The sequence below is a fragment of the Stenotrophomonas sp. STEN014 genome (genome assembly GCF_056760315.1).
Genome location: NZ_JBRREN010000006.1, coordinates 115,344 through 169,522 on the forward strand (window position 1 = coordinate 115,344; position 54,179 = coordinate 169,522).

Here is a 54,179-nt window from a genome sequence, read left to right on the forward strand (position 1 = left end):
GGGCGAAGCAGCATCGACAGGTTGCGCAGCCGGGTGACGGTGCTGTCGACCAGCTCGATGATCTGGCCGATATCTTCATTGCGGCGCGTGGCATCCAGCTCGTGCATCGCGGCATGCGCGGCGAGTTTGATCGCGGTGATGGACTGGCCGATATCGTCGTGCAGGTCGCGCGAAATAGCCCTGCGCTCGTCTTCCTGCACCGAAAACAGGCGTCCGGCCAGAGCCTGCAGTTCCCGGTTGCTGGTTTCCAGCGCGGCGCGGTGGGACTCCAGTTCGGTGAGGTCGCGGATGACCAGCAGTCGGCAGTCGCGTCCGCCGTAGCGTACGTCTCCCACTGACAAGGCCGCCAGGAAGTGGCTGCCATCCTGGCGCTGCATGCTGGGAATCAGCGGCGGCAGGCGGTCAAGATACCGGCGCGGAAGATTCAGATAGTCGCGTACCCGGGCAAGATCATCGCCGGTGACCAGCGACTGCAGCGGGGTGCCGAGCATCTGCTCGGCGGCGTAGCCGAACTGCGCGGCGCCCAGCGGGTTGATGTACAGCACCTGGTCCTCGGAAAGGATCACGACGCCGTCAGGAAGGACGCGCACCAGCTCGCGGAACTGCTCCTCGCGCTCCTTCAGCAGCTGGCGCGAATGCTCGCGCTCGCTGACATCCTGCAAGGTTCCATGGATCACGCCCGGCGCCGCCCCGGTTTGTACCGGGGCCTGGCGCGCGCGCAGGTGGATGGTCAGCAAGCGTCCGTCCATCGCCCGCACACGCAACAGCAGGTCCAGCTGGGCAGCGCTGCCTTTGACGATGGCGTCAATGCTCTGCAACAGCTCGCTTGCGTCGTTTTCACCGATCCGGAACGCATCGCCGATCGGTTGCCATGTCGGTGAGGGGCCCGGACGCCGCGCCAGCAGCAGGCACGCTTCATCCGACAGGCGGATCTGTGCCTTGACCGGATCGATCTCAAGTGCGCCGATGCGTGCTATGGATTGGACCTCGCGCATCCGGTTCAGGGCGGTATCGAGTTGCCGCCGGGTGGCGACCTCGGCACTGCGATCAATCATGTTGACCAGCCGCGCCGCGCGCCCGTCGAGGGTGAGGCGGCTTCCCCACAGTTCCGCCGGATGAATGCTGCCGTCGCGTCGCTGCAGGTTGGTCGACAGGTGCTGCTCACTGTCAGGCCGGGCGACAATGCGGGCCATATGGCGACGCAGCAGTTCTTCCGAACCTGGCGGAATCAGCTGCCCGATCGTCATCCCGCCGAGCTCCTGGCGGCTCCAGCCCAGCAGCGCTTCGGCCGCGGGATTGGCATCACGGATCGTCCAGGTGGCCAAGTCATAGACCAGCATCGCGCCGGCGTTGCATTCGAAACGCTGCCGGTACTCCGTCAATTCATGTGCCAGCCGCTCCTGCTCGTACGCCAGCTGCGCCTGGCAGCGCTGCCACCTGCGGGTCAGCACCAGCGCGCAGGCGAAAAGGAGGGTGACGCAGATCACAGTTGTGATGGCTGCCGCGGGTATGGACAACGCGACCGTCAGCCAGGGAGCAACGCAACCGGCCAGCCCGATCAGCAGCAAGAGGGCGACACCTGGATAAAAATTCGTCGTCAACTTCTTCAACAGCAAGCCAGCGTAAGACGGTGAAGGCGGAAGCGGGGGCTGGCCTGTCTCCATTGTTCCTGATGGGTCGGGGACGGAAAGTCGGTCTCCATCTTACCTGCTTGCCAAAAGTGGACGCGACGGGCTGCTCAATTTTCCGGCGTGCCGGCCGTTATTCGATTAATTCCAACAAAGAGTGGAGCGGTACGGCGTGGATCAGGGTGCGATTTTCAGTCTGTTGAAGCACCACCTGGGCACGGCCGCCGACTTGCCGCATGTCGACAGGGTTGCAGTGGGCATGACCGGCGCCTGCGGCAGCAGCCAGCGCCAACGGGCGCTTGAGACGGAGCTGGAGATCCAGCGGACCCAGCTGAAACAGGCCCAGCGCGCCGCCGGGATGGGCGGCTGGGTCTGGGAAAACGAGGCTGGCGGCTGCATGCGCTGGTCTGATGCGTTTTATGCCGTCACTACGCTGCAGGCGGGTTCGTTGCCGGAAGATCGCCGCTGGATGCGGGTGCTGGGCCGGGGAGGACGCAGGCAGGTGCTCTCCGCCTGGCGCCGGGTTCAGCGGGAGGGCAACGAATACACCTTCGATATGAGTCACCGTGCTGGCGATGGCCTCACCTTGCAGTTGCGTGTCTGGATGCAGCCGCATCTGGATCCAAATGGCAGCCTCCAGCGGGTGATCGGCCAGATCCACAATGTCTCCGCACAGCGGCAGACCGATGCGCTGATCCGCTGGCGGACCGAGCTGCTCAATCGCGTTTCCGCACTGGGCCGGATCGGCGCCTGCGAGATCGAGGTGGGCAGCCGCAGCATGCTGTGGACCGAGGAGTGCTACCGCATCCATGGCTTGCGCAAGGAGCAGGTCAGCCTGGATCAGGCGCTGTCCCTGTATACGCAGGATTCGCAGGACAGCTTCTGTGCGACCCTGGATCGCATTGCTGCGGGTGGTCTTCCCGAGCAGTTGGAACTGTGTTTCTACCGGCATTCGGGCCAGCGGGTGTGGGTGCAGGTGCTTGTCGAACTGGACCAGCGCGAAGGCTTGCCCGAGCGGTTTGTGGTGTTGTTCCGCGACATCACCCGCGAGCGAGAGGCCAATGAGCGCATCGAGCTTCTGGCGCACTACGACCTGCTGACCGGACTCCCCAACAGGATGCTGCTGCGCGAGCAGGCGATCGAGGCGATGGAGGAGGCGCGTAAGCGCGGCGCGACGCTGGCGATGCTGTTCATCGACCTGGATGGCTTCAAGGCCATCAACGACACTTTCGGTCACGCCACCGGCGACAGCTTGCTCAAGGCGGCCGCCGCACGCTTCCACCAGAACCTCAGCAATGCGGATCTGTTCGCGCGCTTCAGTGGCGATGAGTTCATCGTGATCCTGCGCAATCTCAGTCAGCCCGAGGATGCCGGGCTGGTCGCCCGCAAGCTGATCGCTTCGCTTGCCGAGCCGCTGTATCGCGGCGACAGCGCGCTGAAGGTCGGCGCGAGCGTCGGCATCGCGCTGATGGACGAAACGCGTCAGGATTTCGACACCCTGTTGCGCGCCGCCGATGCGGCGATGTACGCCGCCAAGAGCGCCGGACGCAACACCTACCAGTACTACAGCCAGGATGCGCTGGCGCGTACCCAGCGCCGCCTTGAGGTCGAGCACGCGCTGCACGGTGCGGTGGATCGCGAGGAGTTCTCGCTGGTCTACCAGCCGCTGGTACACGCCGATTCCTCGCAGCCTCCGTCAATCGAGGCGCTGGTGCGCTGGGAGCATCCCAGGATCGGGGTCTGCGGACCGGCCGAGTTCATTCCGATCGCCGAGAAATGCGGTGAAATCAACCAGATCGGCGAATGGGTGCTGGACGAAGCCTGCCGGCAGGCCGCTGTCTGGCGACAGGCCGGGCTGGCGTTTGAGCGTATCGCCGTGAATATTTCCGCGGTGCAGCTGCGTGAGCGGGGCTTCGCCGAGCGTGTGATCCAGACCTGTCGCCGCCACAACTGGCCGCCGCATCAGCTTGAGCTGGAGCTCACCGAGTCGGCGCTGATCCGCGACACGGATGCGTTGCGCCAATGTTTCGAGATATTCGAAACCAATGGCGTACCGCTGGCGGTGGATGACTTCGGTACCGGTTTCTCGAATCTGCACTACCTCAACCGGTTTCCCGTGCAGCGTCTGAAAATCGACCGCAGTTTCGTGCAGGAAATGCTGCACGATGCCGGGACGGCCGAAGTCACCCAGGCAATCGTGCAGCTGGGCCACGCGCTGGGCATGCAGGTGGTCGCCGAAGGCGTGGAGACGGTACAGGAAGAGTTGATGCTGCGTGCCCAGGGCTGCGATGAGATGCAGGGCTACCTGTTCTCGCGGCCGCTGCCGCCGCGCGAGATGGCGCAGTGGCTCAAGGCCAGGGTGTAGGGCGCTCACGCGGCGCAGGGTCGGGCCGGGCAGGCCGGCGAATCCTCCATATCAAACAGTTCCAGCACAAGGGCGCACCTGATGCGCCCTTGTGCTGTTTGCGTGTCTCCGGGCCCTCTGGCCAGCAAGCAGCGCGACCGGTTTGAACCGGGCGCGAGTGTTGGGTCGCCGCCAGACCCTGCCATTGCGCGCCACGCCAGCGCGGGGATGTACCGGGACCGGGCGGACGCCGGCGATCTATCCGCTTCGCCGGGGTATGACCGGGCGCATCGTCATGAAGATGAAAGGCACCCGATACGCCGTCGCTTCCGCTGACTTACCCGCCCGCAGTGGCGCCACCTTCGACCATGCCTGCGCAACTCGATCTGCTCCGGCGCGGCGGCTGTCCGCTGCCTTTATGCGTTGCCGTAGCAGCCGGTTGCAGTCCAAGGCATATGCCTGATTGCAAAAAGAAAAGCCCCGGACATGCCGGGGCTTTTCCATCAACCAAGGGGGTGTCAGAACAGTTCGACCGTTCCTGCGCCCATGCTCTGCTGGCTCACCGGCTTGTGCGGCGGGCGCTCCCATTCGTTGCGCATCTCGCGCAGGCGGCTGCCGGTGCGCTGCAGGGCGGTTACCAGCTCATCGTCGAAGACCCCGCCGTTCCGGTGCAGCAGCTCCTGCAGGGCCAGGGCTTCGCGGTTGATGGCACCTAGGCGGTCCAGATGCGTGTGGGCGCCGCCCAAGGCCTGGGTGGCGATGTCCTCGAACTGCAGGGCGCGCACGGCTTCGGCAACACTGCTGTCGATGGCACGGCCGCAGTCGGAGATCTCGCGCATGCCATCGCCCAGCGATGCATTGATGGCGGCCACGTTCTCCAGCATCGCCGCGGCCTCATGGCGCGCTTCGCGGGAGCGGTCCATGTCGCGCGAGGCCATGTGCGAGACGGTCTCGCGCACCTTGGCGATGGCGTCCTTGGAGCTGTGGGCCAGCTTGCGGATCTGCTCGTTGAAGGTGGTGGAGCGCTCGGACAGGTTGCGTACCTCGTCAGCGACCACCGCAAAGCCGCGGCCGGCCTCGCCGGCACGTGCCGCCTCGATCGCCGCGTTCAGCGCCAGCAGGTTGGTCTGGTCGGCGATGGATTTGACGTCTTCCAGCAGCGCGAAGATGCCATCCAGGTGCTGTGCCATCTGGTCGATGTGCTGCACGGTGTTGCTGCTCTGGCCGCTGACCTGTTCCAGCGCCTCAACCAGCTGTTCCATCTGCTGGCTGGCATGCTGGGCGAAGCGGGCCACGTCGACGCCGCCGCCGCCTTCATCGCCGGCGCGGTCGACCACACGGGCCAGGGCTTGGCTCTGCTGCCGGGACTTGCGGCTCATCGAATCGAAACTGCCACCGAGCCCGGCGACCGCCTGACGGATCAGTTCGCGGGCACGTTCGATCTCGCTGCGTGAGCCATCGATCTCGTTGCTGACGAAGCTGCGCAGTTCATTGAGCAGCTGGTCCTGTTCCTTCAGCACCTTGGCATGTTCGGGGGAGCGCTGGGCCTGTGCGTGCACAGTCCAGTACGCAAACACCAGCCAGCTCAGCACCATTGTGGTCAGGATCGCCCACACGGCTGCTGACGGCCACGCCAGGGCGGCAGCAAGCGGGAGCAGGAAGGTCAAGGCCAGCGGGGCGGCCAGGCGGATTGCAATACGTGAATACATGGACGTTCTCGGGAGAGTCACGAATGCAGTATCGGCCGCAGGCCGGGGGGCTTTAGGCCTGCGACGGACTCCCGGAACGTTTTGTGATGGCCGTAGGCGGTGGCGTGGTGCGGCGCATACGGCGCACGTCTCAGCGCAGGCGGCGTTCGATCGCCTCGACCATGGTCTTGCGCGAAATCAGGAAGTCCCAGTAGTTGCCTCCCAGTTGCCGCCACAGTACCGCCGAGCGCACGGCGGCCAGCAGCAGCGCGCGGATTTCCGAGACCACGGGGGCCTGGTTGAGATAGTGCGGATTGCCCTGGACCATGATCTTGGGCTTGAGCTGGCTGATCGTGTCCTTGTACAGCTCGCCCATGGCCAAGAGCACGTCGGGGTGGTTGCTTTCGCCGAGCTCCTTCGCCCGCGCCGCGGCCCGGCGCACCCCCGCCTGCACCTTGTCCACGGTCGAGGCCTCACGTACGAAGCGGCGCTCCAGCTGCATCACCGACAACGCCAGGCGCGGCAACAATTCGTCCTTGCCCTGGTTGCGGAAATAGTCGCGCAACAGGCGCAGGCCAGGCTCCACCTGCCTGGCGCTGCCATACACCGCAGCAGGGTCGGGCGCATCGAGCCGCATGACACTGTCCATCGCCGTGCGCACGATGGCCGCTTCGGAATGGCCGGTTTCGGCGATACGGCGGACCTGCTGCAGGGCCTGGGCAATGCCGGCCAGCGCCAGTACGCGGTCGTCAAACGAAAAACTCATGGTTACCTCTCAAGGGGAAGGTGGCGCGCCCAGACGGCGCTCCAGCGGTGCATTGGTGGCGGCGATCACCGCCCCGCCCAGACATTCCATGCCGTCATAGAGCACCAGTGACTGTCCGGGGGTCACCGCCCGTTGCGGGCCTGCGAAATGCACATCCAGCGTACCGTCGTCACGCACCCGCACGGTACACGGCTCGTCCGGCTGCCGATAGCGGGTCTGTGCGGTGCATTCGAATTCCGTCGCCGGGGCTGTCCCTGAAATCCAGTGCATCGGTTCGCTGCGCAGCCAGTTCGACTGCAGATAGGCACTGTCGTGCCCCTGGTCGACGTACAGGATGTTGCGTGCCACGTCCTTGCCGACCACGAACCAGGGGGCCGCCGGCCGGCCGCGCACGCCGCCGATATTCAGCCCTTCGCGCTGGCCCAGGGTGAAATAGAAAACGCCGGGATGGGTGGCGATGACCTGGTCGTCGGGATCGCGGATCTCGCCGCGCCGCGCGGGCAGATACTGGCCCAGGAACTCGCGGAAATCGCGTTCACCGATGAAGCAGATGCCCGTGGAGTCCTTTTTGGCATGGGTCTGCAACCCGGCATCGCGGGCGATGCGACGCAGCTGGCTTTTTTCCAGATGGCCGATCGGGAACAGGGTGGCCGCCAGTTGTTCCTGCCCCAGCTGGTGCAGGAAGTAGCTTTGATCCTTGCCGCGGTCGGCGCCGCGCAGCAGGCGCCAGCGCCCACGGTGCTGGTGCACCTGTGCGTAATGGCCGGTGGCGATCCGCTCGGCGCCCAGGTCGCGGGCTGCCTCCAGGAAGTGCTTGAACTTCACTTCCCGGTTGCATAGTACGTCCGGGTTGGGCGTCCGACCGGCCGCATATTCGGCCAGGAAGTGCTCGAACACCCCTTCCCAGTATTCGCTGGAGAAATCGCGGAAATGGAACGGGATACCCAGCCGTCCGCAGACGGCGACCGCATCGCGTCGATCGTCTTCAGCCCGGCAGTGGCCGCTGCCGTCGTCGGCCCAGTTCTGCATGAACAGCCCCGCGACCGGAAGCCCCTGCTGTACCAGCATCAGCGCCGCGACCGAGGAATCCACGCCGCCGGAGACGCCTACGACAATATCCGGTGTGCTCATGGGATCTGCCTCAGCAGCGACAGGGGGTGGCGTTGCCCGGCCAGCCAGTCGGCGACCGTGCGCCAGACCAGCGGGCTGCGCAGCCGTTCCATCTCGGCCTGGATGGCTTCCGGCGGCAGCCACAAGGCCTGGATGATTCCGGCATCAAGCGCCTGTGCGGCGTGATGGTGGAGCGGTTCGGCGGCAAAGGCGAAGCGCAGGAAGGGCGTGCCGTCATCGGCCTGCCACTGGTAGGTACCGATGAAGGCGGTCAGCCGCACGTCCCAGCCGGTTTCTTCGCGGGTTTCGCGCACCGCCGCGTCCAGCAGGCTTTCGCCCGGTTCCAAGTGGCCGGCCGGCTGGTTCAGCAGCCTGCGACCCTGTTTTACCTCTTCCACCAGCAGCAGTTGCCCTGCGCGGGAGACCACGGTGGCCACGGTGACATGTGGCGCCCATCGCTGGGACTGCAATGCGTTCACGCTCAGTACTCGTCCTTGGACGTCAGTTCCAGTTCAATTGCATCGGCGCTCTTGCAGGCCGCATCGATGGCGTCGCTGAGCACTTCGGCCGAGGCGTCAGCATCGATCTTGACGACGAACATGGCCATGTCCCCCTGCTTGACCCAGGCGCCGAGCTTGGATTCGTTGGAGTCTTCCAGCAGGCGGTTGCCGATCAGCGCCGGGAACTGTGGTCCCGGCGACTTGTAGCCCGGCGACCAGATTTCACGGATGTGGTGGCTGCCATAGGTTTCCACCGAGGAGCGCACGAACACCAGCTGACTGCGGTCGTTTTCCATGTCGAATACCAGTTTGTAATCGCCGTCTTCGTCGATTTCATACTTGTATTCCAGCCCGTCGAGCAGGCGGCCCACGGCGCGGTCCGGCCCGGCGGCGAACGCCGCGCCGCAAGTGCCGGTCAAGATGCCAGCCAGTGCGGCGGCCAATACGATCTGCTTCATGCTTCCCCTGCAGGAATGTGGATGACCTGCAAATTGTGCGGGGGCAGGGGGGGCGCCGTCCAATCGGGAAGGGTGAAAAGCTATAATCTGGCGATGTCCCAGAAGACCCAACACGAGAGCGAGCACGGCGTACTGGTTGCGCCGGGAAAGCCGCAGATCGCCCCGCCGCCGCAGTATCAGGTGATGCTGCTCAATGACGACTACACCCCGATGGACTTCGTGGTGGTGGTGTTGCAGAACTTTTTCTCGATGAGCCTGGACCAGGCCACCCAGGTGATGCTGCATGTCCATACCCGCGGCCGCGGCATCTGCGGGGTGTACACCCGCGAAGTAGCCGAAACCAAGGTCGCCCAGGTCAACGAGTTCTCCCGTATGAACCAGCATCCGCTGCTGTGCACGATGGAGCAGGCCTGAGGCTGCTCAGCCGGCTTCGCGGGCCAGGGCCAGCTTGGCGGTGGAAAGACTGATGTAGAGGCGTCCTGGCAATCTTCGATGAGCCAGCAGGCAGACAGGACCGCGTAGACCGCAATCCACTGCAGCAATCGCTGTTGCGCGATGCCGGGGTGGTGGCTGACCTGGATCAGCCGTGCGTTGGAATTCCGCTCATTGGAATTCCGCTCATAGGTGGAAAATCGCCGCCCTGCGACACACAGATCCGGGTTCAGGAACAGCGGGGCGTAGTCGAAGCCGGGCTCCCCGAGCAGGCCCTTGGGGGCAATCGCCAGCCAGCCGCGGGCCCCGCCATCCAGGACATTGTCATGATGAAGGTCGCCCTGAAGTGCGATCGGGTTCCCCGGTTGCGCAAGAAGCTGGGCGGCACGGGCAAGCACTGCCACAGCAACCCGTGCTGCGATACGTGAGGATGCCGCAGGGCGCCGAACCAGTGCCGCAGTGGAGTCAGTGCCGGCGGTGTGCTTCTACGGCGATGCGGCTGTGCGACTTTGCGGCGACATCGCACAAGATCACCGTGGCGTCCCGATCTGCGCCCTCCACCGGAAGATCGCGCAGCGGCTTCCCGGGAACGATGTGTTCCAGCAGCATCGTCGCGCCGTCACTGGCCAGCGGGCGTATCGCGCCATCCCCATTCCAGAGCCGAGGGCGGCCGCGGCCGGCGGTAATGCTGCAGGAGAGCGGCTGTTTCAGCATGGCGGGCGTGCCTGTTTGCGTCAGTACCGGCAGCAGGCCCGCGACGCGCATGACAATGGGCGCGCCAACGGAGCGCAGCTGCCAGCGTTGCAGATGTTGGCTGCCCATCAGTCATTCCAGCAGAGGGGTTTCATGCTAACGCCGCTTAAACACGGCCATCCGGTAGGGTGATGAAAATTCCGCTGTCAGGCCGCATATTGTCTCCAACCGGATTCGGAGTTCCCAATGTTCAGTAAAGACCTCGAGCAGACGATTGGTCAGTGCTACAAGCGCGCTCGCGAGGCTCGTCACGAATTCATGACGGTCGAGCACCTGCTGCTCGCCTTGTTGGAAAATCCGTCGGCCCACGCCGTGCTGAAGGCATGCGGAGCGGATCTGGACCGCCTGCACCAGGAGTTGGAGCAGGCGGTGGAAACCTCCGTGTCGCGGCTGGCCGATGACGATGGGCGTGACACCCAGCCGACCCTGGGTTTCCAGCGGGTGTTGCAGCGTGCGGTCTACCACGTGCAGTCCTCCGGCAAGAAGGAGGTCACCGGCGCCAATGTGCTGGTGGCGATCTTCGGTGAGAAGGATTCGCACGCGGTCTACTATCTCAACCAGCAGGACGTCACCCGGCTGGATATCGTCAACTACCTGTCCCATGGCGTTGCAAAAATGGGTGAGGAGGACGATTCCTCCTCTTCGATCGAGGGCGAGGGAAGGAGCGAGGGGGGCGACGCCGAATCCAAGGGCGATGCGCTGACCGACTATGCCAGCAACCTCAATGAGCTGGCCCGTGCCGGGCGGATCGATCCGCTGGTCGGGCGGCGCGACGAGATCGAGCGGACCATCCAGGTGCTGTGCCGTCGCCGCAAGAACAATCCGCTGTACGTCGGAGAGGCTGGCGTGGGCAAGACCGCCATCGCCGAGGGATTGGCCAAGCGCATCGTCGATGGCGAGGTGCCGGAGGTGCTGGCCAATGCGGTGATCTACTCGCTTGACCTTGGCGCGCTGGTGGCCGGCACCAAGTACCGCGGTGACTTCGAGAAACGGCTCAAGGGCGTGATCAGCGCGTTGAAGAAGATTCCCGACGCGGTGCTGTTCATCGATGAGATCCACACGATCATCGGCGCCGGGTCGGCCTCGGGCGGCACCATGGACGCCTCCAATCTGATCAAGCCGGCACTGGCCTCGGGTGAGCTGCGGTGCATCGGCTCGACCACGTTCCAGGAATACCGTGGCATCTTCGAGAAGGACCGTGCGCTGGCGCGGCGTTTCCAGAAGATCGACATCGTCGAGCCGACCGTGGGCGAGGCGTATGAAATCCTCAAGGGGCTGCGTCCCAAATACGAGGCGCACCACAGCGTGACCTATGCCGATGATGCGCTGCAGGCCGCGGTGGATCTTTCGGTCAAGCACATCGGCGACCGTCTGTTGCCCGACAAAGCCATCGACGTCATCGACGAGGCGGGTGCGCGGCAGCGGTTGCTGCCGGAAGATCAGCGTAAACATCGTATCGATACCGAGGAGATCGAGGCGATCATCGCCAAGATGGCACGCATTCCGGCCAAGCAGGTCACCGCCACCGACAAGGATGTGCTCAAGCACCTTGAGCGCAATCTGAAGATGGTGATCTTCGGCCAGGATCCGGCCATCTACAGCCTCGCCTCGGCGATTAAACTGTCGCGCTCCGGGCTGGGCAATCCGGACAAACCGATCGGCAACTTCCTGTTTGCCGGCCCGACCGGCGTGGGCAAGACCGAGGTCACCCGTCAGCTGGCGTTGCAGCTGGGGATCGAGCTGGTGCGCTTTGACATGTCCGAGTACATGGAGCCGCACTCGGTCAGCCGCCTGATCGGCGCGCCTCCGGGTTACGTCGGCTTCGACCAGGGCGGGCTGCTCACGGAGAAAATCGTGAAGACCCCGCATTGCGTGCTGCTGCTGGATGAGGTGGAAAAAGCCCACCCGGACATCTTCAACATCCTGCTGCAGGTCATGGATCGCGGCATTCTTACCGACACCAACGGTCGTGAAGCCAACTTCAAGAATGTGATCCTGGTGATGACCACCAACGCCGGTGCGGCACAGGCCGCCCGCCGCTCGATCGGTTTCACCAAGCAGGATCACGCGACCGATGCGATGGAGGTGATCCGCAAGAGCTTCACCCCGGAGTTCCGCAATCGCCTGGATGCGGTGGTGCAGTTCCAGCCGCTGGGCTTCGAGCACATCCTGCGGGTGGTGGACAAGTTCCTGATCGAGCTGGAGATGCTGTTGCAGGACAAGCATGTGTCGCTGTCGGCGACCCCGGCGGCCCGCGACTGGCTGGCGCAACACGGATTCGATCCGGAAATGGGGGCGCGTCCGATGAACCGGGTGATCCAGGACAGGATCAAGCGTCCGTTGGCGGACGAGCTGCTGTTCGGCAAGCTGGTTGGTGGCGGCAAGGTCAGCATCGACGTTCGCGACGGCGAGCTGGTGGTGCAAACCGAGCCCGAACCCGAACATCTGCTGCCGGCCACGGTGTAACGTCCGGCGCCTCTTTTCGGGTTTGAACAGCGGCGGCTACGGCCGCCGCTGTTGTATCCGGAGCGCTGTGGGCAAGCGGCGAAAAGCAACGCAAAAAGCCAGCGCAAGGCTGGCTTTTCAGGCATACGCCCGGCCTGCCGCCTTACTTCATGCGGTAGGTGATACGGCCCTTGGTCAGGTCGTATGGCGTCATCTCGACCTTGACGCGATCGCCGGTCAGGATGCGGATGTAGTTCTTGCGCATGCGGCCGGAGATGTGGGCAATGATCTCATGCCCATTTTCCAGGCGAACGCGGAAAGTGGTGTTGGGCAACGTCTCGCTGACGGTGCCTTCGAACTCAATGGAGTCGTCTTTCGACATGTAGTCCTGTGCGGTTCTGCGGACGGCCTTTGCGGGCCTAAGGGCGGGCATTTTACGCCGTCGCGCCGAATCATGCAAAGTTTGCGTTAAGGGGCGGCAGGGCGGGCCAGCGTTGAGGCCGGAATGTCGCCGAAATATGGCGCCCACGAGCCGATCTTGCCCGGTTCATGCGCCAGACGGCGCACGTGCTGGAGGAACTCTGCCCGCCCCAGATGCGTCGCCCCCATCCTTACCAGGTGGGGGTTTTCCACCTGGGCGTCGATCAGCGGCCAGCCCCAGCGGGCCAGCGTCGCCGCCAGCGCTGCCAATGCCACCTTCGATCCGCCGCTGCGTGCGCTGAACATGCTTTCACCGAAGAACATGCGGCCGATGGCCACGCCATAGATGCCGCCGACCAACTCCTCTGCCTCGTACACCTCGACCGAATGCGCATGGCCCAGGTGGTGCAGCGCGACATAGGCGTGATGCATGTCCGGGGTGATCCACGTGCCATCCTGGCCGGGGCGAGGCGCCTGCGCGCAGGCAAGCATCACCTCCGGGAAGGCGGTATCCGCCCTGATCTGCCATGGCGACGCGCGCAGGCTGCGACGGAAACGCGAGGACAGGTGGAGCTGCTTGGTATGGAACACCATGCGGGGGTCGGGTGACCACCACAACAGCGGCTGGCCATGGGAAAACCAGGGGAAGATTCCGCCGGCATAGGCGTTGAGCAGGCGCACGGGGGACAGGTCGCCGCCGACAGCAAGCAGGCCGTCGGGTTCGCGCAGCGCCAGTTCGGCGGGCGGGAACGGTGAGTCGCTCGCCTCGCCCAGCAGGTAGGGGGGGTAGCGGCTCATCCGGCATCTTCCGTGGATCTGAAGGGGCCGTGGTGCCGCAGTGCCTCTGCATAGCGGGTCACGTCCTCATGCTCCCGCAGGCACCAGTCGCGCAGCGCCTCGCGGAACCTGGGGTGGGCGATCCAGTGTCGGCTGTGCACTTCGGTCGGCAGGAAGCCACGCGCCAGTTTGTGCTCGCCCTGGGCGCCCGGTTCGAAGTGCTGCAAGCCTTTGCGCAGGCAGTACTCGATGCCCTGGTAGTAGCAGGTCTCGAAGTGCAGACCGGGCAGCGGGGCGCCACCCCAGTAGCGTCCGTACAGGGTCTGCCCGCCGCGCAGGCACAGGGCGCCGGCAACCGGCGCGCCGTCGCGGATGGCCAGGAACAGCACCAGCTGGCGCGGCAGGTGCTCGGCCAGGTGGTGCAGGAACGGCAACGTCAGCGCCGGCGCGTTGCCGTATTCGGCAAAGGTCTGCAGGTAGAAGCGGTGCATCGCCTGCAGCTCGGCGGCGCTGGCTTCATCGCCGTGGCGGACCACGAAGGTGATTCCCGCCCGCGCCACCTTGTTGCGTTCCTGGCGGATGTTCTTGCGGTGCTTGTGGTCCATCGCCGCCAGGAAGTCGTCAAATCCGTGCCAGCCGGGCTGGCGTCGCCACTGGAACTGCACATCGCGCCGTGCCAGCCAGTCCTGGTCAAACAGTGACGTCTCTGCAGGCAGGTGGAAGTTGACATGTGCCGAGGAAAGTTGCGCCTTCGTGACATGGTCGACCACGCCCTGAAGCAGGACGCGGCGGTCATCGTCATTGCATGCGAGCAGGCGCGGTCCGGTGACGGGCGAGTAGGGCACGCCGCCCAGCCACTTGGGGTAGTAGTCCAGCCCGCTGCGTGCGTAGGCATTGGCCCACGCGTGGTCGAATACGAACTCACCATGCGAGTTGTACTTCAGGTAGCCGGGAACGGCGCCGACCAGGTCTCCGTCGCGCCACAGCGTCAGGTGCTGCGGTTGCCAGCCCCATTCCGGGCGCAGGCAGCCGTGTTGCTCCAGTCCTGCGAGAAAGGCGTGGCTGACGAAAGGATTACTGCCGTCATGCAGGCTGTTCCATTGCTCGGCCGGGATGTCGGCCAGCGAGAGCAGGGGGTGCAGCTCGAGGGGGGTGTTCATGGCCGCAGCTGCAACACATCAATCGTTGGCGGATTGAACAGGCGCAGCGGCAGGCCGATCTCGCCGACGCCACGCGTGGTGAATACGCGCACCGTGCCATGGCCGGTCTGCATCACCTGCTCGCCACGATCAAAGCCGTGGGCGCTGGGGATGACGTTGCGATACAGCCATGGAATGCGGATCTGGCCTCCATGGGTATGCCCGGCCAGCACCAGCGTCGCATCCCCGGGGCGCAACTGCATGGCGCTGTCCGGGTTGTGGGCGATCAGGATCGTGCGGTCGCGGTGCGGGCCAGGCTGACGAAGGAAGCCGGGATCATCCTTGCCGGCCCACTGGTCGCCGAGCCCGGCCCAGTGCACGCCGCGTGTATCGGTGATGACGCGGCCTTCGATGATGCGCATGCCGTGTGCCAGCAGTGCTTCACGCAAGGGTTTGTCGAGATCCCGGCCCGGCGGCTGCTGGTCGTGGTTGCCCAGCACCACATACGTGGGCAACCGCAGTTGCGCCAACGGGGAAAACAGTCCGTGCAGCTGTTCAGGACGCGATTCGTAGGTCAGGTCGCCGGCGATGACCACCGCGTCGACATCCAGCGTATTCACGCGCTGGACCACCCGCTGCAGGAAAGCCCGGTCCTTGTAGACCCCGAGGTGGATGTCGCTGAGCAGGGCAACCCGCGTATCCGCACCGGTGCCGCGCAGCTCGGTGTGGTCGACCAGAATCAGCTGCGGCTCGATGAACCGCGCCCAGGTGAATGCGCCGCAGCCCAGCAGCAGGACGACCAGCACGGCGCGCTGGCCGCCGCCGCGCCAACGCCACAGCAGCCAGACGATGGCCGGAAACACCAGCCAGCTGCCGTGGAACAGCAGCTGTTTGAGCATCACCTTGTCCATGCCGGGCTGCCGGGAACGGGCCTCAGGCGTCCTGCGCGTCCAGGAAGCGCTCTGCATCCAGCGCGGCCATGCAGCCGAAGCCGGCCGAGGTGATCGCCTGGCGGTAGTGCTGGTCGGCCACGTCGCCCGCGGCAAAGACGCCTTCCACCGAGGTCATGGTGGCGTTGCCGCCCAGGCCCGAGCGGATTTCCAGATAGCCGTTGTTCATCGCCAGCTGGCCGTCGAACAGGCTGGTGTTGGGGTGATGGCCGATGGCGACGAAGAAGCCATGGGCGTCAATGTCGCGGGTGCTGCCGTCGAGCGTGGACTTCACTCGGACGCCGGTCACGCCCATCTCGTTGCCCAGCACCTCGTCCACCTGGTGGTGCCAGACGGTCTCGATCTTGCCGGCGGCGACCTTGGCGAACAGCTTGTCCTGCATGATCTTTTCCGCCTTCAGCGTGTCGCGGCGGTGGACCAGGTAGACCTTGCGGGCGATGTTGGACAGGTACAGCGCCTCTTCCACGGCAGTGTTGCCGCCGCCGACCACGACCACGTCCTGGTCCTTGTAGAAGAACCCGTCACAGGTGGCGCAGGCCGACACGCCGCGACCCTTGAAGGTCTCTTCCGACGGAATGCCCAGGTACTTGGCGGTGGCGCCGGTAGCGATGATCAGCGCGTCGCAGGTGTACTGGGCGCTGTCGCCGGTCAGGGTGAATGGCCGCTGGGACAGGTCGGCTGTATGGATATGGTCGAACACCACTTCGGTGTCGAAACGCTCTGCATGAGCCTGCATGCGCGCCATCAGGTCCGGCCCCATCAGCCCGTGCGCGTCGCCTGGCCAGTTGTCCACTTCGGTGGTGGTCATCAGCTGGCCGCCCTGCTGCAGGCCGGTGACGACCAGCGGCTTGAGATTGGCGCGGGCGGCATAGACGGCGGCGGTCCAGCCGGCGGGGCCGGAGCCCAGGATCAACAGGCGGGTGTGCTTGGTCGGGAGGCTGGAAGTGCTCATGTATACTCGCGAAAGTCAGGATTGGCGGCATGATCGGGGAGTTCCGCGACCATCCGGGCAAGCCATAGAGTGGCGGTCGGACCGGGGTGAATCAAGGCGCGTGAATGGAACTGGGCGGCCCGTCAGAAGGCGTTTCCAGGTTCGGCAGCGTACCGCCGTGTGTATCCGGCGGCTTTATGGTGTTGGCGGCTCCGGGGCAAGACGGTGGGTGACGAAAGCGGATGAAACCCGGCGGTCAGTCGTTTAATATCAATCACTAACCGTGCATTTTTAAGGTCTGGTCAAAGGTGGCGAAACAGGTCCCGGAACGTGACAAGAGCTCCAGCGCGGGCGCCAGTGCGCGCAAGTCGGCGGCTGCGGCGCCAGACAATCCGCGCCGGCAGAAGTTGTGGCGTGATCTGGCGCTGATCGCTATCGCGCCTGCCCTGCTGTATCTGCTGGCCAGTCTGTTCACCTACTCCCCCAGTGATCCGGGCTGGTCGCAATCCGGTTCGGTCGTCGCGCCGGTGCACAACATGGGCGGCAAGGTCGGCGCGTGGATCGCCGATGTCATGCGCCAGCTGTTCGGCTACGTGGCCTATCTGCTGCCACTGATGCTGGCTGCGGTGGCGTGGATCGCGATGTTCGGGCTCAAGCGCGAGGAACGCGTCCAGGACGACCTGGGGCCGGCGCTGCGGCTGGTCGGCATTGTCGGTTTTCTGATCGGTGCCACCGGCTTTCTGTATCTGCGGCTGCCGCCGGGGGATGTGGCCCGTGCCGGCGGCGGCTTGGGTGTGCTGGTCGGAAAGTCGCTGCAGAGCGGCTTCGGGCCGGTGGGCAGCAACCTGTTCCTGCTGGTGTTGCTGCTGACCTCGATCACCCTGGCCACCGGGCTGTCCTGGTTTGCGGTGATGGAGAAGATCGGCACGTGGGTGCTGGCGCTGGGTCCGCTGCTCAACAAGAAGAAGGAACAGGCCAGCGAATGGCAGCAGACCCGTGCCCTGCGCGAAGAGCGCGAGGAAATCCGCAAGGTCGACGCCGAGGTCCGCGCCAAGCGCGAACCGGTGAAGATCGAGCCACGTCCGGCGCCGGTTATCGAGAAAAGCGACCGCGCCAAGCGGGAGACGCAGATTCCGATGTTCCAGGGCGTCAACGGCGATGGCTCCGACCTGCCGCCACTGGCCTTGCTGGATGATCCCAAGCCGCAGGCCAAGGGCTATTCCGAGGAGACACTGGAAACCCTGTCGCGGCAGATCGAGTTCAAGCTCAAGGACTTCCGTATCGATGCGGTGGTGGTCGGCGCCTATCCGGGGCCGGTGATCACCCGCTTCGAGATCGAGCCGGCACCGGGCGTGAAGGTCAGCCAGATCAGCTCGCTGGACAAGGACATCGCCCGCGGCCTGTCGGTCAAATCGGTGCGCGTGGTCGACGTGATCCCGGGCAAGTCGGTGATCGGCTTGGAAATTCCCAACGTCAGCCGCGAGATGATCTTCCTGTCCGAGCTGCTGCGCTCCAAGGAATACGACAAATCCGCCAGCGTGCTGACCCTGGCGCTGGGCAAGGACATCGCCGGCCGCCCGACGGTGGCCGACCTGGCGCGCATGCCGCACCTGCTGGTGGCCGGCACCACCGGTTCGGGCAAGTCGGTGGCGGTCAATGCGATGGTGCTGAGCCTGCTGTACAAGGCCAGCCCGAAAGACCTGCGCATGCTGATGATCGACCCGAAGATGCTGGAGCTGAGCGTCTATCAGGGCATCCCGCACCTGCTGGCGCCGGTGGTCACCGACATGAAGGAGGCCGGCAACGGCCTGCGCTGGTGTGTGGCCGAGATGGAGCGCCGCTACAAGCTGATGAGCGCGGTCGGCGTGCGCAACCTGGCCGGCTTCAACAAGAAGGTGAAGGACGCCATCGAGGCCGGCCAGCCGCTGATGGACCCGCTGTTCAAACCGAACCCGGAAATGGGCGAGGCGCCGCGTCCGCTGGAGCCGCTGCCGTTCATTGTCATCTTCATCGACGAATTCGCCGACATGATGATGATCGTCGGCAAGAAGGTCGAAGAGCTGATCGCGCGGCTGGCGCAGAAGGCGCGTGCGGCCGGCATCCATCTGATCCTGGCCACGCAGCGGCCATCGGTGGACGTGATCACCGGCCTGATCAAGGCCAATATCCCGACCCGTATCGCTTTCCAGGTCAGCTCCAAGATCGATTCGCGCACCATCCTGGACCAGTCCGGCGCCGAGGCGCTGCTGGGCAACGGCGACATGCTGTATCTGCCGCCCGGCACCGCGCTGCCGGATCGCGTGCACGGTGCCTTCGTCTCCGACGAGGAGGTGCATCGCGTGGTCGAGCATCTGAAGGCCAGCGGCCCGACCGACTACATTTCCGGCGTGCTGGATGAGGTGCAGATGATGGGCGACGGTACCGTGGTCGGCGCCACTGGTCTGCCGGAGAGCAGTGGCGGCGGTGACGAGTCCGACCCCTTGTACGACGAGGCGCTGCGCATCGTGACCGAAACCCGCCGTGCATCGATCTCCGGTGTACAGCGCCGGTTGAAGATTGGCTACAACCGCGCCGCGCGCCTGATCGAGGCCATGGAAGCAGCCGGGGTGGTGAGCTCCCCCGAGCACAACGGTGATCGCACCGTGTTGGCACCGCCGCCGCCGAAGTGATGAGAAGGGCGGTGTTCAGTTCCCGATTGCCGCCCATTCAGTTCCCAAGAGGCAGACTCTGCCTCACCCACACCTTCCCGACTGCCGCTGCCATGACTGCATTCCTGCGCTACTCCGTTCTCGCCGTTGCCGTGGCCTGCGCTGGCCTCGCGGCAGATGCCCATGCCGGTGCCCGTGACGACCTGAAGTCCTTCACCAGCGGTCTGCGTGGCCTGGATGGGCAGTTCTCGCAGCAGGTGTTCGACTCGCGCGGCAAACTGAAGGAATCCTCCAGTGGCCGCGTGGCGCTGTCGGCGCCGCGGCTGTTCCGCTGGGAATACACCCGCCCGCATCCGCAGCTGATCGTCGCTGACGGCGCAAAAGTGTGGGTGTATGAGCCTGACCTGGAGCAGGCCACGGTGCGCGAGCAGGGCACCGAGGAGCAGAGCAGTCCGCTCACCGCCCTGATCAACCCGGCATTGCTGGAGCGCCAGTACGATGTCAGCGAGGAGGCCGCGGCGCGTGATGGAATGCAGTGGCTGTCGCTGACCCCCAAGCGCGAGACCGATGCCAGCTTCCAGTACGCGGCGCTGGGGTTCGCCCAGGGTGGACTGTCGCGAATGGAGGTGGTCGATGCCGTGGGCCAGCGCACCGTCATTGATTTCAGTGGCTGGAAGAAGAACCCCGGCTTTGCCGCCGGCACCTTCCGCTTTGTGCCCGCCAAGGGCGTGGACGTCGTCGGCGAGCGTTGATCCGTCGGCAGGGACGAGTGAGCCACGCTGCTAGAATGCGGGCGTGGCCAGATCCCGAAATATCTTCATTGATGATGCGCCCGCCGACCTGCTGAGTGCCGATCGCGACAGCATGCGTCCGCTCGCCGAGCGCATGCGTCCGCGCACCCTGGACGAGATGGTTGGGCAGAAGCGGCTGCTGGCTCCCAACACGGCGTTGCGCCGCGCGGTTGAATCCGGGCATGTGCACTCGATGATCCTGTGGGGCCCACCGGGCTGCGGCAAGACCACGCTGGCGCTGCTGCTGGCCCAGTACGCCGATGCCGAGTTCAAAGCGATTTCCGCCGTGCTCTCCGGTTTGCCAGAGGTGCGCCAGGTGCTGGCCGAGGCCGCGCAGCGCTTTGCCGAAGGCCGTCGCACGGTGCTGTTCGTCGATGAGGTGCACCGCTTCAACAAGGCCCAGCAGGACGCCTTCCTGCCGCATATCGAGCGCGGCACCATCATCTTTGTTGGCGCCACCACCGAGAATCCATCCTTCGAGCTGAATTCGGCGCTGCTGTCGCGCTGCCGGGTCCATGTGCTCGAATCGGTTTCGCCGGAGGATGTGGTTGAAGCATTGCAGCGGGCCTTGCACGATTCCGCGCGCGGATTGGGAGAGCAGGGCATCCGCGTCTCTCCAGACTCCCTGCTGGAGATCGCCCGCGCCGCCGATGGCGACGTGCGCCGCGCCCTTACCCTGCTGGAGATCGCCGCCGAGCTGGCGACGGGCGAGGGCGGGGAAATCACGCCCGAGACCCTGCTGCAGGTCCTGGCCGATCGCACCCGCCGTTTCGACAAGGGCGGCGAACAGTTCTACGACCAGATATCGGCGTTGCACAAATCGGTGCGCAGCTCCAACCCGGATGGCGCGATCTATTGGCTGGCACGGATGATCGACGGCGGCTGCGATCCGTCCTACCTGCTGCGGCGGCTGACCATCATGGCGGTGGAAGACATCGGGCTGGCCGATCCACGGGCACTGGAGATGGCGATCAATGTCTGGAATGCCTATGACAGGATCGGTGCGCCGGAGGGCAATATCGCGCTGTCCAACCTGGTGGTCTATCTGGCCAGCACCGCCAAATCCAACGCGGCCTACATGGCGCTGAAGGCCGCCCGGGCCGACGTCGCCGAGCTGGGCACCCAGCCGGTGCCGCTGCACCTGCGCAATGCCCCGACCCGGTTGATGAAGACGCTGGGATACGGCCAGGGTTACCAGTACGACCACGATGTGGAGGGCGGCATCGCGCTGGACCAGACCGCGTTCCCGGATGGAATGGGCGAGCGCGTGTATTACCAGCCGGTCGAGCGCGGCCTTGAAATCAAGCTCAAGGAGAAGCTGGACCGGTTGCGTGCGGCGCGCGAAAAGGCGTTGGCGGCGCGCAAATGACAGCGGGCAGTTCCCTTCTGGGCGGAGACTGAGTGATGTGGCTTTCATTCCTGGCCATCGGAGTGGGCGCGGCCATCGGCGCCTGGCTGCGGTTTGCTCTGAGCATCTGGCTGAACCCGGTGCATGGCACGGTTCCGCTGGGAACGCTGGCAGCCAATCTGCTGGGCGGCTATGCAGTCGGACTGGCCCTGGCATTTTTCACCAGCCACCCCGAGCTTCCACCGCAATGGCGGCTTTTTGTGGTGACTGGCCTGCTGGGCGGCCTGACCACGTTCTCCAGCTTCTCTGCCGAGGTCGTGGATCTGCTGCAGCGCCAGCAGCTGGGCTGGGGCCTGCTGACGATCGCGCTGCACCTGGGGGGCTCGCTGTCGATGACCGCGTTGGGCTGGTGGTCCTGGCGGCTGGCACGTTCCTTGGCATGAGACGGGTTTCCTAACGGGGGGCCTTGCCGCATCATTCGCGCTCCACGACACAGGCGTCAAAGAAACATGCAGCACAGGCAGAAGCAGGGATGAGCGATCCAGTGGCGGACAACGCCGGTACCCGTTTCGATGAATGCGGCAATTTGACGACTTCGACCGCGATCATCGGGGCAGACGTCGGCGGCACCTATGCGCGGCTGGGCTGGGCGACGCTGCGGCCGGGCGAACCTATCCAGGTGAACGGATTCCGCAAATACACCTGCGCCGAGCATCCCAGCCTGGCCGCGATCCTGCGCGATTATGTCCACTGGCTGCACACGGAGAATCTGGCGCCGGCGATCCAGTCTGCGGTGGTCGCCATTGCTGGCGTGCTCGATGGCGATGACCTGCTCAACACGAACCTGGCCTGGCCGGTGTCGCTGTCGCGGACCCGTCATGACGCGGGGCTGGAGCGACTGGCGCTGATCAACGACTTTGTCGCCGTGGCCCAGGCGCTGCCGTATGCCGACGCCGCCGCCATGCAGCAGATCTATGGGGAGGGTGCGCTGGAAATGCGCCTGCCGGCCCTGGTGCTGGGGCCGGGAACGGGACTGGGAGTGGCGCTGCGGCTGGCTGATGGCGTGCTTTCCAGCGAGGCGGGGCACGCGGCTCTTTCCGCCGGCACCCCCTTGGAGCAGGACGTGTTGCGACTGCTCTCGCAACAGCATGCGCACGTCGACAACGAACGGATATTGTCCGGGCCGGGGCTGGTGGCGTTGTACACCTGCCTGTGCGAGCTGCGCGCGGTACCGGCCCAATGGCAGACACCGGCGCAGATCATCCAGGCGGCGCGGGCCGAAACCGATCCCCTCGCGCTGGAAAGCACGCAGATGTTCGCCGCGTGGCTGGGCAGCCTGGCCGGTGATCTGGCGCTGACATTCGGCGCACGATCGGTCTATCTGACGGGGGGCATCACCGGGCACCTGGCTGCCGAACTGCATGGTGATCGCTTCCAGCAACGGTTCCTGTCCAAGGGCGGGCTCTCGCCGGCACTGCGACAGGTCCCGGTGTGGCGTATCGAACACGGCGAACTGGGGGTGCTGGGTGCCTTGGCATGGCATGCCGAAAACGCCCTCCCCGCAGCTGCTCGCCGGTCAGCCACGGAGCACGGTGAATGAGGACACGTCGGCAATTCTTGCAGACCTCCGCGCTGCTGGGCGCCCTTGGTGGCGCCGCGCCGAGGTTGCTGGCCTCACCGGTGGACGCGCGCGGCGCGCGCGTGGTGTCCACCTGGGACTTCGGCGTGGGTGCCAATCAGGCCGCCTGGAAGGTGCTTGCCGCGGGCGGCAGCGCGCTGGATGCGGTGGAAGCCGGGGCGCGCTGGGCCGAGAGTGACCTGTGCAATCCGACGGTGGGCCGGTGCGGCAATCCCGATCGCGACGGTGTCTTGTCGCTGGATGCGAGCATCATGGCCGGCGACGGTCGTTGCGGTTCGGTGGCGGCATTGACCGACATCCTGCATCCGATATCGGTGGCACGGCGGGTGATGGAAAAGACCCCGCACGTGATGCTGGTGGGCGAGGGGGCCCAGCAGTTCGCCGTGCAGCAGGGATTCGAACGGCAGAAGCTGCTGACGCCGGAAGCCGAGAAAGCGTGGCGCGAATGGCTCAAGACCGAGAACTACGCGCCGCAGATCAATGCCGAGCGGCGAGGGCGTCCCGGCGACAAGGACAACCACGACACGATCGGCATGCTGGCCATCGATGAAAGCGGCCAGATGGCCGGGGCCTGCACCACCAGCGGCATGGCGTGGAAAATGCACGGCCGGGTGGGGGACAGTCCGATCATTGGCGCCGGTCTGTATGTCGACAACGACGTCGGCGCGGCGACCGCTTCGGGCGTAGGCGAGGAAATGATCCGCAATGCGGCTTCGTTTCTGGTGGTCGAACTCATGCGCCAGGGGCGTTCGCCCGCCGAAGCCTGCCAGGAGGCGATCCAGCGTGTGGTGCGCAAACGCCCGGAAGCCAGCCGCACGCTGCAGGTCTGCTTCCTGGCGATGAATCGCAGTGGGGAGATTGGCGCGTATGCATTGCACCGTGGCTTCGTTTACGCGGTCTGTGACAGCAAGAAGCAGGACGCGCTGCTGGATTCGCCTTCGGTCTACACGAGCACGCAGGTGTGAGCACCCGCTACCTGCTTGAAATCGCCTGCAATTCGGCCACGTCGGCCGTGGCCGCGCAGGAAGGTGGCGCTGACCGGGTCGAGCTGTTCGAGAACCTCGAACATGGGGGAACCACGCCATCGATGGGCACCATCGCGGTTGCGCGTGACCGGCTGCGGATTCCGCTGTTTGTGCTGATCCGTCCGCGGCCGGGCGATTTCCTTTACAGCGAGCTTGAGGCGGAGATCATGCTGCGCGATATCGAACAGTGCCGGCAACGGGGCTGTGATGGCGTGGTCATTGGCGCACTGACGGCGGATGCTGAAATCGACATGGCGCTCTGTCGCCAGATGGTTGCCGCCGCCGGCCCGTTGGGCATTACGTTCCATCGTGCCTTTGATGCCACCGGTGATTTGTCGAACGCGCTGGATCAGGTCATCGCACTGGGCGCGCACCGGATACTCAGCTCGGGCGGCTGCACCAGCGCCGTCGACGGCAGTCCGGTGCTGGCATCGCTGGTGGCCAAGGCCGGATCCCACATCACGTTGATGGCCGGCGCCGGTTTGAACGCCGGCAACATCGGGGATGTGGCCCGACGCTCAGGCTGTCGCGAGCTGCACGCCTCAGCCAAGTCCATTCGGCATTCGATCATGCGATACCAGAACCCCGCATTGATCGGCCTGGAAAACGACTGGGTTCAATCCGATGCAGGCACGGTTGCCGAGTTGCGGCGCGCATTGGACCGGGCCTCGATCTGATTAACATAATATACATTATGCGAAATGCCTGATTAGCCGCCTCCGATGGGTCTGGCTCTGGATCCAGTCTCACCTACCATCCCGGCCTCCTAAGGATCAGGGAGTACTTGAGGCGTGAAGCACGACCCGCACGAACGAATTGAACTGACCGGCCCTTGGGCCGGTTTCGGTTTTCAGGCTGGCCACATGTGGACGCCTGAAGGACACACGCTCTACCCCGAGGACATGCGCTGGTGGTCGCTGACTTGCAACATCGCACGCGAGTGGCGGCTGATGATGGAGCAAGAGCGGTTGTCCAGGAGTGGTCAGCTCGGGGCGGCGGATGGATCGAACGTGGTCCTGTTGTCTCAGGCGCTGAGGCGACGACAGCGCGGGTGAATCGTATCCGTAGGGGCTGCGCCCCTACACCCCCTGTAGACTTTGGCAACACGTTACCAAAGGGGGATGCATGGATCGCGAAGAACCGACGATGGGCAAAAGGATAGACCTAGCGGAAATGGAGTTCAGGCCGCGCAGGAACAGGGGGCCGAGCAGCTACCAGGGCAGAAACTCAGATCCGTGGCTGAAGATAGGCGCGGCAGTAGTGGCGTTGGTGCTGATCGCAATGGGGCTGATAGAGTGGAACGCTCGACGGCAAGCGGCAGCAATGACAGCAGAACTCACCAGGCCGATGACACCGAAAGAACAGGCTCGGTTCAACGCGGAGATGGTGCGCTGGGAGGCTAAAATGGAGGCCGAGGCAGCGAAGGATCTAGCTAAGGTGCGACGAGAAGTTTGGGTGAATCCGGAGCCTCGCTATGTGCCCAGGGCGCCCCTTCGACAAGGGCAGCGCTGCATGCAAGGCCGTAGGCTTGAACGAATCGAGGGTGGCTGGCGGGATCTGCCGAAAGAGCCCTGCTAATTAAGTAACGCGTTACGCCGGGTAGCGCTTAGCCAACTCGGCGATCAGGGCGCCGAGGCGCTTACGGGAGGGTGCAGTGCCGCCCTTCCCCTGCTCTACCAGGGCGGAGAGAAAGGTGCGCTCGGAACGGATGGCATCGAGCAATGCCAGGTCGGTGAACTCGGCCAAGACGCCCGCGGCGCGGGCACGAGTCATGCGGCCGCATAGGTTTGCCTGACTACGGCGGCGTTCACGGTAGGCGCGCTGCTTTTCTGCGGGGGTCATTGGCCCTTTTTCGCTGTCCAGGCATGGGCGGCCGCGCTTGGCGGGGAGCATTTCAAGGGTGCCGGGGTCTTTGTCATCGCGCATTGCCGCTCTCCTGATCCGATTGCTATATATTAAAGTAACGCGTTACCTATTACTAATGATGGTTGGTTATAAGTAACGCGTTACATAATTACAGCGTGGACGTAGGTTGCGTGTAGCTACTGACAGGCTGTGCAGGGCTGCGTGGGAACGGATCAGGACGCGCGCCAGGTGTGAATCCGACAACTGCAGCGGGGGCGGCAGGTATGGCAGCAGCTGGCGAGGCTGCTAGTTGTTGCGGCATCTCCATCTCGACCTTGGGCGCCTTGTACGGGTTATAGACGGGGCCATTTCGGGCGATGGTGCGGCACTCGGGCTGCGAAATGTCGTACTTGGTGCCCTGCTCTGTCAGGCACGTGCAGGATGGGTCGCGGTCATCACCTGGTGCGGGCATGGACGACATGCAGTAGAGCGCGGGCTGTGAGACCGGCGGGCGGTCATCGAAGATGGGCGCGGTCTCAGGCATGGAGGCAAAACGCGGTAGATGCGCCTTTGCGTAATCCGTAGGGGTGGCGAAGGTGCGGGGGGCAACCGTCCCGCCCGCCGCTGGCGCTACGGTCAGGCCGGATGCCCCCGTGGTTGCCGTAGCTTTGGCTTCTTCTACCTTGCTATCGAACCGCGTCTTCAGGATGAACAACATAAGGCAGACGAACAGGATGCCTGCCCCGCTCCAGATCATCCAGCGCGGAATGGTGCGCTTGGTGGTGACCAGCGTTGTGCTGGTGTAGAAGTCGAAAACGTACTTGGGCCGGATCCAATCGACCACGTCAGCGCAAGGGCCATTGACGTTGCCCTGGTAGGCATCCCAGCGCTTGAGCTTGGTCTTGCTCTTGAAGATGGAGTTCTGGCGGACGTGGACATGGGTTTCGTACAGGCCGCGCAGGAATGGGTCCAGCTGAAGGCCTTGCTGGGCGATCAAGATGAAGTCGAAGCCGCGGTGACGGTGGCGCGCCATAGCGTCAACGTGTGCCGGCACCTTGCTGCCGGGGTTGCGGTTCGGAAAAACGTTGTAGCACTCGTCCAGGACAACGACGGAGCCATCGGGGAGCGACTCCCAGTCGGTGGGGTCAGCAAGGTGGATCCACCCTGCCCGCTCATAGTCGAAGTCCTTGATGCCGGAGGCGTAGATCGAGCGGCCTTCCTTCTGAAACTTGAAGCCCAGGTCAATTCCGTAGGCGGTTTTGCCGTGCCCAGGCTGGCCGGTAACGAGGTAGAGAGCCATCAGGCGGAACCCTTGAGCTTGGAGAGGATGACCTTCTGGCCGAGAGCGGCGGCAATGGCAGAAAGAATGATCGTGATCGCAGCGCCGGTGCCGGAGGCTTCGAAGTACGCCATACCGATAGGGCCAAGACCGGGCAGCAACGCGCTGATGAAGGACTTCATGGCCGGCAACGCAACCTTATGGGTGAACATGCCGATGCCGAAGGCGGCGAGCAGGCGGCCGATGATGCCTGGCAGGTACTCGCGGGCGGCGCCGACGAGCATGGCGACAAGTGCGCCGAGAATTTGCGGCATGTCAGAGTCCCCTGGCAATAATGAAACAGGCGATCGCTGAGGCAATGATGATCAGCGAGGCGCGCAGGTTGGCGATGAAGTTGCACCAGGTGGGCGGCGGTGAGCCGAACACCTGGGCATAGGCGGAGCCGACAGCGCCCTGCCCTGAAACGGACGAAAGACCGATGCAACTGCCGCCACCGAAGCCGGAGGAGTCCAGGTCATCAACGGAGAACGTGCGCTCGCCGACGGTGGGGGTATCGGTAGGTAGGGAGCCGGCGCCGGGGTCCTGATTCATGCCGCCGACCTTGGTCCACTCGGGTTGGCCACCATCACCGGAATCGCCGCCGCCGAAATCCTTGGCGAGCAGCTTTTCCATGGCGCAGCTGGTTTTCCACTGCTGCAACAACTGGGCGTACTCAACGGCGTCGCAGTTCTTGCCGATGCACACAGGCATGGCATTGCATGCGCCGCCCGTGACGTTGGTGTTCTTGCGGGTGTTGCAGTCGATGCGCCACTGGATGCGGGCCTGACCGCAAAGGATCGGGGAGCCACTGCACGCAGGCGGAGCGTCGCAGCTGTCACCACCGCCGAACGTCTCGTCTGTGGTGCCCTCTTCCTCCCCGGCGTCAGGCTGGCCGTCACCGTCACCATCGCGCTTGCAGGTGCCATCCTTGCCCTTGACCTCGCCAATGGCGCACTGACCTTCACCGGGAAGGCAAGAGCCGGAAGGAGACTTGATGTGCCCAGGAGGGCACTGGTCCTGCTTGGGCTTGCAGACGCCGGCGGCATCCATGATCAAACCCGGGGAGCAACCTTGCGTGCAGGTGCCGGAGATGGGGTCCTTGACCTCATTCTCTGCGCACTCGACGGGTGGTGCCTGGCACATAGAGGTGCCGAAATTCATCGTATAGCCGGGACCGAAATCCGAGCAGTTATTGGGCATGGCAAGGCAATGCGAAGCCGCGCCACCAAGAAAGGACTGCGTGTATGTGCCGTCGCCGGTAGGAGTGACGCGTGCGGTGCAGCCATCAATACAGGCATAGGAGCCAGAGGGGACGATGGACTGATAGTTGACAGTGCGCTGGGATTGGCTGCTACATGTCTGCTGACAGGTGCCACGTAGATCGTTCCATTCCTGACCTGCGCTTGGGCAATCTTTATTCTTAGGCCACGTGCGACCGACATAGACCTTTTGGCCGTCGGATTTGCGCGACGCATAAGCCAAAACTGTGCACTTGGTAGAAGTGCAACCTTGATAGACGTAGTGAGAGAAGGTGCCGCCGCCATAGTCGCGTTGAACCAACGAAAGTACTGCAGCTTGGGAGGCCTGATAGGCATCTGAACGATTTGCGCAGTCGTTGGTGGACGTGCGATCAGAAAAGCAAAACTGATAATCCTGGGCAGAAGCTTTGCCGATGCCCATCCATGCAAGAACGAGCGCAACGACGACAGCTGCAAGGCGGCGCACAAGAGCGCTGGCAAAGATGCGGGCGATCACGAGTGCAGGGCGAGCCACAGTGCCCCCAGAAGCGCGATCATGACGAAATAGCCTGCGTACTGCATGACATACCCCCGTTGAGGAAAGGGCGGGTTGCCCCGCCCTGCCCTTGCCCTGATTACTTGGCCAACCGGCGACCCAGACCGATCATTGCGACCACGGCGCAGGCGCCGAGGATGATGGCGCCACCGGTCCAGAGGTCACCCTTGTCGATGCCGTCCGTCAGGGCGGCGGTGACTTCGCCGGCAGCCAGGGCGGAGCCGGCCATGATGGAGGCGGCACCACCGACGATGGCGGCACCGACCTTGGCCGGAGCGAAACGGGAAACGCGCTTGTTCTTTTCCATGGTGAAACTCCTATGCGAGTGAGATGCGACGTCCCTGCCTGATCATGAAGCCGATGGCCCAGCAGCCAGCGATGATGCCGCTAACTGCCAAGCCATCCGCTACGTCCAGCGGCGGGGGAAAACTGGACGAAGGTCCGAAAAAGGGAGCCGCGCACACGCCTGTGGTGGAGTCGTAATCGGACGCCTTGCAATGAAGTACCAGGACGGTGTCGTCGGCCATGACTTAGGCCGTGCGTGCGACGGGAGCGGCAGCAACCGGCTTGGCGGTTACCGGGACCAGGACAAGGCGGCCAAGCTTCGGATCGCCGAACTGGTTGACCACCAGCGAGTCCTCCAGATCCACGGTGTATTCGCCCGGCTCATGGGCGACGGAGCTGCCCAGGTCGAGCTTGATGCGCTGGCGGAACTTGGGGCACTCGGCTACTGCTTCCTGCGTGCGGATGGTGCCGGAGCGGCCGCCCTTCTCCCAACGCTTCTCCTGTACTTCCTTGCTGGTGATGGTGACTTTCATCGGATGGATCCTCGGATTGAATTGATAAAGTGATGCGTTACGAAAATGGCCCCGCGCCGCAAGCGACACGGTGCCTATGCGGCGTTGTCCAGGTACTCGGCGAGCTGGGTTCGAACAAGGCCATGGAGGTCACCGGTTACGGCTTTGAATCGACCGGGGCGACCGGGCCGGGCGACGTATTCCTTGATGAGAGCGATGCCGTTCTCTTCGCCCAGGGCATCCAGAACGAGCTGGATGGGCGTGCCGGCTTGGGTATGGAGGAAGCGGAGCATTGCCTTGGCGGAGGCATTGACCATGCGTTCCTTGAGCTGGAGACGTTCGCACTCGCCGATGACGTAGGCGGCCAACATCGGGTAGGCAGCGCCGAAGTACTTGCCGGGGTTGCTCAGGGCGTCGAGCGGCAGGTCGAAGCGCTTGGCATAAAGGCGCAATTCGCACCGGGTGTGGGCGCTGTCGGGATCGCCGAGTTGCTTGCCTTTCTCGTACACGTTGAGCTGCTTGTGGCCCTTCTGGCCGACGTACAGCGAGCAGCCCTTATTGCTGCCCATGTCATCGACCCAGCGACCTTCGGGGGGGCGGCCGTTCATGGTGAAATCACCCTGCAGATAGAGATCGTGGAAGTGATGGATATCGAAGGTTTCGCCGGTCAGGTCATCGACCGCGATGTCCAGGCGCGTGAGGTGGGCGTCGAGGTCTGTGGCGATGCGCTCGACGTAGCGCCAGTTGGGCACGTGCTGGCAGCCCTGCCCTGTCAGGCTGATGCAGTACTCGCCGTCGGCGGTGAAGCCGATTTTTCCGCAGATGCTGGAGGTCTCGTCGATCAGCGTGGCGCTGTAGTCGTAGCGGAAATTCCACAGCTTCTCGGTGATCGGGCCGCAGATGATCGAACGCGAGGTGCCGAACACGTACGACAGCACTTCCGAGGCGTGCATCTTGCGTAAGGTCTTGATCGACTTTTCGGAATCAAGAACCAAAGTGCAGAAATCGATAATGGGGGCCGTGAGGCTGCTGGTTTTCTGAGACTTTTGGCCCGTGTTACTGCTCGGGCCACCCGGCTGCGCCGGGCCTGCGGCGTCGTCCTGATTGCAGGTAGCGACCGGTGAAAAGGGGTGTGCTACAGCACCAGAACGGCCCCAGAAGGCGCGCTCGCGGTCGCTGATGGTCATGGCGCGGGAATCAGCCACGGCGAGCACCAGAGAAGGAACGGGAGAGGAAGAAGAGGCCGGCGATGCCGTGAGCGCTCGACCAGAGCAACTGAGGGGCATCGAAGGGACAGTCCTGCAAGGCAAGGGAAATGAAGATGGCGCCGAGAAGAGTGGTCACTGGCTCACCTCCAGGCGTGCAGCAGCGAGAAGCTGTTCAGCGCGGAACGCGGCAAGGGTGCGGGCGTCGCGGTAATCCAGGGCGGCGGAAACAAGGCGAGCGCCACCGATGCAGATGGCGGCCAATGCCAGGAAAAGGAGGACGGCGGTCATGCGGGCGATCGCGCAACGATGAACGCCAGTTCCGCGTTCTGGTCTGCAAGGTCAGCAAGCAGTGAGGCATGGGCGAAGTCGCCGCGCTGGGCCGCTTCGTTAGCCTGGTGCAAGAAGTACTCGGTGCGCTGGCCGCAGCGAGCGATAAGGCCCTGTGCATCGGTGGTCATGACGTGTATCCCCTCCCCTACCCTGAAAGACCCTCTCGGGCGGGGGTGCGCCCGGAGAGGGTGTCCATACCTGATGGACATGTCGGAATGTACGATGGGTATGGACAAACTGTCAATTGGGTATGGACATGACCTTCGATGAAGTAATCGACGCGGCAAAGCTGGCCACGAACAGCAGATCCGATAGCGAGCTATCGCGAAAGCTGAAGGTGTCCCGTCAGGCGGTCAGTTCATGGAGGAATGGCGTTAGCCTGCCGGACACGGTGACGTGCGCGACTTTGGCTGGATTGACTGGCCTGCCGCTCGCACAGGTGATTGGCATCGTGGGCGAGGCACGCGCGACGGATCAGAAGGAAAAGGCCGTATGGCGTCAGCTTGCCGCTATGGCGATGACCCTATTGATAGGGGTCGGACTCGCCTCCCCTGCGCACGTACAGGCAGCAGAAGCCGGGGTTTCAGTCGCACCTTCTATACATTATGCGAAATGGGATTTTCGGTGGCTCGTTCCATTAGCGCCCTCCGCCACTGCGGAATATCGACCACAACAGCCATATGCCGGCGAATGCCGCGCCGATAAAACCGAGAAGTCCGAAAAGCGGCAACCCAAGTAACACCGGTCCGCCCTTGACCGTCATGGTGATGGAAGAACCCACGATCAGCGCCGCGATCACCATGCTTCCGGCCAGTCGATTGGCCGAGTGAGCCATCTGGCGACTGAACTCTTTCAGCTCGCCGACTTCCATACGGACGCGCGCCCGCCCACTGCGCATACCGCGCAGAAGCCGATGAAGCTCCCGAGGCAATGCTGCCAACAAGCCAGCGGCATCCATCAAACCCCGCGCACTGCGTCGCGTCAGCGCGACAGGTCCCCATTGTGCCGCCACCGCGCGACGCAGGAACGGGCGCGCCTGACCGGCCATTTCAAAGTCCGGATCCAAGCTGCATCCCAAACCTTCAAGGGTCAGGCAGACCTTGATAAGCAGCGCGAGGTCGGCCGGCAGCGCGAGCTGATGTGAGCGCAACAATGACGTCACCTCGAGCAACATGCCCGTCAGGTCCAGCTGGCCCAGCGGCACACCGTGGTAGCGGTCGATGAAGCCCTCGATGTCGGCAGTCAATTGGATTTCTTCGACACCGGATTGTTCGGTCCATTCCAGCAGTACCTCGGTCACCCGCTCAGGATCACGCTCGACCAGGCCAAACAAGAGGCTCACCACTTCCGCGCGCCGCGCAGACGAAAGGCGTCCGACCATTCCAAAGTCGATAATGCCGATCCGCCCTTCGGGTAATACAAACACATTCCCCGGATGCGGATCGGCATGGAAAAATCCGTCTTCCAGCATCATCTTCAGTACCGCTTGCGCCCCGGTCCGTGCCACCTGCTTGCAATCCACTCCCGCCGCTTTCAACGCAGCAAGGTCGGCAACGGGAATGCCCTGGATGAAGTCCTGCACGTTCATCCGTTCCCGGGTGAAGGACCAGTGCACTTCTGGCACCACGATGCGATCGTCATCGACGAAGCTCGCTGCAATGCGTTCTGCGTTCCGGCATTCGGCGGCGAGGTCGAGTTCGCCCATCAACGATGTTTTGAACTGCCGCACCACCGCCTCGGGATGGAAGCGGCGTAAGTCGGGAAACTTCGCCTCTATCCGCTTTGCCACGTACTGCAGCAGGCGCAGGTCAGCCTCGATGATGGGCCGGATTCCCGGACGTCGAACCTTTACTACCACTTCATGCCCATCGTGCAGACGCGCGCGATGCACCTGGGCGATCGAGGCTGCGGCCAGCGGTTTGGGGTCCAGCCAGAGGAAGGCCGATTCAGGCGTTGCGCGCAACGCCTCGGTGATCTCGGCGCGGATGGCCTCGAAGGACACCGGCGGCACGGCATTCTGCAGCCGGCTGAACTCGGCGATCCATTCCGGCGGGAACAGATCCACCCGTGTGGCAAGGATCTGCCCCAGCTTGACGAAACACGGTCCCATTTCTTCCATCGCGCGCCGCACGCGTACCGGCGCGGGTAGTGCCACCAGCGCTTCAAGGCGGCCCAGTGGCACCACCGCGCCGGCACGGGCCAGCGCCGGTGCCAGTCCCAATCGGCCGAGCAGATCCCCGAAACCGTAACGAGCCAGAATCGCAGCCAATGCCTGCACCCGGCCCAGATCCTGGCTTGCGATCAGCATCTCCCACATGACTCGTACCTTCTGGTTTGGAACAAACTCATACGGGGTGCGGTGGCGCTTGTCCGCAATCACATACTGCCGGAGTGATCGGCGCTGCGCAGGCAGATGCGACAGCCTTGGCGATCGGCTCCGCCAGACTGATGGCATTGCTGGGATGGGCGATGCTGTCGGTGCTGACAACCCGCCCCGCTCCCGCGTTTTGCAGCGACTCCCAGGCATTGGCGACGAAGATCGGATGGATCACCACGCAGATGGCTGCCGGCAGCTGCAGCGCATGCAGATGCCCCAGCAGCGCCGCCAGGGTGTGGCCGGTCGATACGATGTCGTCCACCAGCACCGGCGTGCAATGGCGGAACTTTTCCGCATCGGGCAAGCTCACTGCCACGTCCTGGTCGCCATGGCGAACCTTGCGCATCACCTGATACGGCGCATGCAGTTCACCGGCGATGGCTGCCACCCACTGGGCGCTTTCACCGTCAGGACCGAACAGGACCGGATCGGGCACTTCGTGGCGTATCCAGTCCGCCAGCAATGGCGCCGCGGCGATGCATGTGGTCGGAATGCGGAACACATCGGTGAGTGCGGGGATGCGATGCAGATGCGGAGCCACGGTCACCAGCCACTCGATGCCCTGCTCCAGGAAGCCCGCGAATATCGGCGCGCTGACCGCCTCGCCCGCGTGAAAGCGTGCATCCTGGCGCATGTATGCCAGATAGGGCGCCACCAGCCCTACCCGTCTGGCGCCCAGTTGCCGCGCTGTCTTGGCGGCATACAGCAGCGGCAACGCCTTGCGATCAGGATCATTGAGACTGGCGAACAGCACCACCTCGGCACCGACGATGTCCTCGTCGATGGCCACCAGCGATTCGCCATCGGGAAAATGCCGCCACTGCAAGCGGCCCAGACGGGCACCCAGCCGTGCCGCCACCGCTGTGGCAAGTGGAAGATCGTCCGGAAAAGGCAGCAGTACGATGGTCATGGCCGGTCGCCACGGATGGCCAGAATGTCCGGGTGGCCGCAGGCGTAGGCGAGCGCATAGGCCAGCTCCCCACGCGTCTCGGCGTGAACCATGAACAGCGGTTGGCCCGGCTCGACGCGGTCGCCTTCACGCAGCAGACATACCACGCCGGCGGCGGGGTCGTGTGGTGCTCCGGCCAGCTTGGCAATACGGGCCAACTGGCGATTGTTGATACCGGCGATCCAGCCGCCACCGGGCGCGGGAAAGGGGCGCGTGAACCGGGCACGTCCCGGTTCGCGGAACCCGCCCTGTGCCGAGCAGATCGCCATGAATTTGTGCAGCGCCGCTCCGGAGGCCAGCGCCTGCGCTGCCCTCGCCCGCCCGCTGCCGGGCGCGATATCGGGCAGCAGCTCCAGTACGGCTCCGGCGATATCCAGCGCCCGCCTGCGCAGGTCTTCGGGGGCATCCGGCGTATTGCGCAGGACCGCCAGGACATCGTGCGCCTCCAGCGTCGGTCCGATGCCCCGACCCACCGGCTGCCGTCCATCGGAGAGATGGATTCCTACCCGCATCCCCATGGCCTCGCCGACGAATCCGAGGCGGCGCGCGATTGCGTCGGCCGCCGCCGGTGAGCGGATCTTGGCCGTCGCACCCACCGGAATATCGATCAATACATGCGTCGACCCGGCGGCGACCTTCTTCGAGAGGATGCTGGCAACCATCTGCCCGTCGCTGTCGAAATCCAGGGGACGCTCGATCTGTATCAGCGCGTCATCGGCAGGACTCAGGCCCATTTTTCCGCCCGCTGCCAGGCAGCCACCCTCGCGCTCCACCACGCGGCGCAGGGTATCCAGTTCCAGGTCCACGCGGGTCATGGTCGCCATCACATCCGCAGTACCGGCCGGGGAGGTGATGGCGCGCGAAGAGGTCTTGGGTATGCGGTAGCCCAGCGCGGCGACGATCGCCACCACAATCGGCGTTGTACGGTTCCCGGGCAGGCCGCCCACGCAGTGTTTGTCCAGTACCGGGCCGGCGCCCCAGTCAATCCGGTTGCCGACAGCCACCATCGCCCGGGTCAGCGCCACGGATTCCTCCAGGTTCATCCGGTCGCCGGCGCAGGCGGTCAGGAAGGCGGCCAGTTCGATATCGGAAAAACGGGCGGCCAGAACATCCCGCAGCACCAGGGTGAACTCATTCTCGGACAAGTGGGCGCCGAACACCTTGGCCCGGAGTATCTGGCTCGATTCGGGCGATTCGGCATGGGCGAAACTGGCCAACGCGCCGTCCGCGGGACTGAGTGCCTGCCAGGCGACATCCGAAAGTGCCGCTTCATTTTCGCCAAGCCAGTCGCCGGTCACCACGTTCAACAGGGCGATCACTTCGCGATCACCACACATCACTTTTACCCGTGTCAGGGCGGCGAATCCTTCCGCACGACATACCAGGCAGCCTTGGCGCAGGTACAGCACTGGCTGTCGATAGGTATCTATTCCGGCGCGGCGCAATGGCAACCGGAGGCTTTCCTCGATGGCGAGATCACCTGGTTCGCAACAGCTGCCCGATGCATGCATGCAAAGCCTCCAGCCCCGGCCGAAATTGGACACGCGCCTGAAGACTGGCGCCTGACGGAGCCTGGCCGATGTCCTGCGACGCCGGCTGGCGCGTGTCATTGATCGATTTCCATTATGCACGTCCAGGACAGCCCTACATCCTGCTTTACCCGCGCACCTGTCGCCGACGGAATCCGCCAGGGTGTCGCGCAAAGCGAAACACGCATTACCGTATTTCCTCGTGGATGACGGGGCGTTCGGGGCGTCCGGAACGAGCACCACGGTGGGAGCCATGAACGCGGGCAGTCTCTTTATCCAGCTATCGGCCCCGCCAACAGGAAACCCGCCCGAACGTTGACCTCGGTCAACACAGCCGAATCGGGCCGCCGCATAGTCGATAGCGGCAGCGGGAATCGCGCTGCCCATCCATTCCCACTCGCGAGGATTCCGGCCATGGCCATTCCCACCCGTTGGACCCCCGTCAATCCGCTCGGCCGGCTGGACCGGCTGCTGGGCTTTGAAGACTTCCTGCGTGGTCTAGGCGGTACTCCAACCCTGTCTCGTGAATACGAAAGGGTCATGGATATGCGTCTGGATGTGCACGAGGATGAAAAAAGCTATCTGGTCAACGTGGATATCCCGGGGGTCAAGAAGAAGGACATCGCGATTTCCGTGGAGGGCAACCAGGTCACCGTCCGTGCCCAGGTGACGCGCGAGAAATCGCGTGACAATGACAAGGAAATCTACAGCGAACGTTACAGCGGCGAGGCCTACCGGTCCTTCTCTCTACCCACCGAGATAGATGACGCCAATGCCAAGGCCACCTATGACGGCGGGGTGCTTACCCTGTCGTTGCCCAAAAAGATCGGCGCCTCGGCAAAACACCTCGCTGTCGAGTAGCAAACCGGACAGCCCTCCCTGCAACCGCCGGCAGCCTATCTGGCACTGCCGGCAGTGCTGTCCTAGCCACTTTGCGTGAGCAGATCGACCTGCGCTCCATACTCGGGCACATGTGCTTTCCATTGCAGTTCGCGCTGGATGCGCAGGCGCAGCGCGTCGGCGGCATCCGGTTCCCCATGCGTGATGAATACACCTCGCGGTGGCCGCGGCGCGGTACGCAGCCATGCCATCATTTCGTCGGCATCCACGTGGGAAGAGGCTGAGCCCAGCTGCACCACCTCCGCGCGGACTTGCACATCCTGGCCATAGATGCGGAGGGTGGTATCCCCCCGCGCCAGCGAGGCACCGCGGGTGCCTCCGGCCTGGAACCCGGACAGCAGTATGGCGTTGCGATGATCCGGCGCGAAGGCGATCAGGTGATGCAGAACGCGTCCGCCCGTCGCCATGCCACTGGCGGCGACAATGATCATGGGTCCATGCTGCCGGTTCAGCGCCTTGGACTCCTCCACACTGTTGATGATCCGGGTTGTGTGCTGCAGCGCCTGCAGCTCCTGGGGGCCGAGGCTGTGTTCATCCTGGTAGCGTTGATACAGTGCGGTGACGTCAGCTGCCATCGGGCTGTTCAGGTATACCGGGGCACGCGGAATTTCACCGGTTGCCTGCAATTGCGCGATCACATGCAACAGCAGCTGCGCGCGGCCGACCGCGAAGGCCGGAATGACGGCCACCCCGCCCCGTGCCAGCACGCGCGCCAGCACCTCGCGCAATTCCTGCTTCAGCGTGAGCGGCAGGTGGCGTCGATTGCCGTAGGTCGATTCGACCACCAGCCAGTCGGAGTCGGTCAGTGGCGCCGGCGCTCGCATCACCGGATCCACCGGTCGCCCGACATCGCCACTGAAGGTGACCCGTTGGCCCTGGCAGCGCATCGATACGGCGGCAGCCCCGAGGATGTGGCCCTGCGGATGCAGTACCGCTTCCAGGCCGGGGGCCGGTTCAAACGCTTGCCCGAAAGGCTGGGGACGGAATTGTCCCAGACTGCGGCGTGCATCCTCTTCGGTGTAGAGGGGTTCAGCGGGATGGTGCTTTGAGCTGCCCTTGTGATTGGCATACTCAGCCTCCTCCTCGAGCAGGTGCCCGGAATCGGGCAGCAGGATGCCGCACAGGTCGCGTGTGGCGGGTGTGCACCACACTGGCCCGGAGAACCCTTCGCGGATCAGGCGCGGCAGGTAGCCACTGTGGTCCAGGTGGGCATGCGTCAAAACCACCGCATCGATGGAAGCCGGTTGCACCGGCAATGGACTCCAGTTCCGCAGGCGCAGCGATTTGTACCCCTGGAACAACCCGCAATCCACCAGCACCCGGGACTGTGCAGTCTCGATCAGGTAGCGCGACCCGGTAACGGTCGCGGTGGCACCAAGGAACGTGAGGCGGAACATGTTCGATTGAGCGGACATTGGGGTTCGGCTCCTCGGCGCCTTTCCAGGGCGTGCAGTGGCTGCAGGATGTCAGCCGATGTCTACCGTGGACTTGAGCAGGATCAAAAACAATAGCCCTGGTGAGCCGGATGCTCCCGCATTCAACGACTGCATCGGGATGATCCATGCAAATTTCCACCCGATGCCCTTCCCTTTCGCCTGGCCTGAAGATCCGGCCCCGGGATGGAAAGTTGATGCAGGTCAATACCCCCGGGTGCCCGCCCCTTGAGTATGGGGTCCCGTTGCCTGGAGGTTGCCATGAACCGTCCGCCCTTACTGACCGCCCAGCTGGGGCCGGATTACCCGCAGTGGGACGCAACACTGGGAAATGGAGCCACCGTGCTCATCCGCCCGATAGGACCCGACGATGCGCCGGCCGAACGCGCCTTCATCGAATCGCTTTCCGCGAAAACCCGGCGCAACCGCTTTCTTGGCGAACTCCGCCATCCCAGCGATGCGTTCATCCGGCAATTGACCGATATCGACTATGTCCGGGATGTGGCTTTGGTCGCCACCGTCCCGGAAGACAGCGGATACCGGATTGTCGGGGTAAGCCGCTATGCCGTGGATGCGTCAGGCGCCACAGCGGAATGCGCCGTGGTGGTCGCCGACGCCTGGCAGCGCCTGGGGCTGGGGACCGCCTTGATGGACTGCCTCAAGGCCGTGGCACATGACCACGGATTGCGCCGCCTGCAATCGGTGGATTTTGCCCAGAACCAGGAAATGCACGATCTGGCTCTGGCCTTCGGCTTTCATTCGGCGCCAGATCCCGAGGATCCCCATCAGCTGATCTATACCCTCGAACTGAAGGAGCCAGCCGTGAAGGCCCCCCACCTGGTCCGGCGTCGAACACCGGCCGGAAAGCAGGTTTCCTGAACCCTCCGGTGCGCAAATTACGGAGCGCCGGGCATCGCCCGGTCATCCCGCCATCGGCAGTTTGTGGGCCGCCTCATGGCCGACCCGGTCTGTCTGGACCAGCGTGATCAACCTTCGGGTCACCCCCGCCGGATCGATCGCCCGCGCCCGCGCCCGGTTGGCGATCGGCGAATACGTCTTCACGGCGTATTGCTCCCCCGGTGCGACGATGCGCGGACACCACGAAACGAGCGCATTTCTGGGGTGACGGTCTTCCGCCATCCCGTGCTCCGTCCACCTTGCGCCCGGTATCGCTTCAGCAGCAGGGTTCCGGGCGGCAGTGCGCCGATATTGTCCCTGCAGTGAAAAGCCCGCCGATGTTCCTACAATGCATACGTCTTGTGTTGAAAAGCGGATCCTCATAGTCGATGACGATGAAGAAATCGTAGCGCTGCTGTCGCGCTATCTCGACAAACACGGATTCAAGGTGGCGGGCGCGCGCAACGGCCGCGAGTTGCGGGCCTGTTTTGAGCGTGCCGGCGCCGATCTGATTCTCCTGGAGCTGTGCTTGCAGGACGAGGATGGATTGGCGTTGTTGCGCCATGTCCGCACCACCTGGGCAGGCCCCCTCATCGTTCTCAGCGGCCGGGGGGAGCCGGTGGAACGTGTGGTCGGGCTGGAAGCGGGAGCCGATGATTTCATTTCCAAGCCGTTCGACCTGCGCGAGCTGCTGGCCAGGATCAGATCCGTGTTGCGCAGGGCCTCTACTGCAGAATCGGCCGTGATGGCCGTGCCCTCCCTGGTCCTGCAGTTCGCAGGCCACCGGCTGGATACCAGCAGCCGGTGTCTGTGCGCCCCGGATGGCAGTGAAATACCGCTGACCACCGGCGACTACCAGCTCCTGCTGGCCATGCTGCGAAAGCCGAAGCAGGTGCTGACCCGTGATGAACTCATGGACGTCCTGTACAACCGTGAAGCCGGGCCGTTCGATCGCGCGGTCGATGTCGGCATAGGACGCCTACGGAAAAAGATAGAAGCCGATCCCCACTCCCCCCATATGATCCGCTCCGTGCGCGGGGCGGGCTATCTGCTCGCCGTCGATGTGATCAGAAGTCACATCGAGTATGGTCGCCGAGCGCTTTGAAGCCTTACCCGATGCGCTCTTGCTGACGGATGGCACGGGCCGTATCGTCCGCGCTCACCAGCAGGCGCTGCGGCTGTTGGGCTATGAGCGCGATGGATTGCACGGTGCTTCCATCCAGACGCGGGTGCCTGAAAGCGCACGGGCCACTGGGGGGTGCCGGCCTGGCCCTGTCCGGTCGTCGCCTTGACGGCAGCCCATTCCCGCTGAAGGCGAAGTGCGTTGGCTGGTATCGACCCGCGACCTCTCCGGCGGCATCCGCGAGCCGCAGGCCGGTGCCCGCGCACGATACGACGCGCTGGTTACGCAGTACGGGCAGCTCGCGTTAGAGGCCAGACACGAAAGCGATGTCGCAGTGCCGCGCTGCTGCCCCTGCTCGACCTGGACTTCCCCATCGGCGCGCTGCTAGTGCTCGTCCGGCAAGCCTTGTGGATTCGATCACGACGCGCGGCACCTTTTGCAATCCTTTGCCACCCTGATCGCCGTCCTCGAACAGGGGCAACACAGGCACGACCAGTTGGCCCACACACAGCGTCTTGATGCCCTGGGCCAATTGGCCGGAGGTATCGCGCACGATCTCAACAATCTGCTGGCCCTCATGTCCGGCAACCTGCAATTGCTGCAAACCGAATATCCAAAGACTCCCCGAGCACGCAGATTGGTCGGAAGCGTGTTGCATTCGGTGGGCCGTGGCACGGCGCTGACGGGAAAGCTGGTGTCGTTGGCACGCCACCAGCGTCTGGCCCTGCAGCCGCTCGATCTGAAGACCGCCCTGCACGCTGTCGAGCAGATGCTGGGGCGTACTTTGGGCGGGAATGTGCGTGTGCACCTTGAAGTGTGCGGATAATCTACCCGAGGCGCATGCGGACCTCGCCCAGTTGGATACAGCGTTGTTGAACCCGGTGTTGAAGGCACGCGATGCCATGCCGCAAGCGGGCGAGATCGCGATCAAGACACGGGAGCTGACATCCCACCCCGGAATACCTGCCCGATGGCAGGAAGGCGAGTATCTGCTGATCACCGTTGCCGATACCGCCTGCGGAATGAGCAGCGCGGTGCTGTCGCATGCCCTGCAGCCCTTCCTCACCACCCAGCAGGAAGGCCACGGCAGCGGCTTGGGGCTGAGCATGGCGCACAGCTTCGCCTGGCAGAACGGTGGGGATCTGTGGATTGACAGTGGCCCCGGACGAGGGACCACCGTCTATCGGTATCTGCCGGTGAATTGGGGTGCAGACCTCACGTCAGGCGCTTTTGCCTGCTGCGCCGGAGCAACGCCGCTGCCTGGAAAGACGATTATCCGCCGCGCCCTGGCGGATTGTTTTTCCGGTGCAGGGGCGGCTGCCGTCCAAGGGACGCGGCCAGCTTCGATAGCGTGTTCAGGAGACAACAGGATCGTTGAGGTGGGCGGAGCCCGGAAAAGCCGCGCCCTGCAACAGCGCCGCCAGCGCAGGGGCTTCGTGCAGGGTGATTTCCCTTCCCCGCACGGAGATCATGCCCTGCTCCTGCAGGCGCGCCAGAGTGCGGGTCACTGTTTCCAGTTTCAAGGCCAGGAAGCTGCCCAGATCGGCGCGGGTCATGCGCAATCTCATGCATTCGCGACTGAAGCCCTGCGCGCTCATGCGATCCGCCAGATCCAGCAGGAAGGAGGCGACTCTCTGGTCGGCACTGAACGTGGCAAGGGTGAGCATCCAGCTCCAGTCCCGGCGCACTTCCTTGGCCAGCAGTGAGGTGATGCAGTGTTCAAACTGCGGTACCGAGGAGCACAGCCGCACATACGGCAACTCCCATATTTCGCCGACATCCAAGGCCACGGCATCGCACGCGAAAACCTCCATCCCCAGCGAATCCAGCCCGAGGACGTCGTCTTTCATCCTGAAACCGGCCACTTTCTCTCTTCCATCCGCACTGGCCACGCAGATTTTGAAGAATCCGGAATTGATGAGGAACAGCGAGCGGCGCGGCTGTCCGGCACGGAAGACATATTCCCTGGCCCTGAGCACACGATGCCGCAAGGGCCGCTCACCCAGCAGCGCCTTCAGATCGCCACCGTCCAGTGCGCGATCGACAGCCGGTATCGCCCTGGCATCCCTGGATCGGAAAACTTCGGACCGAGAACTGCGGAGCTGCAGCATGGGAGTTAAGCCCGGCGGTATCTGCGCCGAGGCTACATGCCCCTCCTTCGGGGATTGTCTCGATCAGGTAACGATGTGTAACCGTTTGTAACCTCACTCGTCCTGCCATACAGGATGGCCTGGGCAGGATGCGCGGAACCGCGGCATCATGCCGGCGGTGGCACCAGTACCGCCGCTCCCTGGATACGTCCGTCCAGGACATCGGCCAGCGCCTCGTTCGCCTGTTGCAGTGGATAGACGGTCACCGCAGTGCGTACGCCCATGCGTGGTGCCATGGCCAGGAATTCACGGGCGTCGCTGCGGGTCAGATTCGCCACCGACTGGAGATGGCGTTCTTCCCATAGCAGCCGATAGCGGAACGAAGGGATATCGCTCATATGGATACCGCCACAGATCACGTGTCCGCCTTTGCGTACCGCGGCCAACGCCAACGGCACCAGGTCGCCCACCGGCGCGAAAATAATGGCCGCATCCAGCGGGTACGGCGGCGGCAGTTCGGAACTCCCGGCCCAGCAAGCGCCCAGTGACAGTGCGAACGCCTGCCCTGCCCGGTCGCCTGTGCGCGTGAATGCGTGCACCTGCCTTCCCTGACTGCGGCATACCTGGGTCAGGATGTGCGCGGCCGCGCCAAAACCGTACAGGCCGATGCGGCCCGCATCACCGGCCATGCGCAGGCAACGCCATCCTATGAGACCCGCGCACATCAATGGCGCCAGCTCGGTCGGGTCTGCCTGGGGGGGCAGCGGGAACGCGTAATCCGGATCGACCAGTACGTGGGTGGCAAAGCCCCCGTCCCTGCTGTAACCGGTGAACCCCGGCGCGTCGCACAGGTTCTCCTCGCCAATCATGCAGTAGGGACAGACACCACAGGTATGGCCCAGCCATGGAATGCCTACCCGTGTTCCTTGAACGGGCGTGCTCACCTTTCGCCCAGTGCACTCGACAATGCCGACGATCTCGTGACCGGGAACAAGCGGGAGCCGCGGATCGGAAAGTTCTCCCATAACCACATGCAGGTCGGTGCGACAGATCGCACACGCCTCGACGCGGACGAGTATTTCGGCATCGCCTGGCACCGGATCGGGCCGTTCCTCGAACTCCAGCGGTTGCCCTATTGCACGCAGAACCATCGCTTTCACAGTCCATGCCCTCGTTGATCCCGGACACCGGAGACCCGGGGCCGTCATACAGGCATAGCCGCCAGGGGCGGAGGAAATATTGACCGAGGTCAATATGCGTGCGACTGGATGGAGCGCAAATGCATGTCCCCCTGCAGCAGTCACACAAAGACATGAACGATAAAGAAATCCGCCAGAATATTATCGATGAGCTGGACTTCGAGCCGATCGTCGACGCCGCCAATATCGGCGTGGCTGTGAACAATGGCGTCGCCACGCTGTCCGGGCATGTTCCCAGCTACCTGCAGAAGGTGGCGGCCGAGCGCGCCGTCTGGCGTGTCAAGGGAGTGACGGGATTGGCGCAGGAGATCACGGTCCGCCTGACGCCGGACGGCAAGTGGAGTGATGAGGAGATCGCCGAACGTGCCCTCAGTCTGCTGTCCTGGAGCACCCTCATTCCCAAGGATGCCGTCCGGGTCAAGGTGACCGATGGCTGGATCACCCTGTCCGGTCAGGTCGACTGGAATTTCCAGCGCCAAGCCGCAGAATCCGAAGTGCACAAGCTCTCCGGTGTCACCGGCATCACCAACGACATCAAGCTGGTCCCGGAGGTGGAAGCCAGCGACATCAGATCGCGGATCACCGACGCGCTCAAACGCCATGCCGAGGTGGAGGCCACGCGTATCCACATAGAAGTGCATGGTGACAAAGTCGCCATCAACGGCGAGGTGGATGACTGGAGCGAACGCCAAGCCGTGAAGCGTGCCGTCTGGTCGACGTCCGGTGTGCGCAGCGTGGAGGACAATCTGCGGATCGGATGATCAGCGTCCCCTGCCTGCCGGGTCCGGTGGGTACTGCTCCCCTCGGGCTGTTGCACTGTGTGCGAGGGTGGCAACAGTACGTATAGCTGTCGCACAAGGAACATGGGCACTACCCCACCATCGACCGTCGCCTGCGCGCCGCCAATCCGCTCCACAGCGGATCACCGCGCCTGGCTGCATATCGTGTGGGGTGTCCTGCAGCTGCCGATGTTGTTGCTGATCGGAGGGCGCTGGCGTCTTTCTGTGGTCTGGTGATCCGCAGCAAGGCAGCGGTGGTCGGACTGATGCGCTACCGGGGCTGCAAATCCGAAGGCGTACTTCACGCATTGCGGAATCCGCGCATCCCCCAGGCGCGGGGGATACGTGAGGGTGAGGTGGTTCTGGTCGCGGCACATGAGCTGTTGTCCGGCGATGTGATCCCGGGCACGAGCGCGATCCTCCCCGTATGGCGACAGCACTGCCCTGTGGCTGTCTGTGACCGCCTGCGCATGGACTGCATCCAATTGCCCCGGTCCTGCGTAAAGGCCGCCAGTTGTTTTAATCGCAGATGTTGTCATGACCCCAAGCGTGACCGGCCAATCCGGTGCGGCCGCTCAAGCGGCGAACACCGCGCCACGGCCTGTTTACCCCAGCACCATCGCCCAACTGGTCGGCGGCAGCGCTGCCAATACCGCTTCACGTCAAGGCTATGACACCGCCGCGATCAGGACGGTCCTTGCGCACGCACGCCAGCGCGAACCGGGACTGTCCCTGCTGATGCTGTCCACCGCCGATGGTCGCGCGATTGCCGAGGACTCCTCGCTGCCGATCGATGGCCGCCGGCTGGCGGCAATGGCCAACTCCTTCCTGACCCTGGGCGAGACGGTATCGCGGGAGCTGGCTTTGGACAAAGCCGAGTACGCCACGATCTGCACGCCACTGGGCAATGTGGTGCTGATCCGCATCCCTGCCGACAGCCCGCTGACACTCACCGCCGTGGCCGACAGTGCACTGAACCTGGCGGTGCTGCGCTTCCATGCGCGTGAATGTGGCGCCCGCCTCGGCGCCTTGCTCAACGGCTGACCTCCACCGGCACCTGACCCTCCCCGGCGTGGCCTTCTCGGCCCGCTCTTTTTGTTACCTGCAAGGATTTTCCCATGTCCAACCTGATTCTCGACCAGCTCAACACCCTGTCTGGTTTCGTCGGTACCGCCCTGGTCGACAGCGACAGCGGCATGGCACTGGCAATGCATGGCGGCGGCAATATCAACCTGGAACTGGCCGCCGCCGGCAATACCGAGGTGGTCCGCGCCAAGCGCCGCGTGGCCTCCCAGCTCGGGCTTGACGACACATTAGAAGACATCCTGATCACCCTGAGCACCCAGTACCATCTGATCCGTCCGCTGGAAAGCAACCCGTTGCTGTTCCTGTACGTGGTCCTGGACCGCAGCAGGGCCAACTTGGCAATGGCCCGCCACGAGCTCAAGGCGTTTGAAAAGACCCTGGATTTCAGCTGATTCCCTGTACTTCGGTCTGGCGTCCGGGCAGCTACACAGCCCCCGGACGGCAGCCACCTGGCTCGCTCCCCTTGCCCTGATGAGTCCTCCCATCCGCACCGTTGACGTGGCCGCCTTTGGCCTGGACCTGCTGCACCAGACCCGGCTGAAGCTGGCGTGTTCACTGTTGCTGGCACAGCGCTTGGACGCCACTTTGCAGCCATGGAATGGCAGCAAGGCCGACCTGCTGGTGATCGGCATTGATGAGCCCGGGGCAGCGGCGGTGCTGGCCCGGGCGCGGGAAATGGACATCCCCAGCCTGATCATCTCCCGCCACGTCGATCCGGACGCAGCCGACCAGTTGGCCCATGGTGCCGCCGTGGCCAGCCTGAACCAGAAGCTGTCCGCCCTGCTGGCCGTCCGGCGCCGCAACAGCCCGGAAGCCACCCCGCCATTGCTGCTGCAGCTGGCGCAGACGCAGGCCCCCGTCGATACGCTGTACCTGCTGCAATGTGGTGCGCTCCAGGTGGTGATTGATCCGGCCACCCGCAGCCTGGCCCTGCCCGCGAACCTGGGCCTGTTAGAACTGGTCGCGCAGCTCGATGACAGCCGCTGGGCATCCAGCGACTTGAGCCGTGCCGATTTCAACCACCCCTACCGCCAGCGGCTGCCCCAGCGGCAATCGCTGGAGGTGCTGTTTTTCTGCCTGGCCCGGCACCGCCCGCAGCTGTTGCCCACGGGCAGTGCCGATACGGTGTTGCAGCTGGAGCACTGGCCCGACCTGTGGGGTGCCGATCTCCCTGCCGGCTGGCTGCTGGCTGTCGCCTGCCTGCATGCCCGCCCTTGGCAGGCCAATGCACTGGCCGCGCGTTGCCAGATCCCCGTCAGCACGGTCAACGCCCTGTTCGCGGCGGCCGCCGCCAGTGGCCTGGCCCAGACCGCGACCATCGGCAACGTCGCGTCCCATCCCGGTCGCCACCGCGAGGACTCCCGCTTCTTCAGCTGGGTGGCGCGTCGTTTTGGCCTCACTCTATTCAAGACAGCACAGGCATGAATCTTCCTGCAAACAAACTGGTCTTTGTCGGCGGCATGGGGGCAGGCAAGACCACCGCAATACGCGCCATTTCCGATATCGAACCGGTGAGCACGGAAATGCCGTTGAGCCAGGACGCGCAGGGCGACAAGGTGGAAACCACGGTGGCCCTGGACTACAGCTCGATCGAGCTGGAGGACGGCGAGCTGCTGCACATCTACGGTGTGCCCGGCCAGCGCTACCTGGATTTCATGTGGCCGATGGTCTGCGAAGGAGCGCTCGGGATCATCGTGCTGGTCAATGCCGCGCAGCCCGAGCGGATCAGCTCGACCGTCGAACTGCTGCAGGAGTTCTCGCGCATCGCCCCCGACGCCAGCCTGGCCGTGGGCCTGACCCGCACCGACCAGCACGGTGAGGTGCTGGTTCCGGAGTTCCGCCAGGCGCTGTTCGCTTCCGGCTTCCGCCTGCCGGTGATGCGGGTGGATGCCCGCGATGCGGCGCAGGTGACCTTCCTGGTGCGCTCCTTGCTGTCTTACCGCTACGCGGGCGGGCATTGACCAGCCACTGGCGCGTTGCCACGGTCAGCATTGGCACGTGCGGATGACGGTGGGCATTTAAAGGGTTGGCAATCGCGGCGCGTGACGGGCAGCGCCCGCATATACGTGGCAAATCGCTGCCGTAAGCGCCGCCGTCAAAGGTTGCAGCTGTGTCCCGACCGCAGGGTGCGCCGCCATCGCACTGACCGCGAGCGTTCTCTTTCAGCCAACCACGCTGTTGCGGCCAATCCGCTTGGCGCGGTACATGGCAAGGTCGGCGCGGCGCAACAACTCCGAGACCGTGTCCTGCGCCGCCATCTGCGCCACCCCGGCCGATATCGACAGCGAAAACGCCGCGTGCTCGCTGACCTGGGTCGCCCCGACGGCCGCGCGCAGCCGTTCGCCCAGCTCCAGTGCCTGGGACAGATCACAGTGGGGAAGGACCACCAGAAATTCCTCGCCTCCCCAGCGTACGGCCACATCGTCCGCGCGTACCGAGGCCTTGAGCACCTGGCCCACTCGCGCCAGGGCGTCATCGCCGGCCTTGTGGCCATAGGTATCGTTGATCGCCTTGAAGTAATCGATGTCGGCCAGGATCACACTCAGTGCGTGCCCGGAGCGGCGCGCCTCATCGACCAGCCGGCGCAGCAGCCCGGAACCGGCATGGCGGTTGTACAGGCCGGTCAGGCTGTCGATCGTGGCCATCTCCAGCAGACGCGATTCACGCTCGACGCGCTCGCTGACATCCTTGCCGGTACTGATGTAGTGGGAAATGCGCCCGGCGGCATTGACCACCGGCGCGATGCTCTGCTCGACATGCACCGGCCTGCCACTCTTGTGCCGGTAGATGAAGGTGGCGCGGAAAGGCTGGCGCTGACGCAGACTGGCCCGCAAGTTGCGCTGGAACATCGGATCCTGGTGCGAGGGATACAACATATGCGCCGACTGCCCGAGGATTTCCTCGGCGGCATAGCCGGTAAGCCGCGCGAACGCCTCGTTGACGAACACCACCCCGGTGTCACGACCGGTGATCAGGATCGGATCGGCGGCAGCGTCCAGCGCCTGCAACAGCAGCCGCCGCTCCTGCTCGGCGGCGATCCGCGCGCTGATATCGCTTTGCACCGAAACGAAATGTTCGATCACCCCCTCGGCGTTGCGCACCGGGGAGATGCTCCACTCCACGGTGTAGGGGCTGCCATCGGCGGCATAGTTGACGGTGCTGCCGGTAAACGGCAGCCCCTGCAGCAGGTGCTCGCGCAGCGAGGCCAGCAGCGCACGGTCACTGCGGGGGCCCTGCAGCAGGCGCGGGCTGCGGCCAATCAACTGCTCCACCCGGTAGCCGCTCATCCGGCAGAACGCCGGGTTGGCGTAGACGATCCGTGGACCGCCGCCGTCAAAACTGGCGTCGGTGATCAACACGGCACTGGTGGTCTGGCTGATGGTATGGGCAAATACAGTCGGTGCGGCCTGTGCCAGCCACTGGCTCTCCGCGCCGGCTGTGGTCACATCGTCCACGGAATGTCCTCTTCCGGCACTGCGCACTCGAACTGCGGCCTGCCGAACCAGTAGCCCTGCATCAGACTGATGCCCAGATCGGCCAGGCAGCGCGCCTCATCGGCGCTTTCGATGCCCTCGGCAATCACCGCGATGTCCAGCTGCCGGCACATCGCCACCACCCCGGCCACGATTGCCCTGCGCGGCTTGCTGTGGTCGATGCCGCGGATCAGGGCCATGTCCAGCTTGACGATATCCGGCTGGAAATCGGCCAGCAGGTTCAGGCCGGCAAAACCGGCGCCGAAATCATCGATGGCCGTCTTGAAGCCGATCCGCTTGTACTCGCGCAGGATTTCGGCCAGCCATTTGCCATCGCTGACCTGCTCCCCTTCCACGGTTTCAAAGATGATCCGTTCCACCGGAAAGCCATAACGGTGCGCCGCCTGCAGGGTCGAGCGGATGCACAGCTCGGGCCGGTAGATCGCATTGGGCAGGAAATTGATCGACAGATGCGAGCGCATCTGCAGCCGCGCGGCAATCTGGATGGCTTTGTCGCGACAAGCCTGGTCGAACGGGTAGCGGTTGTCTGGCGTGATACGTGACAGCACCGAGTTGGCAGGCTCCCCCGCCGGCCCACGCACCAGGGCCTCATGGGCGAACACCTGGTGGGCATGCACATCGACAATCGGCTGGAAGGCATAGCTGAATTCGAAATCCAGTGGCTGCGCATCACGGCACAGGCCGCAACCGGCACGCATATCGATGGAAGGCATGCGGTTTACTCTCTGCGCGCTAAAGACGCTGAGCATAGCCGATGCCGTACAGGGCAAGGTAGACGCCATTTGGCCGGCCGATATCACCGGGCGTGCCGGCCGATCCCGGCATTTTCGATGACCGCTGTCCGCTGCTGCGGCTCCAGTACCAGCCGCAGCAGGCACCGGCCAACCGCCTCGGTGCTGGTGAACACCTGCGGGCAGATACCCGCGGCCAGCGCCAGTACGGGGCTCCCCAAGGCATACAGGCCACGGCGCAGCCGATGCGGCGAGGCCACCCCGAGCACCGGGCGCATCACGCCCGGACGCAGGCTGGTATGGGCCAGCCCCGAGCGTGCCAGCACCTGTTCGGCCTGCCCCTTGACCCGCAGCGGCATCATCCTGCTGCCGGGATCGGCCCCCATGCCGGAGATGTAGGCCACATAACCGGCCGGATTGGCCGCGGCATAGGCCACCACGACCCGCTCCAGGGTCGCCACGGTCGCCTCGCGGTAGGCGGCCTCGGACATTCCCAGTGGCATCGGGCCGGCACAGTACAGGCAGGCGTCCAGGCCGCGCAGGTCCAGACCGTCCAGCGCATCGCTGGAAAAATCCGCCAGCTGCAGCACCTGCACCCGGGGATCGGGGGCCGTGAAGGGACGCCGCACCAGCACGCTCACCGATTCCACCTTGTCGGACTGCAGCAGCACGCGCAGCACACCCTGGCCGACCAGACCGGTGGCACCGACCAACAAAATCCGCTTGCCCATTTTCCTGTTCCTTATCGGTGTTGACGGCAGCGTTGCGAGCAGTAGCGCACGCTGTCCCAGTCACGCGCCCACTTGCGTCGCCACGTGAACGGCCGCGCGCAGCTTGCGCAGACCTTTTGCGGCAGCTCGGTTTTTTTGAGCATCCGCGCCATCAGATCGCCTCCGCATCCGGTAGCGGACAGGCTGCCTTCGGGCTGCAGCCATCCCGCCCGGCCGGCCAAGGCAGGTAGCAGTTCAAGTGGTGGAGCGGTCGTCTGATCACGCTGCTTCTACGCAACGTCTCTGCCACTGGATGCATCCAGAGCGATGGCCGCTGCGTAAACACCTGCATCCTCCGACCGTGGACGCCTGCCATGCGCCTTTCCCCCCCCTTCGTCCTGCCGCTGCTGGTGGCCGCCCTGCTCAGTGGCTGTGCCCAGGCCAAGCACTCCCCCATCACCCCGGTCGAGTCGGTGGATCTGCCCCGCTTCATGGGCCGCTGGTATGTGATTGGCATCATCCCCACACGTCTGGAACGTGGCAGCCACAACCCGGTGGAGACCTATCGTCTGGACAGCAAAGGCCAGGTCTGCACCTGGTACCGCTACCGCCCAGACAGCTTCGATGCACCCGTCAAGCTGCTGGCCTCCACCGGCCTGGTGCAGCCGGGCACCGGCAATGCCGAGTGGAAAGTGCGCTTCTTCGGCCTGTTCAAGGCGCAGTACCTGGTCGGCTGGCTGGCACCGGACTACAGCCAGGTGATGGTGGTGCGCGATGCCCGAGACTACCTGTGGTACATGGCGCGCACCCCGGCCGTGCCGGACGCCGACTACCAGGCCATGCTCGATCGCGCCGCGGCGCTGGGCTATGACCCCAGCCGGATCGAGCGCGTCCCGCAACGCTGGCCGGAAACCGACCAGGACAAGGACACGTTCCACGGAGAATGCCAATGAAATGGCTGGTACTGCTGTTGGCCTTGTCGATGCCGCTGGTGGGCTGGCTCTCCAATACCGGCCTGCTTGGGCCGAGTAACGGCGAGATATCCGCCCGCTACCCGACCCTGATCGTTGCCGCCGGCTATGCGTTCGCCATCTGGGGGCCAATCTTCCTGCTCGATGGAGTGTTCGCCCTTGGCCAGGCGCTCACCCGGGACGACTCCCTGCGGCTGCGCCGCATCCGCCAACTCACCGCGGCCGGCTTTGCGCTGACGTCGCTGTGGATGGTGGTGTTCGCCCAGCAATGGTTCTGGCTGGCGCTGGCGGTGATCTGGCTCAGCCTGGGCTGCCTGCTGGCCGCCACCTGGATGGTTTCAACCACCCGGAACCAGCCCCGCGGCCCCTGGTGGCAATGGCTGCCGTTGTCTCTGCATGCCGGCTGGCTGTCGCTGGCGGTATTCCTGAACACCGCACAGGTGGTGGTCGCGTTCGAGCTGCTGCCCACCCGCACCATGCTGCCGTGGACGCTGGTGCTGTTCGCACTGGCTGCGGCGCTGTTGCTGGTCGTGTTGATCAAGCTGCGCGGCAACCCGTGGTATGCGCTGGCCGCAGTCTGGGGACTGCTCGGGGTATATGCCCGGCAGCAGGCCTCGGCACTGCCCGGGGCTGGCGTAGCCGCGGCCGTGGCACTGTCGCTGGCGGTGCTGGTGGTGGTGACCACCCTGATCATCGGCCTGTCCCACTGGCAGGCCCGGCAACTGGAAAGCGAGCCGTGACCTGCCTGCGCCTGGTGCTTGGCGACCAGCTCAATCCCGGGCATCCCTGGTTCGCCAGCGTGCGCCCGGACGTGGTCTACGTGCTGATGGAGATGCGCCAGGAAACCGACTACGTGCTGCACCATGCGCAGAAGATCCTGGCGATCTTCGCGGCGATGCGGCGCTTTGCCGACCAGCTGCGCGCCGCCGGGCACCGGGTCAGCTACCTGGCCATCGATGCGCCGGACAACCGCCAGTCGCTGACCGCCAACCTGGACGCGCTGCTGGCCCGGCACGCGGCCGGCACGCTGGAATACCAGGCCCCGGACGAGTGGCGGCTGGATGCGCAGCTGCGCCAGTACGCCGCGCAGCAGAGCATCGCGGTGCACTGCGTGGACAGCGCGCATTTTCTGACCAGCCGGGAGGAGGTGGCGCGTTTTTTCGGCAGCCGCAAGCGCTGGACGATGGAGCTGTTCTACCGCCACATGCGCCAGCGCCACCGGGTCCTGCTCGAACCCGACGGCCAGCCGCTGGGCGGGCGCTGGAACTTCGATGCGGAAAACCGCAAGGCCTGGCGTGGCGACCCGCCCGAACCGCCGGACCTGCGCCCGCGCCATGACCTGCGCCCGCTGTGGCAGACGATCAGCGCGGCCGGGGTGGCCAGCTTCGGCGAGCCGAACGCGCACGCACTGCGCTGGCCGCTGGACCGCGGCGAGGCGCTGCAGCAGCTGGAGGCCTTCATCAACTACGGCCTGCCGCATTTTGGCGACTACCAGGACGCGATCAGCGCGCAGGCCCCGCGCCTGTTCCACTCGCTGCTCTCCTTTGCCCTGAACGTGAAGATGCTCGGCCCGGCCGAGGTGATCGCGCGGGTCGAGGCGGCCGGGCGCGATGGCCAGGCGCCAATGGCCGCAGTGGAAGGCTTCATCCGCCAGATCCTGGGCTGGCGCGAGTACGTGCGCGGGGTTTACTGGGCGCAGATGCCCGGTTATGCCGACAGCAACGCACTGGGCCACACCCGGCCGCTGCCGGACTGGTTCTGGACCGGCAACACCCGCATGGCCTGCGTGCGCAGCGCAATCAAGCTGTCGCTGGCCAACGCCCATGCCCACCACATCCAGCGGCTGATGGTGATCGGCAACTTCGCCCTGCTGGCCGGGCTCGAGCCGCAGGCCCTGCACCGCTGGTACCTGGGCATCTACATCGATGCCTTCGAGTGGGTGGAGCTGCCCAACACGCTGGGCATGAGCCAGTTCGCCGATGGTGGCCTGCTCGCGACCAAACCGTATGTCTCCGCCGCGGCCTACCTGCACCGGATGGGCGACCACTGCGGCCAGTGCCCCTACCGCCGCGACCTGCCCACCGGCGCCAAGGCCTGCCCGTTCAATGCGCTGTACTGGAACTTTCTGGAACGGCATGCCGACACCCTGGGCCGCAACCCGCGCCTGGCCATGCCCTACCGGCAGCTGGCACGGATGCCCGAGAGCCGGCGCCAGGCGCTGGCGCAGCAGGCCGGGCAGCTGCTGGCCAATCTGGAGGCGCTGTGAGCCTCCACCCGCAGCGGCCGGACCCTGCCTGCACGGCCGGCCCTGCTCCCTCCCCCTCCCCCCTTACTGCCGCGAGTCCTGCCATGTCCCAGCCCCTGCCTGATTCCACGACGCTGCATCCCCTGCAAGCTTCCGAGCGCGTGCGCGAGCGCCTGCGCCGGGCCGGCCAGCGCTTCCATGCCAATGACAACATTGCCGACCACCTGCATGAGGGCGAGCTGGCCGCGATCGAGCAGGAAGTCGCGCTCAAGGCGCAGGAGCTGCTGCGGGCGCTGGTGATCGACGTGGACAACGACCACAACACCCAGGACACCGGCCGCCGCCTGGCCAAGATGTTCGTGCGCGAGCTGTTCGCCGGCCGTTACCAACCAGCCCCGGCGGTGACCGAGTTCCCCAATGCCGAGCGCCTGAACGAGCTGATGATCGTCGGCCCGCTGCGCGTGCGCAGCGCCTGCTCGCACCACCTGTGCCCGATCATCGGCCGGGTCTGGATCGGCGTGCTGCCCGATGCCGGCTCCAACCTGATCGGGCTGTCCAAGTACGCCCGCCTGATCGAGTGGA

The 54,179-nt window shown here is 64.6% G+C and carries 57 protein-coding genes and 3 pseudogenes (2 of these 60 cut by a window edge); 26 read left to right on the forward strand and 34 right to left on the reverse strand.

Features of this window, described 5'->3' with window-relative positions; all coding sequences use genetic code 11:
* Positions 1-1,568 carry the 5' portion of a PAS domain-containing sensor histidine kinase gene (locus tag ACVOMC_RS10150; protein WP_481523832.1) on the reverse strand. 433 nt of this gene lie to the left of the window's left edge, so the window shows 1,568 of its 2,001 coding nt (coding positions 1-1,568); it begins with the start codon at positions 1,566-1,568; the stop codon falls past the left edge of the window.
* Positions 1,569-1,866: 298 nt separating this feature from the next.
* Between ACVOMC_RS10150 and ACVOMC_RS10155 the strand changes: the two are divergent.
* A pseudogene (locus ACVOMC_RS10155) lies at positions 1,867-3,993 on the forward strand (putative bifunctional diguanylate cyclase/phosphodiesterase); the annotation flags it as partial.
* 497 nt (positions 3,994-4,490) lie between these two features.
* On the opposite strand, the gene ACVOMC_RS10160 reads toward ACVOMC_RS10155, so the two are convergent.
* The 5 genes from ACVOMC_RS10160 to ACVOMC_RS10180 all read right to left on the reverse strand — a co-directional run bounded on the left by ACVOMC_RS10160 (position 4,491) and on the right by ACVOMC_RS10180 (position 8,494).
* Entirely contained in the window at positions 4,491-5,681 is a 1,191-nt protein-coding gene (locus ACVOMC_RS10160; protein WP_054656999.1) for a methyl-accepting chemotaxis protein, read from the reverse strand.
* 130 nt (positions 5,682-5,811) lie between these two features.
* A complete protein-coding gene (hflD, locus tag ACVOMC_RS10165) occupies positions 5,812-6,426 on the reverse strand; it encodes a high frequency lysogenization protein HflD (RefSeq protein WP_481523833.1) in 615 nt (204 codons plus the stop codon).
* Positions 6,427-6,435: 9 nt separating this feature from the next.
* A complete protein-coding gene (mnmA, locus tag ACVOMC_RS10170) occupies positions 6,436-7,557 on the reverse strand; it encodes a tRNA 2-thiouridine(34) synthase MnmA (RefSeq protein ID WP_481523834.1) in 1,122 nt (373 codons plus the stop codon).
* Positions 7,554-8,015: an NUDIX hydrolase gene (locus ACVOMC_RS10175; RefSeq protein WP_481523835.1), complete on the reverse strand. Its 462-nt coding sequence runs from the start codon at positions 8,013-8,015 to the stop codon at positions 7,554-7,556. The genes mnmA and ACVOMC_RS10175 overlap by 4 nt, the downstream gene beginning before the upstream one ends.
* Positions 8,016-8,017: 2 nt before the next feature.
* Positions 8,018-8,494 (reverse strand): hypothetical protein, encoded by a 477-nt coding sequence (locus ACVOMC_RS10180; protein ID WP_054657007.1) that lies wholly within the window; start codon positions 8,492-8,494, stop codon positions 8,018-8,020.
* A 93-nt stretch (positions 8,495-8,587) separates the two neighbouring features.
* Here ACVOMC_RS10180 and clpS point away from each other — a divergent pair, with 93 nt between their 5' ends.
* The gene (clpS, locus tag ACVOMC_RS10185) at positions 8,588-8,908 is read left to right on the forward strand and encodes an ATP-dependent Clp protease adapter ClpS (RefSeq protein ID WP_054657010.1); all 321 of its coding nucleotides are present in this window, start codon (positions 8,588-8,590) and stop codon (positions 8,906-8,908) included.
* Positions 8,909-8,991: 83 nt separating this feature from the next.
* Here clpS and ACVOMC_RS10190 read toward each other — a convergent pair.
* Together ACVOMC_RS10190 and ACVOMC_RS10195 are read right to left on the reverse strand one after the other, a co-directional pair.
* A pseudogene (locus tag ACVOMC_RS10190) lies at positions 8,992-9,378 on the reverse strand (aminoglycoside phosphotransferase family protein); the annotation flags it as partial.
* A 13-nt stretch (positions 9,379-9,391) separates the two neighbouring features.
* Positions 9,392-9,748, reverse strand: a complete 357-nt coding sequence (locus ACVOMC_RS10195) for an aminoglycoside phosphotransferase family protein (RefSeq protein ID WP_054657014.1) — start codon at positions 9,746-9,748, stop codon at positions 9,392-9,394.
* Positions 9,749-9,865: 117 nt separating this feature from the next.
* On the opposite strand from ACVOMC_RS10195, the gene clpA reads away from it, so the two are divergent.
* Positions 9,866-12,145, forward strand: a complete 2,280-nt coding sequence (gene clpA, locus ACVOMC_RS10200; protein ID WP_481523836.1) for an ATP-dependent Clp protease ATP-binding subunit ClpA — start codon at positions 9,866-9,868, stop codon at positions 12,143-12,145.
* 142 nt (positions 12,146-12,287) lie between these two features.
* On the opposite strand, the gene infA is transcribed toward clpA, so the two are convergent.
* The 5 genes from infA to trxB form a co-directional block, all read right to left on the reverse strand.
* Positions 12,288-12,506 (reverse strand): translation initiation factor IF-1, encoded by a 219-nt coding sequence (gene infA, locus ACVOMC_RS10205; RefSeq protein WP_005409596.1) that lies wholly within the window; start codon positions 12,504-12,506, stop codon positions 12,288-12,290.
* An 86-nt stretch (positions 12,507-12,592) separates the two neighbouring features.
* Positions 12,593-13,342, reverse strand: a complete 750-nt coding sequence (gene aat, locus ACVOMC_RS10210) for a leucyl/phenylalanyl-tRNA--protein transferase (RefSeq protein ID WP_481523837.1) — start codon at positions 13,340-13,342, stop codon at positions 12,593-12,595.
* On the reverse strand, positions 13,339-14,481 hold the full coding sequence (locus ACVOMC_RS10215) for a GNAT family N-acetyltransferase (RefSeq protein ID WP_481523838.1): 1,143 nt from the start codon (positions 14,479-14,481) through the stop codon (positions 13,339-13,341). The genes aat and ACVOMC_RS10215 overlap by 4 nt, the downstream gene beginning before the upstream one ends.
* Positions 14,478-15,371, reverse strand: a complete 894-nt coding sequence (locus ACVOMC_RS10220; protein ID WP_481523839.1) for a metallophosphoesterase — start codon at positions 15,369-15,371, stop codon at positions 14,478-14,480. Before ACVOMC_RS10220 ends, ACVOMC_RS10215 begins: the two co-directional genes overlap by 4 nt.
* A gap of 22 nt (positions 15,372-15,393) precedes the next feature.
* The gene (gene trxB, locus ACVOMC_RS10225; RefSeq protein ID WP_054658536.1) at positions 15,394-16,362 is read right to left on the reverse strand and encodes a thioredoxin-disulfide reductase; all 969 of its coding nucleotides are present in this window, start codon (positions 16,360-16,362) and stop codon (positions 15,394-15,396) included.
* A gap of 287 nt (positions 16,363-16,649) precedes the next feature.
* Here trxB and ACVOMC_RS10230 point away from each other — a divergent pair, with 287 nt between their 5' ends.
* From ACVOMC_RS10230 to ACVOMC_RS10265, 8 genes are all read left to right on the forward strand, one after another.
* Positions 16,650-19,010, forward strand: a complete 2,361-nt coding sequence (locus ACVOMC_RS10230; protein WP_481523840.1) for a DNA translocase FtsK — start codon at positions 16,650-16,652, stop codon at positions 19,008-19,010.
* Between the two features lie 92 nt (positions 19,011-19,102).
* On the forward strand, positions 19,103-19,741 hold the full coding sequence (gene lolA / locus ACVOMC_RS10235; RefSeq protein ID WP_481523841.1) for an outer membrane lipoprotein periplasmic chaperone LolA: 639 nt from the start codon (positions 19,103-19,105) through the stop codon (positions 19,739-19,741).
* A 112-nt stretch (positions 19,742-19,853) separates the two neighbouring features.
* On the forward strand, positions 19,854-21,149 hold the full coding sequence (locus tag ACVOMC_RS10240) for a replication-associated recombination protein A (RefSeq protein ID WP_481523940.1): 1,296 nt from the start codon (positions 19,854-19,856) through the stop codon (positions 21,147-21,149).
* A gap of 35 nt (positions 21,150-21,184) precedes the next feature.
* Complete coding sequence (gene crcB / locus ACVOMC_RS10245) at positions 21,185-21,571, forward strand: fluoride efflux transporter CrcB (RefSeq protein WP_481523842.1); 387 nt, start codon at positions 21,185-21,187, stop codon at positions 21,569-21,571.
* A gap of 89 nt (positions 21,572-21,660) precedes the next feature.
* Positions 21,661-22,728 (forward strand): glucokinase, encoded by a 1,068-nt coding sequence (locus ACVOMC_RS10250; RefSeq protein ID WP_481523843.1) that lies wholly within the window; start codon positions 21,661-21,663, stop codon positions 22,726-22,728.
* Positions 22,725-23,732: a glycosylasparaginase gene (locus ACVOMC_RS10255; RefSeq protein ID WP_481523844.1), complete on the forward strand. Its 1,008-nt coding sequence runs from the start codon at positions 22,725-22,727 to the stop codon at positions 23,730-23,732. Before ACVOMC_RS10250 ends, ACVOMC_RS10255 begins: the two co-directional genes overlap by 4 nt.
* A complete protein-coding gene (locus ACVOMC_RS10260; RefSeq protein ID WP_481523845.1) occupies positions 23,729-24,469 on the forward strand; it encodes a copper homeostasis protein CutC in 741 nt (246 codons plus the stop codon). The genes ACVOMC_RS10255 and ACVOMC_RS10260 overlap by 4 nt, the downstream gene beginning before the upstream one ends.
* A 114-nt stretch (positions 24,470-24,583) precedes the next feature.
* Positions 24,584-24,847, forward strand: a complete 264-nt coding sequence (locus ACVOMC_RS10265) for a DUF3653 domain-containing protein (protein WP_481523846.1) — start codon at positions 24,584-24,586, stop codon at positions 24,845-24,847.
* A gap of 535 nt (positions 24,848-25,382) precedes the next feature.
* Here ACVOMC_RS10265 and ACVOMC_RS10270 read toward each other — a convergent pair.
* From ACVOMC_RS10270 to ACVOMC_RS10315, 10 genes are all read right to left on the reverse strand, one after another.
* Positions 25,383-25,718, reverse strand: a complete 336-nt coding sequence (locus tag ACVOMC_RS10270; protein ID WP_481523847.1) for a hypothetical protein — start codon at positions 25,716-25,718, stop codon at positions 25,383-25,385.
* A gap of 88 nt (positions 25,719-25,806) precedes the next feature.
* Positions 25,807-26,937, reverse strand: coding sequence for a zonular occludens toxin domain-containing protein (locus ACVOMC_RS10275; RefSeq protein ID WP_481523848.1), 1,131 nt, complete (start codon positions 26,935-26,937; stop codon positions 25,807-25,809).
* Positions 26,937-27,230 (reverse strand): DUF2523 family protein, encoded by a 294-nt coding sequence (locus ACVOMC_RS10280; protein ID WP_481523849.1) that lies wholly within the window; start codon positions 27,228-27,230, stop codon positions 26,937-26,939. The genes ACVOMC_RS10275 and ACVOMC_RS10280 overlap by 1 nt, the downstream gene beginning before the upstream one ends.
* A 1-nt stretch (position 27,231) precedes the next feature.
* Entirely contained in the window at positions 27,232-28,710 is a 1,479-nt protein-coding gene (locus tag ACVOMC_RS10285; protein WP_481523850.1) for a hypothetical protein, read from the reverse strand.
* A gap of 118 nt (positions 28,711-28,828) precedes the next feature.
* Complete coding sequence (locus ACVOMC_RS10290; RefSeq protein ID WP_481523851.1) at positions 28,829-29,056, reverse strand: hypothetical protein; 228 nt, start codon at positions 29,054-29,056, stop codon at positions 28,829-28,831.
* Positions 29,057-29,279: 223 nt separating this feature from the next.
* A complete protein-coding gene (locus ACVOMC_RS10295; protein ID WP_481523852.1) occupies positions 29,280-29,567 on the reverse strand; it encodes a hypothetical protein in 288 nt (95 codons plus the stop codon).
* A gap of 74 nt (positions 29,568-29,641) precedes the next feature.
* Positions 29,642-30,751, reverse strand: a complete 1,110-nt coding sequence (locus ACVOMC_RS10300; protein WP_481523853.1) for a replication initiation factor domain-containing protein — start codon at positions 30,749-30,751, stop codon at positions 29,642-29,644.
* Positions 30,744-30,890, reverse strand: a complete 147-nt coding sequence (locus tag ACVOMC_RS10305) for a hypothetical protein (RefSeq protein ID WP_481523854.1) — start codon at positions 30,888-30,890, stop codon at positions 30,744-30,746. Before ACVOMC_RS10305 ends, ACVOMC_RS10300 begins: the two co-directional genes overlap by 8 nt.
* A complete protein-coding gene (locus ACVOMC_RS10310; protein ID WP_481523855.1) occupies positions 30,887-31,042 on the reverse strand; it encodes a hypothetical protein in 156 nt (51 codons plus the stop codon). The genes ACVOMC_RS10305 and ACVOMC_RS10310 overlap by 4 nt, the downstream gene beginning before the upstream one ends.
* Positions 31,039-31,212: a hypothetical protein gene (locus ACVOMC_RS10315; RefSeq protein WP_481523856.1), complete on the reverse strand. Its 174-nt coding sequence runs from the start codon at positions 31,210-31,212 to the stop codon at positions 31,039-31,041. Before ACVOMC_RS10315 ends, ACVOMC_RS10310 begins: the two co-directional genes overlap by 4 nt.
* A 128-nt stretch (positions 31,213-31,340) precedes the next feature.
* Between ACVOMC_RS10315 and ACVOMC_RS10320 the strand changes: the two genes are divergently transcribed.
* The gene (locus ACVOMC_RS10320) at positions 31,341-31,823 is read left to right on the forward strand and encodes a DUF3693 domain-containing protein (RefSeq protein WP_481523857.1); all 483 of its coding nucleotides are present in this window, start codon (positions 31,341-31,343) and stop codon (positions 31,821-31,823) included.
* Here the strand turns inward: ACVOMC_RS10320 and ACVOMC_RS10325 are convergent.
* Genes ACVOMC_RS10325 through ACVOMC_RS10335 form a run of 3 tightly spaced genes read right to left on the reverse strand, consistent with a single transcriptional unit; the run spans position 31,722 to position 35,921 of the window.
* Positions 31,722-33,401: an ABC1 kinase family protein gene (locus ACVOMC_RS10325; protein ID WP_481523858.1), complete on the reverse strand. Its 1,680-nt coding sequence runs from the start codon at positions 33,399-33,401 to the stop codon at positions 31,722-31,724. The two genes, ACVOMC_RS10320 and ACVOMC_RS10325, sit on opposite strands and share 102 nt — an antisense overlap.
* Before the next feature lie 28 nt (positions 33,402-33,429).
* Positions 33,430-34,371, reverse strand: coding sequence for a ribose-phosphate diphosphokinase (locus tag ACVOMC_RS10330; protein WP_481523859.1), 942 nt, complete (start codon positions 34,369-34,371; stop codon positions 33,430-33,432).
* Positions 34,368-35,921, reverse strand: coding sequence for a thymidine phosphorylase family protein (locus ACVOMC_RS10335; protein ID WP_481523860.1), 1,554 nt, complete (start codon positions 35,919-35,921; stop codon positions 34,368-34,370). The genes ACVOMC_RS10330 and ACVOMC_RS10335 overlap by 4 nt, the downstream gene beginning before the upstream one ends.
* A gap of 432 nt (positions 35,922-36,353) precedes the next feature.
* On the opposite strand from ACVOMC_RS10335, the gene ACVOMC_RS10340 reads away from it, so the two are divergent.
* Entirely contained in the window at positions 36,354-36,800 is a 447-nt protein-coding gene (locus tag ACVOMC_RS10340) for an Hsp20/alpha crystallin family protein (protein ID WP_481523861.1), read from the forward strand.
* Positions 36,801-36,862: 62 nt separating this feature from the next.
* On the opposite strand, the gene ACVOMC_RS10345 is transcribed toward ACVOMC_RS10340, so the two are convergent.
* Positions 36,863-38,254: an MBL fold metallo-hydrolase gene (locus ACVOMC_RS10345; RefSeq protein ID WP_481523862.1), complete on the reverse strand. Its 1,392-nt coding sequence runs from the start codon at positions 38,252-38,254 to the stop codon at positions 36,863-36,865.
* A gap of 279 nt (positions 38,255-38,533) precedes the next feature.
* Between ACVOMC_RS10345 and ACVOMC_RS10350 the strand changes: the two genes are divergently transcribed.
* Positions 38,534-39,151 (forward strand): N-acetyltransferase family protein, encoded by a 618-nt coding sequence (locus tag ACVOMC_RS10350; protein ID WP_481523863.1) that lies wholly within the window; start codon positions 38,534-38,536, stop codon positions 39,149-39,151.
* A 42-nt stretch (positions 39,152-39,193) separates the two neighbouring features.
* Here ACVOMC_RS10350 and ACVOMC_RS10355 read toward each other — a convergent pair whose 3' ends face one another.
* The gene (locus ACVOMC_RS10355) at positions 39,194-39,412 is read right to left on the reverse strand and encodes a hypothetical protein (protein ID WP_481523864.1); all 219 of its coding nucleotides are present in this window, start codon (positions 39,410-39,412) and stop codon (positions 39,194-39,196) included.
* Between the two features lie 106 nt (positions 39,413-39,518).
* On the opposite strand from ACVOMC_RS10355, the gene ACVOMC_RS10360 reads away from it, so the two are divergent.
* The 3 genes and pseudogenes from ACVOMC_RS10360 to ACVOMC_RS10370 form a co-directional block, all read left to right on the forward strand.
* Positions 39,519-40,274, forward strand: coding sequence for a response regulator (locus tag ACVOMC_RS10360; protein ID WP_481523865.1), 756 nt, complete (start codon positions 39,519-39,521; stop codon positions 40,272-40,274).
* A complete protein-coding gene (locus ACVOMC_RS10365) occupies positions 40,255-40,461 on the forward strand; it encodes a PAS domain S-box protein (RefSeq protein ID WP_481523866.1) in 207 nt (68 codons plus the stop codon). Before ACVOMC_RS10360 ends, ACVOMC_RS10365 begins: the two co-directional genes overlap by 20 nt.
* Positions 40,462-41,194: 733 nt before the next feature.
* Positions 41,195-41,431: pseudogene (locus ACVOMC_RS10370) on the forward strand (ATP-binding protein); the annotation flags it as partial.
* A gap of 216 nt (positions 41,432-41,647) precedes the next feature.
* Here ACVOMC_RS10370 and ACVOMC_RS10375 read toward each other — a convergent pair.
* Both ACVOMC_RS10375 and ACVOMC_RS10380 read right to left on the reverse strand, forming a co-directional pair.
* Complete coding sequence (locus tag ACVOMC_RS10375; protein ID WP_481523867.1) at positions 41,648-42,403, reverse strand: Crp/Fnr family transcriptional regulator; 756 nt, start codon at positions 42,401-42,403, stop codon at positions 41,648-41,650.
* 146 nt (positions 42,404-42,549) lie between these two features.
* Positions 42,550-43,590, reverse strand: a complete 1,041-nt coding sequence (locus ACVOMC_RS10380; protein WP_481523941.1) for a zinc-dependent alcohol dehydrogenase family protein — start codon at positions 43,588-43,590, stop codon at positions 42,550-42,552.
* Between the two features lie 71 nt (positions 43,591-43,661).
* Here ACVOMC_RS10380 and ACVOMC_RS10385 point away from each other — a divergent pair, with 71 nt between their 5' ends.
* The 5 genes from ACVOMC_RS10385 to ACVOMC_RS10405 all read left to right on the forward strand — a co-directional run bounded on the left by ACVOMC_RS10385 (position 43,662) and on the right by ACVOMC_RS10405 (position 47,407).
* On the forward strand, positions 43,662-44,342 hold the full coding sequence (locus ACVOMC_RS10385; RefSeq protein WP_481523868.1) for a BON domain-containing protein: 681 nt from the start codon (positions 43,662-43,664) through the stop codon (positions 44,340-44,342).
* 555 nt (positions 44,343-44,897) lie between these two features.
* Entirely contained in the window at positions 44,898-45,404 is a 507-nt protein-coding gene (locus tag ACVOMC_RS10390; protein WP_481523869.1) for a roadblock/LC7 domain-containing protein, read from the forward strand.
* 74 nt (positions 45,405-45,478) lie between these two features.
* Positions 45,479-45,838 (forward strand): roadblock/LC7 domain-containing protein, encoded by a 360-nt coding sequence (locus ACVOMC_RS10395; RefSeq protein WP_481523870.1) that lies wholly within the window; start codon positions 45,479-45,481, stop codon positions 45,836-45,838.
* A gap of 79 nt (positions 45,839-45,917) precedes the next feature.
* On the forward strand, positions 45,918-46,871 hold the full coding sequence (locus tag ACVOMC_RS10400; RefSeq protein ID WP_481523871.1) for a hypothetical protein: 954 nt from the start codon (positions 45,918-45,920) through the stop codon (positions 46,869-46,871).
* Positions 46,868-47,407: a GTP-binding protein gene (locus tag ACVOMC_RS10405; RefSeq protein WP_481523872.1), complete on the forward strand. Its 540-nt coding sequence runs from the start codon at positions 46,868-46,870 to the stop codon at positions 47,405-47,407. The genes ACVOMC_RS10400 and ACVOMC_RS10405 overlap by 4 nt, the downstream gene beginning before the upstream one ends.
* A 201-nt stretch (positions 47,408-47,608) precedes the next feature.
* On the opposite strand, the gene ACVOMC_RS10410 is transcribed toward ACVOMC_RS10405, so the two are convergent.
* From ACVOMC_RS10410 to ACVOMC_RS10425, 4 genes are all read right to left on the reverse strand, one after another.
* Positions 47,609-48,901, reverse strand: coding sequence for a sensor domain-containing diguanylate cyclase (locus ACVOMC_RS10410; RefSeq protein ID WP_481523873.1), 1,293 nt, complete (start codon positions 48,899-48,901; stop codon positions 47,609-47,611).
* Positions 48,889-49,653 carry an EAL domain-containing protein gene (locus ACVOMC_RS10415; RefSeq protein WP_481523874.1) on the reverse strand — a complete coding sequence of 255 codons (765 nt, stop codon included), beginning with the start codon at positions 49,651-49,653 and terminating at the stop codon, positions 48,889-48,891. The genes ACVOMC_RS10410 and ACVOMC_RS10415 overlap by 13 nt, the downstream gene beginning before the upstream one ends.
* 83 nt (positions 49,654-49,736) lie before the next feature.
* A complete protein-coding gene (locus tag ACVOMC_RS10420) occupies positions 49,737-50,402 on the reverse strand; it encodes an SDR family oxidoreductase (protein WP_481523875.1) in 666 nt (221 codons plus the stop codon).
* Positions 50,403-50,413: 11 nt separating this feature from the next.
* Positions 50,414-50,554 (reverse strand): DUF2256 domain-containing protein, encoded by a 141-nt coding sequence (locus tag ACVOMC_RS10425; protein ID WP_481523876.1) that lies wholly within the window; start codon positions 50,552-50,554, stop codon positions 50,414-50,416.
* Positions 50,555-50,755: 201 nt separating this feature from the next.
* Here ACVOMC_RS10425 and ACVOMC_RS10430 point away from each other — a divergent pair, with 201 nt between their 5' ends.
* The 4 genes from ACVOMC_RS10430 to folE form a co-directional block, all read left to right on the forward strand.
* Positions 50,756-51,334 (forward strand): lipocalin family protein, encoded by a 579-nt coding sequence (locus ACVOMC_RS10430; RefSeq protein WP_481523877.1) that lies wholly within the window; start codon positions 50,756-50,758, stop codon positions 51,332-51,334.
* Positions 51,331-52,092, forward strand: coding sequence for a hypothetical protein (locus tag ACVOMC_RS10435; protein ID WP_481523878.1), 762 nt, complete (start codon positions 51,331-51,333; stop codon positions 52,090-52,092). Before ACVOMC_RS10430 ends, ACVOMC_RS10435 begins: the two co-directional genes overlap by 4 nt.
* Entirely contained in the window at positions 52,059-53,618 is a 1,560-nt protein-coding gene (locus ACVOMC_RS10440; RefSeq protein WP_481523942.1) for a cryptochrome/photolyase family protein, read from the forward strand. Before ACVOMC_RS10435 ends, ACVOMC_RS10440 begins: the two co-directional genes overlap by 34 nt.
* Before the next feature lie 83 nt (positions 53,619-53,701).
* On the forward strand, positions 53,702-54,179 hold the 5' portion of the coding sequence (gene folE / locus ACVOMC_RS10445; RefSeq protein ID WP_481523879.1) for a GTP cyclohydrolase I. It continues 233 nt past the right edge of the window; 478 of the gene's 711 nt are visible here — the first part of the coding sequence; it begins with the start codon at positions 53,702-53,704; its stop codon lies off the right edge, out of view.

Bases quoted from the DNA above. Each gene is read 5' to 3' on its own strand.
- ACVOMC_RS10160 (WP_054656999.1), bottom strand. From the start codon at position 5,681: ATGTATTCACGTATTGCAATCCGCCTGGCCGCCCCGCTGGCCTTGACC.
- hflD (WP_481523833.1), bottom strand. From the start codon at position 6,426: ATGAGTTTTTCGTTTGACGACCGCGTACTGGCGCTGGCCGGCATTGCC.
- mnmA (WP_481523834.1), bottom strand. From the start codon at position 7,557: ATGAGCACACCGGATATTGTCGTAGGCGTCTCCGGCGGCGTGGATTCC.
- ACVOMC_RS10180 (WP_054657007.1), bottom strand. From the start codon at position 8,494: ATGAAGCAGATCGTATTGGCCGCCGCACTGGCTGGCATCTTGACCGGC.
- clpS (WP_054657010.1), top strand. From the start codon at position 8,588: ATGTCCCAGAAGACCCAACACGAGAGCGAGCACGGCGTACTGGTTGCG.
- ACVOMC_RS10195 (WP_054657014.1), bottom strand. From the start codon at position 9,748: ATGGGCAGCCAACATCTGCAACGCTGGCAGCTGCGCTCCGTTGGCGCG.
- clpA (WP_481523836.1), top strand. From the start codon at position 9,866: ATGTTCAGTAAAGACCTCGAGCAGACGATTGGTCAGTGCTACAAGCGC.
- infA (WP_005409596.1), bottom strand. From the start codon at position 12,506: ATGTCGAAAGACGACTCCATTGAGTTCGAAGGCACCGTCAGCGAGACG.
- aat (WP_481523837.1), bottom strand. From the start codon at position 13,342: ATGAGCCGCTACCCCCCCTACCTGCTGGGCGAGGCGAGCGACTCACCG.
- ACVOMC_RS10215 (WP_481523838.1), bottom strand. From the start codon at position 14,481: ATGAACACCCCCCTCGAGCTGCACCCCCTGCTCTCGCTGGCCGACATC.
- ACVOMC_RS10220 (WP_481523839.1), bottom strand. From the start codon at position 15,371: ATGGACAAGGTGATGCTCAAACAGCTGCTGTTCCACGGCAGCTGGCTG.
- trxB (WP_054658536.1), bottom strand. From the start codon at position 16,362: ATGAGCACTTCCAGCCTCCCGACCAAGCACACCCGCCTGTTGATCCTG.
- lolA (WP_481523841.1), top strand. From the start codon at position 19,103: ATGACTGCATTCCTGCGCTACTCCGTTCTCGCCGTTGCCGTGGCCTGC.
- ACVOMC_RS10240 (WP_481523940.1), top strand. From the start codon at position 19,854: ATGCGTCCGCTCGCCGAGCGCATGCGTCCGCGCACCCTGGACGAGATG.
- crcB (WP_481523842.1), top strand. From the start codon at position 21,185: ATGTGGCTTTCATTCCTGGCCATCGGAGTGGGCGCGGCCATCGGCGCC.
- ACVOMC_RS10250 (WP_481523843.1), top strand. From the start codon at position 21,661: ATGAGCGATCCAGTGGCGGACAACGCCGGTACCCGTTTCGATGAATGC.
- ACVOMC_RS10255 (WP_481523844.1), top strand. From the start codon at position 22,725: ATGAGGACACGTCGGCAATTCTTGCAGACCTCCGCGCTGCTGGGCGCC.
- ACVOMC_RS10270 (WP_481523847.1), bottom strand. From the start codon at position 25,718: ATGCGCGATGACAAAGACCCCGGCACCCTTGAAATGCTCCCCGCCAAG.
- ACVOMC_RS10275 (WP_481523848.1), bottom strand. From the start codon at position 26,937: ATGGCTCTCTACCTCGTTACCGGCCAGCCTGGGCACGGCAAAACCGCC.
- ACVOMC_RS10280 (WP_481523849.1), bottom strand. From the start codon at position 27,230: ATGCCGCAAATTCTCGGCGCACTTGTCGCCATGCTCGTCGGCGCCGCC.
- ACVOMC_RS10290 (WP_481523851.1), bottom strand. From the start codon at position 29,056: ATGGAAAAGAACAAGCGCGTTTCCCGTTTCGCTCCGGCCAAGGTCGGT.
- ACVOMC_RS10295 (WP_481523852.1), bottom strand. From the start codon at position 29,567: ATGAAAGTCACCATCACCAGCAAGGAAGTACAGGAGAAGCGTTGGGAG.
- ACVOMC_RS10310 (WP_481523855.1), bottom strand. From the start codon at position 31,042: ATGACCGCCGTCCTCCTTTTCCTGGCATTGGCCGCCATCTGCATCGGT.
- ACVOMC_RS10315 (WP_481523856.1), bottom strand. From the start codon at position 31,212: ATGACCACCGATGCACAGGGCCTTATCGCTCGCTGCGGCCAGCGCACC.
- ACVOMC_RS10320 (WP_481523857.1), top strand. From the start codon at position 31,341: ATGACCTTCGATGAAGTAATCGACGCGGCAAAGCTGGCCACGAACAGC.
- ACVOMC_RS10325 (WP_481523858.1), bottom strand. From the start codon at position 33,401: ATGTGGGAGATGCTGATCGCAAGCCAGGATCTGGGCCGGGTGCAGGCA.
- ACVOMC_RS10330 (WP_481523859.1), bottom strand. From the start codon at position 34,371: ATGACCATCGTACTGCTGCCTTTTCCGGACGATCTTCCACTTGCCACA.
- ACVOMC_RS10335 (WP_481523860.1), bottom strand. From the start codon at position 35,921: ATGCATGCATCGGGCAGCTGTTGCGAACCAGGTGATCTCGCCATCGAG.
- ACVOMC_RS10340 (WP_481523861.1), top strand. From the start codon at position 36,354: ATGGCCATTCCCACCCGTTGGACCCCCGTCAATCCGCTCGGCCGGCTG.
- ACVOMC_RS10345 (WP_481523862.1), bottom strand. From the start codon at position 38,254: ATGTCCGCTCAATCGAACATGTTCCGCCTCACGTTCCTTGGTGCCACC.
- ACVOMC_RS10350 (WP_481523863.1), top strand. From the start codon at position 38,534: ATGAACCGTCCGCCCTTACTGACCGCCCAGCTGGGGCCGGATTACCCG.
- ACVOMC_RS10355 (WP_481523864.1), bottom strand. From the start codon at position 39,412: ATGGCGGAAGACCGTCACCCCAGAAATGCGCTCGTTTCGTGGTGTCCG.
- ACVOMC_RS10360 (WP_481523865.1), top strand. From the start codon at position 39,519: ATGCATACGTCTTGTGTTGAAAAGCGGATCCTCATAGTCGATGACGAT.
- ACVOMC_RS10365 (WP_481523866.1), top strand. From the start codon at position 40,255: ATGGTCGCCGAGCGCTTTGAAGCCTTACCCGATGCGCTCTTGCTGACG.
- ACVOMC_RS10375 (WP_481523867.1), bottom strand. From the start codon at position 42,403: ATGCTGCAGCTCCGCAGTTCTCGGTCCGAAGTTTTCCGATCCAGGGAT.
- ACVOMC_RS10380 (WP_481523941.1), bottom strand. From the start codon at position 43,590: ATGACGGCCCCGGGTCTCCGGTGTCCGGGATCAACGAGGGCATGGACT.
- ACVOMC_RS10385 (WP_481523868.1), top strand. From the start codon at position 43,662: ATGCATGTCCCCCTGCAGCAGTCACACAAAGACATGAACGATAAAGAA.
- ACVOMC_RS10390 (WP_481523869.1), top strand. From the start codon at position 44,898: ATGACCCCAAGCGTGACCGGCCAATCCGGTGCGGCCGCTCAAGCGGCG.
- ACVOMC_RS10395 (WP_481523870.1), top strand. From the start codon at position 45,479: ATGTCCAACCTGATTCTCGACCAGCTCAACACCCTGTCTGGTTTCGTC.
- ACVOMC_RS10400 (WP_481523871.1), top strand. From the start codon at position 45,918: ATGAGTCCTCCCATCCGCACCGTTGACGTGGCCGCCTTTGGCCTGGAC.
- ACVOMC_RS10405 (WP_481523872.1), top strand. From the start codon at position 46,868: ATGAATCTTCCTGCAAACAAACTGGTCTTTGTCGGCGGCATGGGGGCA.
- ACVOMC_RS10415 (WP_481523874.1), bottom strand. From the start codon at position 49,653: ATGCCTTCCATCGATATGCGTGCCGGTTGCGGCCTGTGCCGTGATGCG.
- ACVOMC_RS10420 (WP_481523875.1), bottom strand. From the start codon at position 50,402: ATGGGCAAGCGGATTTTGTTGGTCGGTGCCACCGGTCTGGTCGGCCAG.
- ACVOMC_RS10425 (WP_481523876.1), bottom strand. From the start codon at position 50,554: ATGGCGCGGATGCTCAAAAAAACCGAGCTGCCGCAAAAGGTCTGCGCA.
- ACVOMC_RS10430 (WP_481523877.1), top strand. From the start codon at position 50,756: ATGCGCCTTTCCCCCCCCTTCGTCCTGCCGCTGCTGGTGGCCGCCCTG.
- ACVOMC_RS10435 (WP_481523878.1), top strand. From the start codon at position 51,331: ATGAAATGGCTGGTACTGCTGTTGGCCTTGTCGATGCCGCTGGTGGGC.